The 56682-nt window shown below is 60.9% G+C and carries 56 protein-coding genes (2 of these 56 only partly in view); 35 read left to right on the top strand and 21 right to left on the bottom strand.

Annotation, left to right across the window (positions count from 1 at the left end; genetic code table 11):
• From ACM3N8_RS12310 to hslR, 5 genes are all read right to left on the bottom strand, one after another.
• Positions 1-189, bottom strand: partial view of an aminopeptidase P family protein gene (locus ACM3N8_RS12310; protein WP_290019673.1) — the start only. Its footprint begins 1614 nt before the window's first position; the window shows 189 of its 1803 coding nt (coding positions 1-189); its start codon is at positions 187-189; its stop codon lies off the left edge, out of view.
• Between the two features lie 33 nt (positions 190-222).
• Positions 223-888 carry a GntR family transcriptional regulator gene (locus ACM3N8_RS12305; RefSeq protein WP_290019674.1) on the bottom strand — a complete coding sequence of 222 codons (666 nt, stop codon included), beginning with the start codon at positions 886-888 and terminating at the stop codon, positions 223-225.
• 178 nt (positions 889-1066) lie between these two features.
• Entirely contained in the window at positions 1067-2692 is a 1626-nt protein-coding gene (gene pckA, locus ACM3N8_RS12300) for a phosphoenolpyruvate carboxykinase (ATP) (RefSeq protein WP_043140762.1), read from the bottom strand.
• A 149-nt stretch (positions 2693-2841) separates the two neighbouring features.
• Positions 2842-3726, bottom strand: coding sequence for an Hsp33 family molecular chaperone HslO (gene hslO / locus ACM3N8_RS12295; protein ID WP_043140765.1), 885 nt, complete (start codon positions 3724-3726; stop codon positions 2842-2844).
• Positions 3727-3834: 108 nt separating this feature from the next.
• Positions 3835-4233 (bottom strand): ribosome-associated heat shock protein Hsp15, encoded by a 399-nt coding sequence (hslR, locus tag ACM3N8_RS12290; protein ID WP_043140769.1) that lies wholly within the window; start codon positions 4231-4233, stop codon positions 3835-3837.
• A gap of 214 nt (positions 4234-4447) precedes the next feature.
• Here hslR and exeC point away from each other — a divergent pair, with 214 nt between their 5' ends.
• From exeC to chbG, 19 genes are all read left to right on the top strand, one after another.
• Positions 4448-5296, top strand: a complete 849-nt coding sequence (gene exeC, locus ACM3N8_RS12285; protein WP_274453362.1) for a GspC family type II secretion system variant ExeC — start codon at positions 4448-4450, stop codon at positions 5294-5296.
• Positions 5297-5317: 21 nt separating this feature from the next.
• Positions 5318-7354, top strand: coding sequence for a GspD family T2SS secretin variant ExeD (exeD, locus tag ACM3N8_RS12280; protein WP_290019675.1), 2037 nt, complete (start codon positions 5318-5320; stop codon positions 7352-7354).
• Positions 7354-8859 (top strand): GspE family T2SS ATPase variant ExeE, encoded by a 1506-nt coding sequence (gene exeE, locus ACM3N8_RS12275; protein WP_043557433.1) that lies wholly within the window; start codon positions 7354-7356, stop codon positions 8857-8859. Before exeD ends, exeE begins: the two co-directional genes overlap by 1 nt.
• 71 nt (positions 8860-8930) lie before the next feature.
• Positions 8931-10151 (top strand): GspF family T2SS innner membrane protein variant ExeF, encoded by a 1221-nt coding sequence (gene exeF / locus ACM3N8_RS12270; protein ID WP_043140779.1) that lies wholly within the window; start codon positions 8931-8933, stop codon positions 10149-10151.
• 109 nt (positions 10152-10260) lie between these two features.
• Entirely contained in the window at positions 10261-10692 is a 432-nt protein-coding gene (exeG, locus tag ACM3N8_RS12265) for a GspG family T2SS major pseudopilin variant ExeG (RefSeq protein ID WP_042868940.1), read from the top strand.
• 163 nt (positions 10693-10855) lie between these two features.
• Positions 10856-11407: a GspH family T2SS minor pseudopilin variant ExeH gene (exeH, locus tag ACM3N8_RS12260; protein WP_098980847.1), complete on the top strand. Its 552-nt coding sequence runs from the start codon at positions 10856-10858 to the stop codon at positions 11405-11407.
• Entirely contained in the window at positions 11404-11763 is a 360-nt protein-coding gene (gene exeI / locus ACM3N8_RS12255) for a GspI family T2SS minor pseudopilin variant ExeI (RefSeq protein ID WP_043140785.1), read from the top strand. Before exeH ends, exeI begins: the two co-directional genes overlap by 4 nt.
• 182 nt (positions 11764-11945) lie before the next feature.
• On the top strand, positions 11946-12563 hold the full coding sequence (gene exeJ / locus ACM3N8_RS12250) for a GspJ family T2SS minor pseudopilin variant ExeJ (RefSeq protein ID WP_043557437.1): 618 nt from the start codon (positions 11946-11948) through the stop codon (positions 12561-12563).
• Between the two features lie 13 nt (positions 12564-12576).
• Positions 12577-13572, top strand: a complete 996-nt coding sequence (gene exeK, locus ACM3N8_RS12245; RefSeq protein WP_416016180.1) for a GspK family T2SS minor pseudopilin variant ExeK — start codon at positions 12577-12579, stop codon at positions 13570-13572.
• Positions 13573-13693: 121 nt separating this feature from the next.
• Complete coding sequence (gene exeL, locus ACM3N8_RS12240) at positions 13694-14878, top strand: GspL family type II secretion system protein ExeL (protein WP_290066016.1); 1185 nt, start codon at positions 13694-13696, stop codon at positions 14876-14878.
• Positions 14875-15366 carry a GspM family type II secretion system protein ExeM gene (exeM, locus tag ACM3N8_RS12235; RefSeq protein WP_043557439.1) on the top strand — a complete coding sequence of 164 codons (492 nt, stop codon included), beginning with the start codon at positions 14875-14877 and terminating at the stop codon, positions 15364-15366. The genes exeL and exeM overlap by 4 nt, the downstream gene beginning before the upstream one ends.
• A gap of 97 nt (positions 15367-15463) precedes the next feature.
• Positions 15464-16222: a GspN family type II secretion system protein ExeN gene (gene exeN / locus ACM3N8_RS12230; RefSeq protein ID WP_098980844.1), complete on the top strand. Its 759-nt coding sequence runs from the start codon at positions 15464-15466 to the stop codon at positions 16220-16222.
• A gap of 604 nt (positions 16223-16826) precedes the next feature.
• Positions 16827-17144: a PTS sugar transporter subunit IIB gene (locus ACM3N8_RS12225; RefSeq protein ID WP_033135185.1), complete on the top strand. Its 318-nt coding sequence runs from the start codon at positions 16827-16829 to the stop codon at positions 17142-17144.
• Positions 17145-17159: 15 nt separating this feature from the next.
• Positions 17160-18521, top strand: coding sequence for a PTS N,N'-diacetylchitobiose transporter subunit IIC (gene chbC / locus ACM3N8_RS12220; protein ID WP_416016179.1), 1362 nt, complete (start codon positions 17160-17162; stop codon positions 18519-18521).
• 68 nt (positions 18522-18589) lie between these two features.
• The gene (locus ACM3N8_RS12215) at positions 18590-19972 is read left to right on the top strand and encodes a glycoside hydrolase family 1 protein (protein WP_290019690.1); all 1383 of its coding nucleotides are present in this window, start codon (positions 18590-18592) and stop codon (positions 19970-19972) included.
• Between the two features lie 24 nt (positions 19973-19996).
• Positions 19997-20347, top strand: a complete 351-nt coding sequence (gene chbA, locus ACM3N8_RS12210) for a PTS N,N'-diacetylchitobiose transporter subunit IIA (protein WP_290019678.1) — start codon at positions 19997-19999, stop codon at positions 20345-20347.
• Between the two features lie 54 nt (positions 20348-20401).
• Positions 20402-21229, top strand: a complete 828-nt coding sequence (gene chbR / locus ACM3N8_RS12205) for a transcriptional regulator ChbR (protein WP_290019679.1) — start codon at positions 20402-20404, stop codon at positions 21227-21229.
• A 149-nt stretch (positions 21230-21378) separates the two neighbouring features.
• Complete coding sequence (locus ACM3N8_RS12200; protein ID WP_290019680.1) at positions 21379-22725, top strand: 6-phospho-beta-glucosidase; 1347 nt, start codon at positions 21379-21381, stop codon at positions 22723-22725.
• Between the two features lie 49 nt (positions 22726-22774).
• Positions 22775-23545, top strand: a complete 771-nt coding sequence (chbG, locus tag ACM3N8_RS12195; protein WP_290019681.1) for a chitin disaccharide deacetylase — start codon at positions 22775-22777, stop codon at positions 23543-23545.
• A gap of 39 nt (positions 23546-23584) precedes the next feature.
• Here chbG and ACM3N8_RS12190 read toward each other — a convergent pair whose 3' ends face one another.
• A complete protein-coding gene (locus tag ACM3N8_RS12190; protein ID WP_290019682.1) occupies positions 23585-24391 on the bottom strand; it encodes a helix-turn-helix transcriptional regulator in 807 nt (268 codons plus the stop codon).
• Positions 24392-24550: 159 nt separating this feature from the next.
• Here ACM3N8_RS12190 and tyrS point away from each other — a divergent pair, with 159 nt between their 5' ends.
• Positions 24551-25819, top strand: coding sequence for a tyrosine--tRNA ligase (gene tyrS, locus ACM3N8_RS12185; RefSeq protein WP_290019683.1), 1269 nt, complete (start codon positions 24551-24553; stop codon positions 25817-25819).
• A 134-nt stretch (positions 25820-25953) separates the two neighbouring features.
• On the opposite strand, the gene yrfG is transcribed toward tyrS, so the two are convergent.
• Positions 25954-26622 (bottom strand): GMP/IMP nucleotidase, encoded by a 669-nt coding sequence (gene yrfG, locus ACM3N8_RS12180; protein WP_290019684.1) that lies wholly within the window; start codon positions 26620-26622, stop codon positions 25954-25956.
• Between the two features lie 148 nt (positions 26623-26770).
• On the opposite strand from yrfG, the gene nudE reads away from it, so the two are divergent.
• The 3 genes from nudE to ACM3N8_RS12165 all read left to right on the top strand — a co-directional run bounded on the left by nudE (position 26771) and on the right by ACM3N8_RS12165 (position 29968).
• The gene (gene nudE, locus ACM3N8_RS12175; protein ID WP_241278894.1) at positions 26771-27379 is read left to right on the top strand and encodes an ADP compounds hydrolase NudE; all 609 of its coding nucleotides are present in this window, start codon (positions 26771-26773) and stop codon (positions 27377-27379) included.
• A 45-nt stretch (positions 27380-27424) separates the two neighbouring features.
• Complete coding sequence (gene cysQ, locus ACM3N8_RS12170; protein WP_042868960.1) at positions 27425-28246, top strand: 3'(2'),5'-bisphosphate nucleotidase CysQ; 822 nt, start codon at positions 27425-27427, stop codon at positions 28244-28246.
• Between the two features lie 450 nt (positions 28247-28696).
• Positions 28697-29968, top strand: coding sequence for an aromatic amino acid transport family protein (locus tag ACM3N8_RS12165; RefSeq protein WP_043557446.1), 1272 nt, complete (start codon positions 28697-28699; stop codon positions 29966-29968).
• 72 nt (positions 29969-30040) lie between these two features.
• On the opposite strand, the gene ACM3N8_RS12160 is transcribed toward ACM3N8_RS12165, so the two are convergent.
• From ACM3N8_RS12160 to metJ, 3 genes are all read right to left on the bottom strand, one after another.
• The gene (locus ACM3N8_RS12160; RefSeq protein WP_241325698.1) at positions 30041-30379 is read right to left on the bottom strand and encodes a tRNA-binding protein; all 339 of its coding nucleotides are present in this window, start codon (positions 30377-30379) and stop codon (positions 30041-30043) included.
• A gap of 84 nt (positions 30380-30463) precedes the next feature.
• Positions 30464-31222, bottom strand: a complete 759-nt coding sequence (locus tag ACM3N8_RS12155) for an AraC family transcriptional regulator (protein ID WP_290019691.1) — start codon at positions 31220-31222, stop codon at positions 30464-30466.
• Between the two features lie 39 nt (positions 31223-31261).
• Complete coding sequence (metJ, locus tag ACM3N8_RS12150; protein WP_005315809.1) at positions 31262-31585, bottom strand: met regulon transcriptional regulator MetJ; 324 nt, start codon at positions 31583-31585, stop codon at positions 31262-31264.
• A 210-nt stretch (positions 31586-31795) separates the two neighbouring features.
• Here metJ and metB point away from each other — a divergent pair, with 210 nt between their 5' ends.
• From metB to ACM3N8_RS12135, 3 genes are all read left to right on the top strand, one after another.
• A complete protein-coding gene (gene metB, locus ACM3N8_RS12145; protein WP_290019685.1) occupies positions 31796-32968 on the top strand; it encodes a cystathionine gamma-synthase in 1173 nt (390 codons plus the stop codon).
• Positions 32968-35424 carry a bifunctional aspartate kinase/homoserine dehydrogenase II gene (locus ACM3N8_RS12140; protein ID WP_290019686.1) on the top strand — a complete coding sequence of 819 codons (2457 nt, stop codon included), beginning with the start codon at positions 32968-32970 and terminating at the stop codon, positions 35422-35424. Before metB ends, ACM3N8_RS12140 begins: the two co-directional genes overlap by 1 nt.
• Before the next feature lie 133 nt (positions 35425-35557).
• Positions 35558-36151: a hypothetical protein gene (locus tag ACM3N8_RS12135; protein ID WP_416016178.1), complete on the top strand. Its 594-nt coding sequence runs from the start codon at positions 35558-35560 to the stop codon at positions 36149-36151.
• 152 nt (positions 36152-36303) lie between these two features.
• Here the strand turns inward: ACM3N8_RS12135 and ACM3N8_RS12130 are convergent, their stop codons facing one another.
• The 3 genes from ACM3N8_RS12130 to ACM3N8_RS12120 are packed head-to-tail and all read right to left on the bottom strand — an operon-like array spanning position 36304 to position 37612.
• On the bottom strand, positions 36304-36927 hold the full coding sequence (locus tag ACM3N8_RS12130; RefSeq protein WP_290018976.1) for a LysE family translocator: 624 nt from the start codon (positions 36925-36927) through the stop codon (positions 36304-36306).
• Entirely contained in the window at positions 36924-37277 is a 354-nt protein-coding gene (locus tag ACM3N8_RS12125; protein ID WP_416016177.1) for an antibiotic biosynthesis monooxygenase family protein, read from the bottom strand. The genes ACM3N8_RS12130 and ACM3N8_RS12125 overlap by 4 nt, the downstream gene beginning before the upstream one ends.
• Positions 37277-37612, bottom strand: a complete 336-nt coding sequence (locus tag ACM3N8_RS12120; protein WP_416016176.1) for an NIPSNAP family protein — start codon at positions 37610-37612, stop codon at positions 37277-37279. The genes ACM3N8_RS12125 and ACM3N8_RS12120 overlap by 1 nt, the downstream gene beginning before the upstream one ends.
• Positions 37613-37705: 93 nt before the next feature.
• Here ACM3N8_RS12120 and ACM3N8_RS12115 point away from each other — a divergent pair, with 93 nt between their 5' ends.
• The gene (locus ACM3N8_RS12115; RefSeq protein WP_241278900.1) at positions 37706-38383 is read left to right on the top strand and encodes an ArsR/SmtB family transcription factor; all 678 of its coding nucleotides are present in this window, start codon (positions 37706-37708) and stop codon (positions 38381-38383) included.
• A 119-nt stretch (positions 38384-38502) separates the two neighbouring features.
• Here ACM3N8_RS12115 and ppc read toward each other — a convergent pair whose 3' ends face one another.
• Positions 38503-41136, bottom strand: coding sequence for a phosphoenolpyruvate carboxylase (ppc, locus tag ACM3N8_RS12110; protein WP_043557452.1), 2634 nt, complete (start codon positions 41134-41136; stop codon positions 38503-38505).
• 214 nt (positions 41137-41350) lie between these two features.
• Positions 41351-42496 (bottom strand): acetylornithine deacetylase, encoded by a 1146-nt coding sequence (argE, locus tag ACM3N8_RS12105; RefSeq protein WP_043557453.1) that lies wholly within the window; start codon positions 42494-42496, stop codon positions 41351-41353.
• A 278-nt stretch (positions 42497-42774) separates the two neighbouring features.
• Between argE and argC the strand changes: the two genes are divergently transcribed.
• The 6 genes from argC (at position 42775) to ACM3N8_RS12075 (ending at position 49360) form a co-directional block, all read left to right on the top strand.
• A complete protein-coding gene (gene argC, locus ACM3N8_RS12100; RefSeq protein WP_416016175.1) occupies positions 42775-43782 on the top strand; it encodes an N-acetyl-gamma-glutamyl-phosphate reductase in 1008 nt (335 codons plus the stop codon).
• A gap of 23 nt (positions 43783-43805) precedes the next feature.
• Positions 43806-44585, top strand: a complete 780-nt coding sequence (argB, locus tag ACM3N8_RS12095; RefSeq protein WP_043142293.1) for an acetylglutamate kinase — start codon at positions 43806-43808, stop codon at positions 44583-44585.
• Between the two features lie 24 nt (positions 44586-44609).
• On the top strand, positions 44610-45527 hold the full coding sequence (locus tag ACM3N8_RS12090) for an ornithine carbamoyltransferase (protein WP_241325706.1): 918 nt from the start codon (positions 44610-44612) through the stop codon (positions 45525-45527).
• A gap of 57 nt (positions 45528-45584) precedes the next feature.
• Positions 45585-46820 (top strand): argininosuccinate synthase, encoded by a 1236-nt coding sequence (locus tag ACM3N8_RS12085; RefSeq protein WP_416016174.1) that lies wholly within the window; start codon positions 45585-45587, stop codon positions 46818-46820.
• A 395-nt stretch (positions 46821-47215) separates the two neighbouring features.
• Complete coding sequence (gene argH, locus ACM3N8_RS12080) at positions 47216-48598, top strand: argininosuccinate lyase (RefSeq protein ID WP_274452751.1); 1383 nt, start codon at positions 47216-47218, stop codon at positions 48596-48598.
• Positions 48599-48724: 126 nt separating this feature from the next.
• Positions 48725-49360, top strand: coding sequence for an FMN-binding negative transcriptional regulator (locus ACM3N8_RS12075; protein WP_290018986.1), 636 nt, complete (start codon positions 48725-48727; stop codon positions 49358-49360).
• Positions 49361-49477: 117 nt separating this feature from the next.
• Here ACM3N8_RS12075 and ACM3N8_RS12070 read toward each other — a convergent pair whose 3' ends face one another.
• From ACM3N8_RS12070 to ACM3N8_RS12045, 6 genes are all read right to left on the bottom strand, one after another.
• Entirely contained in the window at positions 49478-51436 is a 1959-nt protein-coding gene (locus ACM3N8_RS12070; protein WP_290018987.1) for an acyltransferase family protein, read from the bottom strand.
• A gap of 137 nt (positions 51437-51573) precedes the next feature.
• A complete protein-coding gene (locus ACM3N8_RS12065; protein WP_098980831.1) occupies positions 51574-52035 on the bottom strand; it encodes a hypothetical protein in 462 nt (153 codons plus the stop codon).
• A 203-nt stretch (positions 52036-52238) separates the two neighbouring features.
• Complete coding sequence (locus ACM3N8_RS12060; protein WP_098980830.1) at positions 52239-52451, bottom strand: hypothetical protein; 213 nt, start codon at positions 52449-52451, stop codon at positions 52239-52241.
• Positions 52452-52635: 184 nt separating this feature from the next.
• On the bottom strand, positions 52636-52977 hold the full coding sequence (locus ACM3N8_RS12055) for a DUF1294 domain-containing protein (RefSeq protein ID WP_098980829.1): 342 nt from the start codon (positions 52975-52977) through the stop codon (positions 52636-52638).
• Positions 52974-53564, bottom strand: coding sequence for a sugar O-acetyltransferase (locus ACM3N8_RS12050; protein ID WP_098980828.1), 591 nt, complete (start codon positions 53562-53564; stop codon positions 52974-52976). Before ACM3N8_RS12050 ends, ACM3N8_RS12055 begins: the two co-directional genes overlap by 4 nt.
• A 79-nt stretch (positions 53565-53643) precedes the next feature.
• Positions 53644-54906 carry an MgtC/SapB family protein gene (locus ACM3N8_RS12045; RefSeq protein ID WP_043557462.1) on the bottom strand — a complete coding sequence of 421 codons (1263 nt, stop codon included), beginning with the start codon at positions 54904-54906 and terminating at the stop codon, positions 53644-53646.
• 210 nt (positions 54907-55116) lie between these two features.
• Between ACM3N8_RS12045 and ACM3N8_RS12040 the strand changes: the two genes are divergently transcribed.
• Together ACM3N8_RS12040 and ACM3N8_RS12035 are read left to right on the top strand one after the other, a co-directional pair.
• Positions 55117-56118 (top strand): sulfate ABC transporter substrate-binding protein, encoded by a 1002-nt coding sequence (locus ACM3N8_RS12040; protein WP_098980827.1) that lies wholly within the window; start codon positions 55117-55119, stop codon positions 56116-56118.
• A 68-nt stretch (positions 56119-56186) separates the two neighbouring features.
• On the top strand, positions 56187-56682 hold the 5' portion of the coding sequence (locus ACM3N8_RS12035; protein WP_416016173.1) for an RBBP9/YdeN family alpha/beta hydrolase. It continues 80 nt past the right edge of the window; the window shows 496 of its 576 coding nt (coding positions 1-496); it begins with the start codon at positions 56187-56189; its stop codon lies off the right edge, out of view.

Here is a 56682-nt window from a genome sequence, read left to right as displayed (position 1 = left end):
CGCCATTATGATGGCGAGCCCGGCGGAGCCGTTGAAACCCGTGATCCAGTCCAGACGCTCGGCGTAGGCGGGAATGTACTCGCCCAGGTGCTCGTCATCGTGGGGGACTATGAAGGCGTCCAGCTCTTGTGTGGCCAGTGTGGCCCTGACCTGGGCGACGCGGGTTTCAATAATCTCGAAATGATTCATGTCGTTAATGCCAGATTGTTGTGATGTGAGTGTTCATTGGTGGTGGCCGCTGTCCAGGATCCGCTTGATCGACTGGCCAGCCGCCTCGATATGTTGCTTGAGCAGCACCACGGCCTCGTGTTTGCGACGGGCTCGGCACAGTTCCAGCAATTGGGCGTGTTCACGCTCGGCCTTGTCCACTCCGTCGCTGGCAAACAGCAGCTCGAAGCGCACATAGCGGTCACAGCTCAGATTGATCTGGGCGATCAGCTCCAGCGCCTGGGGGCGGCCGGCAGCCTGATAGAGGGTGGCGTGAAAACTGTGGTTCAATTCGGCCCAGTGTTCGATCTGGGTGCCAGACTCGAGCGCCTGATCAAACTGGGCGAGGATGGCCTGTGCCTTGACGAAGGTCTCCTCCGTCATCATATCCACGGCGTGAAACAGGGTATCGGCTTCCAGCAGGGCTCGCAAATAAAAGAGCTCCTCGATGGCCGAGGCGTCCAGCATGGTGACCACGGCGCCGCGGTGGGCCTCGAACTTCACCAGCCCCTGGGCCTCCAGCTGCATCAGGGCTTCGCGCACCGGAATGCGGCTCACCGCCAGCTCCTTGGCGATGGCATCCTGACGCAGGGGGGCGCCGGCGGGGAATTCGCCACGCAGGATCCGGCCACGGAGATTTTCCATCACCATCTGGGTTCGGGTCTTGTAGGGTGGGGTCATGGTCGGGTCACAGGGGATTCGTTACAAAATTGTATATTGTATAAAGTTGGGCTGAATCTAACGCGCAACCGCCCACAAGGCAAGGTTTGGCGGGGATCAAACGCCGTCCTCTGGTTAAAAAAATACCGGTCAGCAGGGCTGACCGGTATGGATGTCGGCAAGAGAAGGGAGGCTGGTGTTACAGCTGCGGACCCGCAGCAACCAGGCGCTTGCCCTCTTCGTTGTCGGTGAAGCGCTCGAAGTTCTTGATAAAGCGCTGGGCCAGATCCTGGGCCTTGGCATCCCACTCGGCCTTGTTGGCGTAAGTGTCGCGCGGGTCGAGGATCGCCGGGTTCACGTCGTGCAGCGCGGTCGGCACTTCCAGATTGAAGATCGGCAGCACCTTGGTCTCGGCCTTCTCGATGGAACCGTCCAGGATGGCGTCTATGATGGCGCGGGTATCCTTGATGGAGATGCGCTTGCCGGTGCCGTTCCAGCCGGTGTTGACCAGATAGGCTTCTGCGCCGGCCGCTTCCATCCGTTTCACCAGCTCCTGACCGTACTTGGTCGGGTGCAGGCTGAGGAAGGCCGCACCGAAGCAGGAGGAGAAGGTCGGGGTCGGTTCTGTGATGCCACGCTCGGTACCGGCCAGTTTGGCGGTGAAGCCGGACAGGAAGTGGTACTTGGTCTGCTCCTTGGTCAGCTTGGAGACAGGGGGCAGCACGCCGAAGGCATCGGCGGTCAGGAAGATCACCTTGTTGGCATGACCCGCCTTGGAGACCGGCTTGACGATGTTTTCGATGTGATAGATGGGGTAGGAGACCCGGGTATTCTCGGTCTTGGAGCCATCATCGAAGTCGATGGTGCCATCGGCGGCAACGGTCACGTTCTCCAGCAGCGCATCGCGACGGATGGCGTTGAAGATGTCCGGCTCGGCTTCCTTGGAGAGCTTGATGGTCTTGGCGTAGCAACCCCCTTCGAAGTTGAACACGCCGTCGTCGTCCCAGCCGTGCTCGTCATCGCCGATCAGCTGACGCTTGGGATCGGTGGAGAGAGTGGTCTTGCCGGTGCCGGAGAGGCCGAAGAAGATGGCTACGTCGCCGTCCTGACCCACGTTGGCGGAGCAGTGCATGGAGGCAATGCCGCGCAGGGGCAGGAAGTAGTTCATCATGGAGAACATGCCCTTCTTCATCTCGCCACCGTACCAGGTGCCGCCGATGAGCTGGATCTTCTCGGTCAGGTTGAAGGCGACGAAGTTCTCGGAGTTGAGACCCTGCTCCTTCCAGTTCGGGTTGGTGCACTTGGCACCGTTCATCACCACGAAGTCAGGTTTGAAGGCTTTCAGCTCTTCATCGCTTGGGCGAATGAACATGTTCTTGACGAAGTGAGCCTGCCAGGCCACCTCTGTGATGACGCGCACGGCCAGACGGGTATCCGGGTTGGCACCGCAGAAGCCATCAACCACAAACAGGCGCTTGCCGGAGAGCTGTTTGGTCACCAGGGATTTCAGATGTGACCACACTTCCGGGGTAATAGCTTTGTTATCGTTTTTACCCTGGTCAGACCACCACACAGTATTCTGGGTAGTAGCGTCTTTGACGATATATTTATCTTTCGGGGAGCGGCCGGTGAAGATGCCGGTGTTTACGTTGACGGCGCCCAGCTCGGTCACCACGCCGCGCTCGAACCCTTCCAGGTCAGAACGTGTCTCTTCCGCGAAAAGCTGATCGTAAGAGGGGTTGCGAACGATTTCTTGGCTGTTTTTGATACCGTACTGGTCCAGTCCTAATTGTTGGGCCAGGGTGGGTTCTGCCACGATTGTCATTGTATTCTCCTGGGTTCAGAGGTTTGTAGGGTTCTATCTGGCGTTCATCCTATCACTTAGGTGGTAGAGTTTAGCGATCGCCATCAAACTTTATAAAATAGGGTATTTTTTTGTTATTTAAGTTAAAGGCGGGTTTTGCCCGCCTTCAATTAGTGTAACTTGTTTGCATCATTATCGGGAGCCCTGCTGAACAGGGTTTCGACGTCGATCCCGTCGAATTGGTACTGGGCGCCGCAATAATCACAATGCATGTCGATCTTGCCGAGCTCCTGCACCATCTCCATGACTTCTTCCTTTTCTATCTGCAGCAGGGCCCCTTCGCAGCGTGCGCGGGAGCAGGTGCAGCGGAACTCGACCGCCTGCGGATCGAACACCCGCACCTTGTCCTGGTGGTAGAGGCGGTAGAGGATCTCTTCCGCTTCCAGGCCGAACAGCTCTTCATCCTTGATGGTGGCGGTGAGCTGGGTCAGGTGATCGAAATCTGCGCTGTGATCCTCGCTCTGGGCGGGCAGCGCCTGCAGCAGTATGCCTGCGGCGCGGGGCTCACCCTGGTGGTAGCCGGTACGGATCCACAGCTTGGTGGCCAGCTGTTCTGACTGGGCGAAGTAGTGCTCCAGGCAGCCTGCCAGGGTGTCGGCGTCCAGCGCTATGATGCCCTGGTAGCGCTCGCCCTGCTCCGGGGTGATGGTGATGATCAGCTGACCTTCGCCGATCAGGCTCTGCAGCTTGCCATCGCTCGGCAGCTCGCCCTCAAAACGGGCCACGCCGCGCAGTTGCTGGTTGTTGTCACCGTTGATGACGGCGAGGCGCACCGGGCCATCGCCCTGCAACTGCACTGTGATGGAGCCTTCAAACTTGAGGGTGGCGGTCAGCAGGCTGGTGGCAACCAGCAGCTCACCCAGGAGTTTTTGCACCTGCACCGGATAGTTCTGGGCTTCCACCACGTGGCGGTAGGTATGGTCCAGCTGGACCAGCTCACCCCGGACTTCGTACTCTTCAAACAGATAGCGATACAGGAGATCTTGGTTACTCATCATGCATTCCTGGGTTCTTAGGTGAGGTAAATAGATAAAAACATTATTAAACAGGTGGTTAGGAACTAATCCCGTTTCCTGTCGTCATAAAAGGGCCACGTTGGCGAGTCAGTATTGCTTGACCTTGATCAGCTGGCGCCGCTCCTGCTTGTCGGGACGACGCTCGGGGCTCGGGGCAAACTGGCTGTTGAAGCGGCGCGCCTCGCTGTTCTCGGCCCGTTTTTTCAGGCTGGCTTCCGTCTCTTCATAGAGCAGCTGGGCCAGCGGGGCGGACTTGCGCTGTTCGCTCACTTGCAGCACCCGCACCTCCCGTTCGTCCTGGCCTTGCCAGACACGGATGAGAGCACCGGCTTCGACGGCCTTGCCCGGCTTGCTGCGCTGGCCGTTGTAGTGCACCTTGCCCCCTTCAATCTGCTCGCGGGCCAGGCTGCGGGTCTTGTAAAAACGCGCCGCCCACAACCATTTGTCGAGGCGGACCTGGGTTGTGGTTTCTGCGGGATTCGGCATGAATCGACTCCGGGATGGCTGAAAGGGGAGCCTGATTATACCAGAGGCAGGCCTCGGGATAGAAACGGGGGGGCTTATGGTGTGACGGAATGTCAATTTTCGCAGCTTCATCCCATCCGGTCGGTTGTCTCTGGGTCCATTGCCGTACACAATAGCCAACCGATTTGGATGCCAGAATATATTGATAAACATGACGCTACCGTTCAGGGATGACTTGTTGAGCTCCCTTCTGGCCCGTTGCAAAACCGTGCCGCTCTCCCGTTTCAGCCAGCCCCTGTTCTGGCTTCTGCTGCTGTTGCTGGCCCACCAGTGCGCGGGCCTCACCTGGCGTCTGCTGGATCTCGGCAGCCAGCAGGCCAGCCAACCCTGGCAGCCGGCCATGGTCGCCAGTCAGGGCCAAGGTTCGGCCCGGCTCGATCTCGGCGGCATCAGCCGGCTGTCGCTGTTCGGCAAGGCGAAGCAACAGGCCCAGGCGGCCGATGCTGTCGCAGCCGATGCCCCCAAGACTCAGCTCAACGCCCAGCTCAACGGTGTGCTGGCGAGTTCAGATCCGGCCAAATCCATCGCCATCATCGCCCACAACGGCGTGCAGAACTCCTATGGCATCGGTGATTTCATCGATGGCACCCAGGCCAAAATTCGTCAGGTGTTCGCCGATCGCGTCATCATAGAGCGGGACGGGCGGGACGAGACCCTGATGCTGGACGGGGAAGAGTACGGCAAGCCCCTGCCCAAACCGGGCAATCAGGATGACAAGCTCTCCTCGGTGCGCAGCGAACTGCTGGGCAACCCCGGCAAGATCACCGATTACCTCAATATTTCCCCGGTGCGGGTAGATGGCCGCATGGTCGGCTATCGCCTCAATCCGGGCAGCAATCCAGAGCTGTTCAATCAACTCGGTCTGGTCGCCAACGACATGGCGGTCAGCATCAATGGCCTGGATTTGCGGGATAACGCTCAGGCCATGCAGGCAATGCAGCAGGTGGCTGGCGCCACGGAAATGACCGTCACCGTCGAGCGGCAAGGACAGCTCTACGACGTTTATGTCGGCTTGTCAGAATAATGATTTGGAGTAGCACCAAGAATGATAAATAAAGGGAAGGGCTGGCGTCTGGCCACGGTTGCGGCGGCGCTGATGATGGCGGGCTCCGCCTGGGCCACCGAGTATTCTGCCAGCTTCAAGAATGCCGATATCGAAGAGTTCATCAACACGGTCGGCAAGAACCTGAGCAAGACCATCATCATAGAGCCTTCGGTGCGCGGCAAGATCAACGTCCGCAGTTACGACCTGCTCAACGAGGAGCAGTACTACCAGTTCTTCCTGAGCGTGCTCGACGTCTATGGCTTCGCCGTGGTGCCCATGGATAACGGTGTGCTCAAGGTGGTGCGCTCCAAGGACGCCAAGACCTCGGCCATCCCGGTGGTGGATGAGACCAACCCGGGGATAGGCGACGAGATGGTGACCCGGGTAGTGCCGGTGCGCAACGTCTCGGTGCGCGAACTGGCGCCCCTGCTGCGTCAGCTCAATGACAACGCCGGTGGCGGCAACGTGGTCCATTACGATCCCTCCAACGTGCTGCTCATCACGGGCCGTGCCGCCGTGGTCAACCGTCTGGTGGAAGTGGTTCGCCGGGTCGACAAGGCGGGGGATCAGGAAGTGGACATCATCAAGCTGAAATATGCCTCCGCCGGCGAGATGGTGCGGCTGGTGACCAACCTCAACAAGGATGGCAACAGTCAGGGCGGCAACACCTCCCTGCTGCTGGCCCCCAAGGTGGTGGCCGACGAGCGTACCAACTCTGTGGTGGTCAGTGGCGAACCCAAGGCGCGGGCCCGCATCATACAGATGGTGCGCCAGCTCGACCGGGATCTGCAGAGCCAGGGCAACACCCGGGTCTTCTACCTGAAATATGGCAAGGCCAAGGACATGGTGGAGGTGCTCAAGGGCGTCAGCTCCAGCATAGAAGCGGACAAGAAGGGCGGCGGCACCACCACGACAGCGGGTGGCGGCGCCAGCATTGGGGGTGGCAAGCTGGCCATCTCTGCCGACGAGACCACCAATGCCCTGGTCATCACGGCCCAGCCGGATGTGATGGCCGAGCTGGAGCAGGTGGTCGCCAAGCTGGATATCCGCCGCGCCCAGGTGCTGGTGGAGGCGATCATAGTTGAAATTGCCGACGGCGACGGCCTCAACCTCGGGGTCCAGTGGGCCAATACCAACGGCGGCGGCACCCAGTTTTCCGATACCGGTCTGCCCATCGGCTCGGTGGCCATCGCCGCCAAGGATTACCAGGATAACGGCACTACCACGGGCCTGGCTGCCTTGGCGAAAGACTTCAACGGCATGGCGGCCGGTTTCTACAAGGGCAACTGGGCCGCGCTGGTAACGGCGCTCTCCACTAACACCAAGAGCGATATTCTCTCCACCCCGAGTATCGTCACCATGGACAACAAGGAAGCCTCCTTCAACGTCGGTCAGGAAGTGCCGGTGCAGAGCGGCTCCCAGAGCTCGACCACCAGCGATCAGGTGTTCAACACCATAGAGCGCAAGACGGTGGGCACCAAGCTGGTGGTGACGCCGCAGATCAACGAAGGGGATTCCGTGCTGCTCAATATCGAGCAGGAGGTCTCCAGCGTGGCGCAGAAACAGGCGACCGGTACTGCCGATCTGGGCCCCACCTTCGATACCCGTACCATCAAGAACGCCGTGCTGGTGAAAAGCGGCGAGACAGTGGTGCTGGGTGGCCTGATGGATGAGCAGACTCAGGAGAAGGTTTCCAAGGTACCTTTGCTGGGCGACATACCCGTGCTCGGCTATCTGTTCCGCGCCACCAACAACACCACCTCCAAACGCAACCTGATGGTCTTTATCCGGCCGACCATATTGCGGGATGCCAACGTCTACTCCGGCATTTCCAGCAACAAGTACACCATGTTCCGGGCCGAACAGATCGAGGCTGCGGCTCAGGAGAACTACCTCACCTCGCCCAAACGCCAGGTGCTGCCTGAATATGGCCAGGATGTGACCCAGTCGCCCGAGGTACAGAAGCAGATCGAGCTGATGAAGGCGCGCCAGCAGGCGACGGCCGACGGAGCTCAGCCATTCGTGGGTAACAAGTAATGGCAGCGTACCAGCTCGATGACACGAGTCTGCCTGCGGCCCTGCCCGAGCTGCCGTTCGCCTTTGCCCGCAACTTCGGTGTCGTCCTGACCGAGCGGCAGGGGACCCCCCTGCTGCTGTGCCGTCCTGGGGTGGCGCCGCAAACCCTGCTGGAGGTGCGGCGGGTGGCGGGCTGCGCCTTCGAGGTGGAGCAGCTCGGCAGTGACGAGTTTGAAGAGTTGCTGATGGCGCACTACCAGCGCGACTCTTCCGAGGCGCGCCAGCTGATGGAAGATCTCGGCAACGAGATGGACTTCTTCGCGCTGGCCGAGGAACTGCCTCAGAGCGAGGATCTGCTGGACGCCGATGACGACGCCCCCATCATTCGCCTCATCAACGCCATGTTGAGCGAGGCGATAAAAGAGGAGGCGTCTGACATCCATATCGAGACCTTCGAGCGGGTGCTGGTCATTCGCTTCCGCATCGATGGCGTGCTGCGGGAGATACTGCGCCCTCATCGCAAGCTGGCCTCCCTGCTGGTGTCGCGCATCAAGGTCATGTCGCGGATGGACATAGCCGAGAAGCGGGTGCCCCAGGATGGCCGCATCTCGCTGCGTATCGGTGGCCGGGCGGTGGACGTGCGGGTGTCGACCATGCCGTCCAGCTACGGCGAGCGGGTGGTATTGCGTCTGCTCGACAAGAACAACGTGCGCCTCGAGCTCAAGCAGCTCGGCATGACGCTGGCCAACCGCAACATCATCAGCGAACTCATTCGCAAGCCCCACGGCATCATATTGGTGACGGGCCCGACCGGTTCGGGCAAGTCCACCACCCTGTATGCGGCGCTCTCCGAGATCAACTCGCGGGATCGCAACATTCTCACGGTGGAAGACCCTATCGAATATGACCTGGAGGGTGTGGGTCAGACCCAGGTCAACACCAAGGTGGACATGACCTTCGCCCGCGGCCTGCGCGCCATTCTGCGTCAGGATCCGGACGTGGTAATGGTGGGGGAAATTCGCGACCTCGAGACCGCCCAGATAGCGGTGCAGGCGTCGCTGACCGGTCACCTGGTGATGTCGACCCTGCACACCAACACCGCCATAGGTGCCATCACCCGGATGCGGGACATGGGGATAGAGCCCTTCCTGCTCTCCTCGTCCCTGTTGGCGGTACTGGCCCAGCGGCTGGTGCGCACCCTCTGCCCGGATTGCCGCGCCCCGCGCCCCATCACGGAGCAGGAGCGTCTGGCCATGGGCATGGAACTGGCGCCGGATCAGCAGGTGTGGCGGCCGGTGGGCTGCGAGCAGTGCAACCACACCGGCTATCGCGGCCGGACCGGCATTCACGAACTGGTGGTTATCGACGAGGCGGTGCGCGAGGCGATCCACAGCGCCAGCGGTGAACTGGCCATAGAGCGGCTGATCCGGGACCATACCCCCAGCATACGCCGCGACGGCATCGACAAGGTGCTCAAGGGGCAGACCAGCCTCGAAGAGGTGCTGCGGGTGACCCGGGAAGATTGATGTTTGGTCAGGCAAGCGATTTGAATCGGGATAACGAGACGTCACAGTGCTAGGGCAGAGGAGCAAGAGTATTGTCAGCATTTGAATACAAAGCCCTCGACAGCAAGGGGCGCCAGAAGCAGGGGGTGACCGAGGGTGACTCGGCCCGTCAGGTGCGCCAGCAACTGCGTGAGCAGGGGCTGACCCCGCTCGAGGTGAACGAGACCACAGAGAAGGCAAAGCGGGAAGCGAATCGCTTCGTGCTGTTTCGCCGTGGCGCCTCCACCTCAGAGCTGGCCCTCATCACCCGTCAGCTGGCGACCCTGGTGGGCGCAGGGCTGACCATCGAAGAGGCGCTGCGGGCGGTGGCCGAGCAGTGCGAGAAGGCCCACCTGCGCAGCCTGGTGGCGACGGTACGCAGCAAGGTGGTAGAAGGTTACTCGCTGGCTGATTCGCTGGGGGCCTTCCCTCACGTGTTCGATCAGCTGTTTCGCTCCATGGTGGCGGCCGGTGAAAAATCGGGCCATCTGGAGAAGGTGCTGAACCGGCTCGCCGACTACACGGAGCAGCGCCAGCACATGCGCACCAAGCTGCTGCAGGCGATGATCTACCCCATAGTCCTCACTCTGGTGGCGGTCGGGGTCATCTCGATCCTGCTCACCGCAGTCGTGCCCAAGGTAGTTGCCCAGTTTGAACACATGGGCCAGCAACTGCCTGCGACGACCCGTTTCCTCATCGGCACCAGCGAGCTGATGCAGCATTACGGCCTCTGGTTCCTGCTGCTGCTGTTTATCGGTGGGTTTGTCTGGCGCTGGTGGCTGACCGACGAGAAGCGTCGCCGTCACTGGCATCAGGTGGTGCTGCGCCTGCCGGTCATAGGCCGGGTCAGCCGTGGTCTCAACACCGCCCGTTTCGCCCGCACCCTCAGCATACTCAACGCCAGCGCAGTGCCCCTGCTGGAGGGGATGAAGATCGCCGGCGAGGTGCTCTCCAATGACTTCGCCCGTACTCGCATCGGTGAGGCCACCGAACGGGTGCGGGAGGGGACCAGCCTGCGCAAGGCTCTGGATGAAACCAAGATTTTCCCGCCCATGATGCTGCACATGATCGCCTCCGGCGAGCAGAGCGGCGAGCTCGACAGCATGCTGGAGCGGGCGGCTGACAACCAGGACAGGGAGTTTGAAACCCAGGTGAATATCGCCCTCGGCGTGTTCGAGCCCCTGCTGGTGGTCTCCATGGCCGGGGTCGTGCTGTTTATCGTGATGTCGATCCTGCAGCCGATCCTCGAGCTCAACAACATGGTGAATTTATGATGTTGGCGTGCAGCTGACCCGGGTCGTTTCTGCCGTCAACCCGCTTGAACTCAACAATATGGTCAATCTCTGATGGCCCGCGCCATCTCATTTCGTTAGGGAGTAAGTCATGCAAAAGCGTCGTCAATCCGGTTTTACCCTGCTGGAAGTCATGGTGGTCATAGTGATCCTCGGGATCCTGGCCAGTCTGGTGGTGCCCAACCTGATGGGCAACAAGGAGAAGGCTGACCAGCAGAAAGCCGTCTCCGACATAGTGGCGCTGGAAAATGCCCTCGACATGTACAAGCTGGACAACAACCGTTACCCGACCACCGAGCAGGGCCTGGATGCGCTGGTCAACAAGCCGACCGCCGCCCCCGAGCCGCGCAGCTACCGTGACGGCGGCTACATCAAGCGCCTGCCGCAGGATCCCTGGGGCAACCCGTACCAGATGCTGAGCCCGGGCCAGTTTGGCAAGATCGACATCTTCTCCATGGGGCTGGATGGCGAAGCCGGTACCGATGACGACATCGGCAACTGGAATCTGAAGGATTTCCAATAAGTGATTGATTGCGCTGCCATCAAGCTGCTGTGGATGAGGCTGCCGTGAGGGGCTTGTCGTCCCGTCATCGCCAAGCCGGCTTCACCCTGCGGGAGGTGATGTTGAGTGGCGCCATGCTGATGAGGCTGGAGTCTGCTGTCGTCACCTTGGTGGGGTGGGACCAATGAGGCGTCATCGCCAGTCGGGTTTCACCCTGCTGGAGGTATTGCTGGTCGCCATGCTGATGGGGCTGGTGGCCACCGCCGTCACCCTCAGCATGGGAGGGGCCAGAGGCGATCGCGAGCTCGACAAGCAGGCGCGCCGCTTCATGGCAACCCTGCAACAGGCGCAGGAGTATTCGGTGATGGATGGCCGGCTGGTCGGGCTTCGCATCGAGGATCACGGCTGGCAGTTCATGCAGCGTGCCGCCAAGGATCGCAAGTGGCAGGCGCTGACCGGCGACAAGATCCTGGGACAGGTACAACTGCCCGACACCATGCTGCTGGCCATCGAACTCGAAGGGTTCAGCTGGCGAACCGAGTCCGACGAGAAAACCGAGCGGGGTCGGGACGAGAAGGAGCGCACGCCCCAGGTGCTGATCTTCCCCGGTGGCGAGCTCAGCCCCTTCGTGCTGACGCTGACCCAGCAGGATGAGGATGTGCGCTATCTGCGTACGGTCAAGGCGGATGAATTCGGCCGCTTGCGACTGCTGCAGGACGAGGAGGAAGAGGAATGAACGCCCGTGGCATGACATTGCTGGAAGTCATGGTCGCACTGGCGGTGTTTGCCATCGCGGGTCTCGCCGTGATGAAAACCGCCAGCGAGCACCTCTCTGCGCTCAATTATCTGGAAGAGAAGACGCTGGCGACCTGGGTGGTGGAGAATCAGCTGGTGCAGCAGAAGCTGGAGGCCAAGTGGCCCGGTGACAGCTGGGTGGAGGGGGACGAGCAGATGGCGGGCCAGACCTGGTACTGGCGCTATCGCGGCGTCGCCACCGCCGACAACAACTTCAAGGCGTTGGATATGGAAGTGCGTACCGCGCCCAAGGCCGAGAGCCCAGTGGCCTTCATCCGGACCTATATCAGCCGATGACAACCGCCAACGACACCCAAATGAAGTCCCGTCAGAGCGGCTTCACCCTGCTGGAAGCGTCAATGCGGCCATCGCCAGTACCAAGGCCACGAGTTCGGCATTGTATGCGTCAGAGCGGCTTCACCCTGCTGGAGGCGTCGATGCGGCCATCGCCAGTACCAAGGCCGCGAGTTCGGCATTGCATGCGTCAGGGCGGCTTCACCCTGCTGGAAATGCTGGTGGCCATCGCCATCTTCGCCAGCCTCAGCATGGGCGCCTATCAGGTGCTGCAAGGGGTGCTCACCAGCGACGAGGTGGCCAAGAAGAAGGAGGCCCGCCTCTCCGAGCTGCAGCTGGCCTTCACCCTGATGGAGCGGGACATCACCCAGATGGTGCCCCGCAGCGGCCGTATCGACGGCGAGAACAACAAGGTGCTGCTGGCGGCATCCCGCTTCGGCCAGCAGAGCGATGACTGGGGCATGGCCTTCATTCGCGGTGGCTGGCTCAATCCGGATGGCATGCTGCCACGTTCCGGTTTGCAGCGGGTCGGCTGGCGGCTCAAGGATCACAAGCTGGAGCGGCTGAGCTATCTCTACCCGGATCCCGTGATAGGCACTGAGCCGCGCATCCAGCCCATGCTGGATCGGGTGACGGCGCTGCGGCTCTATTTTTACGACAAGGGGGCCTGGAAGGAGGAGTGGACCCAGCGCAACGTGCTGCCTTACGGCCTGGCGGTGGAGCTGGATCTGGAAGATTACGGCACCCTTCGCCGCCAGTTCCTTATCGGGGCCGGTGGCCAGAGGGCTGAAAATGCGAACTAAGCGGACCGGCAGCATGCCGTCTTGTCGTCGCCAGGGGGGCATGGCCCTGCTGGTGGTGTTGCTCATCTTGTCGGTGATGGTGATCATCGCCAGCAACATGAGTGGCCGCCTGCAGCTGGAGTTGCGCCGTACCGGCAACCTCACCGCCGGCAAGCAGGCCTGGTGGTATGCCATGTCGGCGGAAGCCCTGGTGAGCAAGGTGCTGGTTCAGGATTTCAAGGATGACCCCAATGTGGTGAACCTGGGGCAGAACTGGGCCAGGCAGGATGCTGTCTTCCCGGTGGATGACGGCAAGCTGACCGGCCGGGTGCGGGATCTGCAATCCTGCTTCAACCTCAACAGCCTGAGCGTGCCCCTGAAAGGCGGGATCAGCGGTGACGACCTCGAGAAGCAGCCTTATCCGGTCAAGGCGTTTCGCGCCCTGCTCAAGCAGCTCGAGGTCGAGGATTACGAGGCGGTGCAGCTGACCGATGCCATCCGCGACTGGACCGACAAGGACACGGCACTGGTCTCCAGCTACGGCGCCGAAGATGCCTATTACGAGGGGCTGACGCCCCCTTATCTGACCGCGAACCAGTGGATGCTCAGCACGGACGAGCTGAGGGCGGTGCGCGGTGTGAGCGCCAGGCTGTATGCCCGGCTGGCGCCTTATGTCTGCGCCCTGCCGAGCGACAAGCTGCTGGTGAACATCAACACCATCAAGCCGGAACAGGCGGCGCTGCTGGTGGCCCTCTATCTGGACAAGGTGGGGCTCGATGACGCCAAGCGGGTGCTGACCAGCCGCCCCCAGAAGGGGTGGAAGGAGAAAAAGGCGATGACGGATCAGATGCCGGTACCGCTGAGCACCATCCCCGGGCTGGATGCCGTGCTGGACGTCAAGAGCAGCTACTTCGAGGCCAGGCTGATCGCCGAGGTGGGTGATACCCGGGCCAGGCTGGAGAGCGTCTTCGTGCGTGGCAAGGACAACAAGCTGGTGATGCTGCGTCGCCTCAACGGCGGCGCCGAATGACAGACAGGTGTGGGTGGCGGTCGCTGGCCGTACCCGCCCTGACCCCGTATTGGACAGCAGCCGAGGGCTGCGCTCCCGCCCATCCAGAGGGATGCGGACGGGAATGGCAGGAGAGATATTTGTGAGCGAGAGTCTGGTCATCCGTCTGGGGACCAATGCGCAGCAACCGGTCGAGTGGCTGGTGTGGTCGGCCAAGGAGGAGGAGATTATTGCCTCCGGCACCCTGGCCTCGGCCCATGCCCTCGGCGAGTTGCGGGAGCGTGCCGGTGGCCGCCCCGTGGTGACCCTGGTACCGGGCAGCGATCTTATCTTCCGGCGGGTGAGCCTGCCGGGCAAATACAGTCGTCAGGCCGCGGCCGCCTTGCCCTACCTGCTGGAGGAGCAGATCGCATCCGACGTGGATGAGCTGCATCTGGTGGTGCTGGGCCACGAGGGCCACGAGGTGGACCTGATGGCGGTCGACAAGGAGAAGATGCAGATCTGGCTGGGCTGGCTGCAGCAGGCGGGCCTCAAGAGCCAGCAGCTGTTGCCGGACGTGCTGGCCCTGCCGCCCTCTGCCGACGGCTGGTCTGCCCTGCAACTTGGCAAGGAGTGGTTGCTGCGTCAGGGCCCCTGTCAGGGCATAGTGGCCGACGAGTCGCTGCTGGCCATGTTGCTGGCGGCCGAGGCCGACCCCGTCACCATCCACAGCCATACCCCCTTGCCGGCGATCCCGGCGGCCAACTGGCTGGCGGCGGATCCCGAACTGCCCATGCTGCTGCTGGCCAAAGGGGCGCTGAACTGCCAGGCCAACCTGTTGCAGGGCCCCTACCGGCCGCAGACCGAATACTCCCGCTACTGGCTGCAGTGGCGCAAGGTGGCCGTGGTGGCCGGGCTCTTGCTGCTGGTGGCGCTGACCCAGCGCGGTATGCATCTTTATCAGCTGGCGGAGCAGGACAAGGCCCTCAAGGCCGAGATCCGGCAGGTCTACACCCGCATCTTCCCGGGGGAGAACCGCATCGTCAACGTACGCAGCCAGATGGCACAGCACCTCAAGTTGCTGGGGCAGACCCCGCAGGATGGCGTGCTCTTGCTGCTGACCGAACTGGCCCCCACCTTTGCCGAGGTGCCGGGCCTCAAGCCGCAGGTGTTGCGTTTCGACGCCGCCAGGGGCGAGCTGAGATTGCAGGTGACGGCGCCCGGTTTCGCCGAGATAGAGCGCTTTCGCGAACTGGCGGGCAAGCGCTTCGAGGTGCAGCAGGGCGAGGTGCGCAGCACAGAGGGCAAGGTTGAAGGGGCACTGGTGCTGAAGGGTAAATCATCATGATGGACAAACTACAAGGCTGGTGGCGCAGCATCAGCGCCCGCGAGCAGCGGCTGGTGGCCGTGGGGGGCAGCTGCCTGCTTATCGGGTTCTGCTACTGGATCGTCTGGCAACCCATCGCCAACCGCATCGCCGAGCGCGAGCGGCAGGTGCTGAGCCAGCAACAGACGCTCGCCTGGCTGAAAGAGAAGGGGGAAGAGGTGCTGGCGATGCAGGGCGGTCAGGGCCGCCAGATCGACACCAGCGGTACCCTGGAAGGGGTGGTGAACCGCACCGCCTTCAACCAGAAGATCAAGATTGCCCGTCTGCAACCCCAGGGTCAGGAGCTGCAGGTGTGGATCGATACGGTCCAGTTCGATGATCTGCTGATCTGGCTGGCGAGCCTGGCCGATCAGCACGGTGTACAGGTGCAGGTGATCGAGGTGGCCCGCGAGAATCTGGCGCCGGGTCTGGTCAAGGTCAGACGCCTGCAGTTGAGTCGTCCCCAATGACGCCAGGCGTGCCGGGCGTCGTCCGGTTTCCTGCATCTCGTCCCGGTATGGTGCCGGGCCTGGCCAAGGCCAGATATTTGCAATCGAGTCGTTTTCTATGAAGCAAAAAGTACTGATCGCCGTCCTGTTCCTGGTGGCCTATCTCGGTTTTCTGCTGGTAAAGCTGCCAGCCACCCTGGTGGTGCGCCATCTGCCGTTGCCGCCCAACCTGGTGCAGCTGGAAGGGGTGAGCGGCACCCTCTGGAGCGGCCAGGTCGCCCGGCTGCAATACGCCAGCGAGTCGCTGACCCAGCTGCGCTGGGAGCTCAACGGCTGGTCGCTGCTGCGCTTCGCCCCCGAGGTCTCCCTGCGTTTCGGTGATCGCAGCGGCCTCAACGGCCAGGGCGTGGTCGGCTGGAACGGCGCCGCCTTTGGTCGCGACATCACCCTCAACGTGCCCGCGTCCTGGGTGCTGGATCGGGTGCCCATGCGGCTGCCGTTCCCGCTGACGGTGGCGGGCCAGCTGCAGCTCAAGGTCGATCAGTTTGCCCAGGGCAATCCCTGGTGTGACAACCTCTACGGCAACCTCCATTGGTATGGTGCCGATGCCGATACCCCGGCCGGCAAGCTGCCGCTGGGGGATCCCGAGCTCAAGCTGACCTGCATCGACTCCCGGCTGGTGGCCGAGCTCAAGCAGGGCTCGGAGGCGGTGCAGGTGCTGGGCAAGCTGGAGCTGCAGCCCAATCGCCAGTACCTGTTCCAGGGCACCCTCAAACCGGGCCCGGAACTGCCGGATCAGATGAAGCAGGGGCTGCCCTTCCTCGGTCAGCCCGACGGTCAGGGGCGCTTCCCGCTGCGCTATCAGGGCCGGATTTAAAGCCCTTCCCGCCGACCCCGGAGCCTCTCCGGGGTCGGCTTTTCCCTCTTGGTGCTCTGTCCCCTCATACTCCTCGCTCACTGACTGCCACTTCCCTTGCGAGTGCGCCTGCTTGCCCTCTCTGCCAGCCCGGTCAGCACGGCAACGGCTTGCCTCACTGGTATGTTCATCCGTAGCCAATGGTCAATGAACGCGCACCACTCCACAAAAATGGCAACTCATCTCCCGAAAAGCCGAATATCAATCAGGTTGCATTTTATGTGAAGTGTGAGCTGACACCCGTTATTGTTCTTTTCCATCCTGATTACAGCGTTGCCACAGAAATAAAAAATAACTATATGAAAAATAACGATTAAATATGTGTGGAAATTGTTTTTAAGCCCTTTTTTAGCTCATTGCTCCTGGTCCACCCCATCAAAGATGTGAGCGGCGGCAAAATGCATGGTCAATAAGGGACAATTAGGGTGAGTATCGAAATACCAGATGAAACCTATGGGTAGTTACAATGATGTCAATTGGAGATGATTGATTTGTCTTGGTAGCGCGACAGGTAACCATCTCGACCGGTCTGTTCATTTGGTTTTCAAGCGTTGAGGTAAGGGTTATGGAAAAGAAGCGTATCTACCTGTTTTGCTCTGCTGGTATGTCCACGTCACTGCTGGTCTCGAAGATGAAGGCTCAGGCGGAAAAATATGATGTGCCTGTGTTGATCGATGCCTATCCGGAGACGCTGGCAGGCGAGAAGGGACAGGATGCCGACCTGGTGCTGCTGGGGCCGCAAATCGCCTACATGCTGCCGGAGATCCAGCAGCAGCTGCCGGGCAAGCCGGTCGAAGTGATTGACACCCTGCTCTACGGCAAGGTCGACGGACTGGGCGTGCTGAAGGCGGCCGTCGCCTCCATCAAGAAGAGCCTCGCATAGGTTAAGGAGATCCCTGTGAGCAATATCATCGCATCGTTGGAGAAGGTCATACTGCCCATTGCCGTCAAGCTGGGCAAACAGCCTCATGTCAACGCCATCAAAAACGGCTTTATCAAGCTGATGCCCCTGACGCTGGTCGGGGCCATGTTCGTTCTCATCAACAACGTCTTCCTGAGCTTTGGCGAAGGTTCCTTCTTCTACTCCATCGGCGTGCGGATCGATCCCGCCACCATCGCCACCCTGGACGGGCTCAAGAGCATCGGCGGCAACGTCTATAACGGCACTCTGGGGATCATGTCCCTGATGGCCCCCTTCTTTATCGGTCTGGCGCTGGCAGAAGAGCGCAAGACCGACCCTCTGGCCTCCGGCCTGCTCTCGGTAGCGGCCTTTATGACGGTCACCCCATTCAGCGTGGGCGAAGCCTATGCGGTCGGAGCCAACTGGCTGGGCGGTGCCAACATCATCTCCGGCATGCTGATCGGTATCGCCGTGGCCGAGATGTTCGCCTTTATCGTCCGTCGCAACTGGGTCATCACCCTGCCCGACAGCGTACCTGCCTCGGTCTCCCGCTCCTTCTCTGCGCTGATCCCGGGCTTTATCATCCTCTCCATCATGGGGGTGATCTCCTATCTGCTGAACAACGCCGGTACCAACTTCCACCAGCTGATCATGGACAGCATCTCCACACCGCTGGCCAACATGGGGGGTCTGGTAGGCTGGGTCTATGTGGTCTTCTCCTCCTTCCTCTGGTTCTTTGGCGTGCACGGCATGCTGGCGCTCACAGCGCTGGAGTCAGGTGTGCTGTTCCCCTTCGCCCTTGAGAACGTCGCCCTCTACAACCAGTACGGCTCGGTCGAAGCGGCGATTGCAGCGGGCAAGCAGTTCCACTTCTGGGCCAAGCCGATCACCGACTCCTTCGTCTTCCTCGGCGGTACCGGTGCCACCCTTGGCCTTATCCTGGCCATCTTTATGGTCTCCCGCCGCGATGACTACCGTCAGGTGGCCAAGCTGGGCCTGCCCTCAGGTCTGTTCCAGATCAACGAGCCCATCCTGTTCGGCTTGCCGGTCATCATGAACCCCATCTTGCTGGTGCCCTTCATCCTGGTGCACCCGGTCCTGATGGGGATCACCATGGCGGCCTACTACGCCGGGATCATCCCGCCCATCACCAACATAGCGCCATGGACCATGCCGACCGGCCTGGGGGCCTTCTTCAACACCAACGGCAGCGTGGCCGCCTTCTGTCTGGCGATATTCAACCTGGGGGTTGCAACCATGATGTATATCCCCTTCGTGCTGATTGCCAACAAGGCGCAGAACGTGATCGATGAAGAAGAGGAGAGCGAAGAGGATATCGCTCTGGCCCTGAAGTTCTGATGACCGCCATCCCGACAACAACAGGGGAGGAGCAAGACTCCTCCCTCACCAGCCTGGAGAAGTACCGCATGCAGTATCGCTTTCCGGATAACTTCTGGTGGGGCAGCGCCAGCTCGGCCCCGCAGATGGAAGGGGCCGCCCATCGCGGCGGCAAATCCGCCAACATCTTTGATTACTGGTTTTCCATCGAGCCGCAGCGTTTTCACAACGAGGTCGGCCCGACCGATGCCTCCACCTTCTATGACAACTTCGAGAGCGACATCAAGCTGCTCAAGCAGTTGGGGCACAACAGTTTCCGCACCTCCATCTCCTGGTCACGGTTGATCCCGGACGGGGAGGGAGAGGTCAATCCGGAGGCGGTCAGCTTCTACAACGCCGTGTTTGACCGGCTGCTGGCCGAGGGGATAACCCCGCTCATCAACCTCTACCACTTCGACATGCCCATGTGCATGCAGGAGCGCGGTGGCTGGGAGAGCCGGGAAGTGGTCGCCGCCTACGTGCGCTACGCCACTCGCTGCTTCGATCTCTTTGGCGGTCGCATCAAGCACTGGTTCACCTTCAATGAGCCAATCGTCCCGGTCGAGTGCGGCTACCTTGGCCACTACCACTACCCCAGCGTGGTGGATTTTGGCCGGGCAACCACAGTCGCCTACCACACTGCGCTGGCCCATGCCGGGGCCGTGCAGGCCTACCGTGCGGGCCCGCATGACGGCGAGATCGGCATCATCCTCAACCTGAGCCCGACCTATCCCCGCTCGCAGGATCCGGCAGATATCGCCGCCTCCCGCATCGCGGATCTGCTGCTCAACAAGAGCTTCCTCGATCCGGCCCTGAAGGGGAGCTACGACCCCGAGCTGGTCACCCTGCTGCAACAGTACGACTTGCTGCCGCAGACCGAAGAGGGTGACAAGGCGCTGCTCGCCGCCGGCAAGGTGGACATCCTCGGCATCAACTACTATCAGCCGCGCCGGGTAAAGGCGAAGGATGTGCCGTGGCAGGGGGCGCCCCGCACGCCGGAAGATCTGTTCGACTATTACGAGATGCCGGGCCGCAAGATGAATCCCCACCGCGGCTGGGAGATTTACGAAAAAGGGATCTACGACATCCTCACCGACCTGCGGGTCAACTACGGCAACCTGCCCTGCTACATCTCGGAGAACGGCATGGGGGTCGAGGGGGAAGAGCGCTTCATCGGCCCCGAGGGACGGGTGGAGGATGACTACCGCATCCAGTTCATTCGCGAGCACCTCGAGTGGCTGCATCGCGCCCTGGAAGAGGGCAGCGCCTGCCGCGGCTATCACCTGTGGACCTTTATCGACAACTGGTCCTGGCTCAACGCCTACAAGAACCGTTACGGCTTCGTCCGCCTCGATCTGGAGAGCCAGCAGCGCACCATCAAGAAGAGCGGCTACTGGTTTGCCGAGGTGGCGCGCAACCAGGGTTTCAATTAACACATTCAATGCAAGGAACGACACATGTTCGATCTGGACAACATCACTGAAGCTGCCACCTGCAACGATCTGGAAGAGGTGGTGATGGGGCTCATCATCAACTCCGGGCAGGCCCGCAGTCTCGCCTACACAGCACTGAAAAAAGCCAAGGAGGGAGATCTGGCCGCCGCTCGCCAGCTGATGGCCCAATCCCGCGAGGCGCTCAATGCCGCCCATCGGGTGCAGACCCAACTGATCGAGGACGATCAGGGCGAAGGCAAGATCCCGGTCACTCTGGTGCTGGTCCATGCCCAGGATCACCTGATGACCTCCATGCTGGCCCGTGAGCTGATCGGCGAGCTGATCGAGCTGCACGAGAAGCTGCAGAACAAATGACCTCCGGACGGGGCGCTCGGCCCCGTCATCGGCCCGCAGATCAGGAAGCGACTCATGAGCGTCAAAACAATCCGGGAAAGCGAACTGTTTAACAACAAACCGTTCCACATGTTCATCTACAACAAGCAGGTGAGCGGAACCGGTTTGCACCAGCACGACTATTACGAGTTCACCCTGGTGCTGACCGGTCGCTACTATCAGGAGGTCAACGGCAAGCGGGTGCTGCTGGAGCGGGGAGATGTGGTGTTTATCCCGCTCGGCTCCCGCCACCAGAGCTTCTACGAGTTCGGCACCACCCGCATCTTCAACGTCGGGATCAACCGCGCCTATTTCGACGAGCATTTCAAGTACCTGCTGCCGGAGCACTTCGTCGCCTCACAGGCCTATGCGCTCAAGAGCGAGTTCCTCAGCTACATCGAGTCGGTGCTGGTCTCCCCCGGTTTTCGGGAGGAGGCGCTGACCGAATTTCTCGAGGTGGTGACCTACGCGGTGATGAACCGGCTGCGTCACTACAAGGACACCTCCGCCAGCGAGGATCTCCCGCTCTGGCTCCACGAAACCGTGGAGCGGATGCACGATCGCCCCCTCTTTGCCGAGGATGCGCTGGCCAACATGGTCTCCCTCTGCGGCAAGAGCCAGGAGTATCTGACCCGGGCCACCCGGCGTTACTACAACAAGACGCCGATGCAGATCATCAACGAGATCCGGATCAACTACGCCAAGATGCAGCTGGAGGTGACCAACAACCCTGTGGCCGATATCGCCTTCGAGACCGGCTACAACGACGTCAGCCTCTTCATCAAAAACTTCAAGAAGCTGACCTCGTTTACCCCCGGCAGTTACCGTAAATATCTCTACCCGAAATTTGAAAGCCCGGCCTGATGCCGGCAGTGAATTCCATGTAAATACAACAGATTGCAATAGAGAGTACAAAACCTGACCAGCCCCTGCCACAGGGGGCTGCGGCCCCTCTCATCCTGACGACAGAGCGGCCACCATCAAACCGATAAAGATCGATGAAAGAGGGATTTATGAGCGAGAAGATCAAGGTAGTCACCATAGGCGGCGGCAGCAGCTATACCCCCGAGCTGGTCGATGGTTTCATCAAGCGTTATGCCGAGCTGCCCATCAGCGAGCTGTGGCTGGTGGATATTCCCGCTGGCGAAGAGAAACTGAACATCATCTTTGACCTCTGCCAACGGATGATCCGCCAGGCGGGCATCCCCATGACGCTGCACAAGACGCTGGATCGCCGCGAGGCTCTGCCCGGCGCCCACTTCGTCACCACCCAGCTACGGGTCGGCCAGCTGCAGGCGCGGGAGAAGGACGAGCGCATCCCCTTGAGCCACGGCATGCTGGGGCAGGAGACCAACGGCGCTGGCGGCCTGTTCAAGGGGCTGCGTACCATTCCGGTCATCTTCGACATCATCCGCGATGTGGAAGAGCTCTGCCCGGATGCCTGGCTGATTAACTTTACCAATCCGGCCGGCATGGTGACCGAAGCGGTGCGCCGTCATACCAACTTCCGCCGCTTTATCGGGGTGTGCAACATTCCGGTCGGCATGCAGATGTTTGTGCGCGATGCCCTCCAGCTCACCGAGCGGGATCACCTCTCCATGGACTTGTTCGGCCTCAACCATCTGGTCTTTATCGGCGATGTGCTGGTCAACGGCGAATCCCGCTTTGACGAGCTGCTGGAAGGGGTCGCCGATGGCAGTCTCACCCGCGCCAGCTCGGTCAAAAACATCTTCGATCTGCCGTTCGATCCCGGTTTTATCCGCGGCCTACGCCTGCTCCCCTGCTCCTACCTGCGTTACTACTTCAAGGAGAAAGAGATGCTGGGGATCGAGATGGGCGAGTTCTACAAGGGCGGCGCCCGGGCCCAGGTGGTGCAGCAGGTCGAGAAGACGCTGTTCGAGCTCTACCAGAACCCCGAGCTGTGCGAAAAACCCAAGGAGCTGGAGCTGCGTGGCGGCGCTTACTACTCGGATGCGGCCTGCGAGGTGATCAGCGCCATCCATAACGACAAGCAGAGCGAGCAATATGTGATAGTCCCCCACCATGGTCATGTCACCAATATCCCGGCCGACTGGACCGTCGAGATGACCTGCCTGGTGGGCAGGGATGGCGCCATTCCCCACCCGCGCCTCACCCGCTTCGATGACAAGGTGAACGGGCTCATCCACCTCATCAAGAGCTTCGAAATTGCCGCCTCTCAGGCCGCGATCAGCGGCTCTTTCGATGATTTGCTGCTGGCCATGAACCTCAATCCGCTGATCCATTCAGACAATGAGGCGAACACCGTTGCCCAGGAGCTGCTGCTGGCACACCGTGAGCATCTGCCCAAATTTGCTGCCGCCATAGCGGCGCTGGCTTGACACCACAGAGGCCCCGCAACCGGGTTTCGGGGCCATACCGGAGAGAGCTATGCATAAAAGATTGATTATCAACGCCGACGACTTTGGTCTCTGCCGCGCCCAGAACTACGGCATTGTGGAGGCCTTCGAGCATGGGGTCGTCAGCTCGACCACCGCCATGGTCACTTCTCCGGCCATAGAACACGCGGTCTGGTTGTCCAAGCGTTTCCCGGACTTGCCAATTGGATTGCACTTTGTGCTCAGCTGGGGACGGCCGCTCACCCCGTTGAGCTGTCTGGTCAATGAGTCGGGGGAGCTGAACAAGGGGATCTGGCACAAGAGTGAGGCGGGGGAGCTCGATCTAACGGAAATCGCCTGCGAGCTGGCAAGCCAGTACCAGCGCTTTATCGCGCTGTTTGGCAAGGCGCCGACTCATATCGACAGCCACCATCATGTGCATATGCTGCCGAGTCTCTATCCGCTGGTGGAAGCCTTCGCCCGTCAGCAGGGCATTGCTCTGCGCATCGACAGAGAGGCGCTGCATCACCAGGGGCTGACTGCCGATCATGCGCTTAGCTGCGCGCGCTTTGACAGCCGCTTCTATGGCGAGCAGCTGACCCGGGCGCTGCTGTTGCAACTGCTGGACGACGCCGATGCGCAAGGGGCCTCATCCCTTGAGATCATGTGTCACCCCGCCTTTATTGATCTCGAGGTGCAGCGCAGCGCTTATAACCAGTCCCGGCTTACCGAGCTCGCTATCCTCACAGATCCGGCCTTGCCTGAATTGATTGCAGCGAGAGGTTATTGCCTCACCAGTTACCTGGGGTGGCGGCCATCTTGAATCACGCAGGTGGCGGGGTTTCAGGCTGAGGGTGTCGCGCTAACTCGTTGGCGCCGTGATGAGATGGTTCAGAAAGAAGCTGAACAGCTCGGCGCGTGAGCCGAGCCGCAGCTTGCCGTAGAGGTGCTTGCGGTGATTCTTCACAGTGCCGCTGCCAATCCCGAGCGCAGCGGCAATGGCCTCGGTATCCAGCCCCTGCAACAGCAAACTGGCTACCTGCCGCTCCCGGCGGGTGAGTCTATCCCCGCCCACGCTGGCAATGGCCTGCGCCACCGCGGCCTTCAGGCTGGCACTGTCAGGCAGCGCCGGGCTCTCCGCCAGCAGCGGCTGGCTCTGCTGCCACTGCTGGCGACAGAGGGAGTGCACCAGCGGAAAGATCGCCTCCAGTCGGGTCAGCTCACTGCGGCTCAAGACGCTGCGCTTGTCGAGGCGGCCGAGAAACAGCATGAGCGTCAGTCCGTCCCGCACCGGCAGAATAAGCCCTACCTCCTCCTGCCAGCCGGTGGCCTGATAGAAGTGGTGGCGATACTCGGGATCCAGCCGTCCCCGCGACACCTGCGCCAGGGTCCAGACCCCGGCCTCCAGACCCTGTTCCAGCGCCAGCATGAAGGGGTCCTGACTGAAGTGGCTGGTGAGGTAGCGGTCAAACAGCAGGGCCCGCTGGTGGCTCAGGTTGTCGTAGAGGTAGACGGGGCGCTGCCCGACCCCGAGCAGCAGGGCGCAGTCGAACGCCACCTGCTGCTGGATGAGACGCACCAGGGCCGCCGGAAAGGCGCTGCCGTGCAGGGCATCGACCACCTCGGTCATGCTGCGGGTCAGGGCATCTGTGGCGAATGGCTGGGTCATGGTCGTTGAATCATGGTGGTGGGCTCCCGGGGGTGGGGAGCAGCTCCCCACTATGACAGGATGCTAGCACGAGAGTGGCAAAACTGTCCCCCAGGGGACATATCCGCAGCGCGCCAGAGCGGCGAGTATGGCCACTTTTCCCCTGCTGCTGGAGCACCCATGATCAACCCCCACCTGCTCGATGAGCTGACCGAGCGCGGCCTTGTGGCCCAGAATTCCGACCCGGCGGCACTGGCCGATCATCTCGCCACGCCGCGTACCCTCTACTGCGGATTCGATCCCACCGCCGGCAGCCTGCACATAGGTCATCTGGTGCCGCTCCTGATGCTGCGCCGCTTCCAGTTGGCGGGCCACGCCCCGGTGGCCCTGGTGGGCGGGGCCACAGGTCTTATCGGCGATCCCAGCTTCAAGGCGACCGAGCGCAGCCTCAACAGCAGCGAAACCGTGCAGGGCTGGGTCGCCAGTCTGTCAGCCCAGATCAGGGCGCTGCTGCCCGTCGATGACGGCCTGTCGGCCCCTGTGCTGGTCAACAACGGCGACTGGATGGGGCAGATGTCGGCCCTCGATTTTCTGCGCGACATCGGCAAGCACTTCTCGGTCAACGCCATGCTGGCGCGGGAATCGGTACGCCATCGGCTGGCCCGTCCGGATCAGGGCATCTCCTTTACCGAGTTCTCCTACACCCTGCTGCAATCCCAGGATTTTGCGGTGCTCAACCAGCGGCTCGGCTGCACCCTGCAGATCGGTGGCAACGATCAGTGGGGCAATATCACCAGCGGCATGGATCTCACCCGCCGTCTGCATCAGGCTCAGGTGTATGGCATGACGTTGCCGCTCATCACCAAGGCGGACGGTACCAAGTTCGGCAAGACAGAAGGGGGCGCGGTCTGGCTGGATCCTGCGCTCACCTCGCCCTACGCCTTCTACCAGTTCTGGCTCGGCACCGCGGATGAGGATGTCTACCGCTTTCTGCGCTACTACAGCTTTATGTCGCTGGCCGAGATTGCCGAGCTGGAAGCGGAAGATGCCCAGCGGCAGGGGCGCAAGCAGGCCCAGCAGGTGCTGGCGGACGAGCTGACCGAACTGGTGCACGGCAAGGCGGCGTTGGCGGCGGTACGGCGCATCAGCGAGCTGCTGTTCAGCGGCGAGGTGGCGCGCCTTGGCGAGAGCGATCTTGCCCAGCTGGCGCAAGACGGCATGCCGAGCTGCACCGTCGGTGGCGAGACGGATCTGGTCAGCCTGCTGGTCGAGAGCGGTCTGGCGAACTCGAAGCGCATCGCCCGCGAACTGCTGGCGGCGGGGGCCATCAGTCTCAATGGCGCCATCAAGCAGGATGAGCAGCTGAGTGCAGAGGATCGGCTGTTTGAGCGCTACCTGCTGCTGCGCCGGGGCAAGAAGCAGTACCAGCTGGTGGCGTGGGCAGAGTAGCCTGCCGCGCCATAGCAACGAGAAAGGGCTGCCCGGGCAGCCCTTTCCATTGTGCGGCAGTCAGCAGGTTAGCTCTGTCAGCAGCAGTTGCCCGGCATCACGGAGAAGACGATTAGCGGCTTATTTTTTGATGTTCAGAGGACTAGCGGCAGCAGTTCGGCATAGTCACGGATCGCCGGGAAGGCGGTGATGTGCTGCTCGGGCTGACGGCTGTCAGGGTTCTGGATGGCGAGCTGATAGCCGATGCCGTAGTCGGCGGCGGCGCGCAGGATCCGCTCGCTGTCATCCACAAACAGGGTGCGGGCCGGCTCGAACGCCAGCCGTTCCGCCAGCGCCTGCCAGCAGTGCTGACTCTCCTTGGACCAGCCCAGCTCGTGAGTGCTCACCATCAGATCCAGATGATCAGACAGCCCCAGCTGCGCATCCTTCACCGACAGGCTGGCGGGGTGGGCGTTGGTGAAGAGCACCAGCCGCTTGCCTGCCGCCCGCAGCTCGGCCAGAAAGGGGATGGCGTTGGGCCGCCACCGGATCTTCTCCAGCAGCTCCTGCTTGAGGGCGCGTATGTCCAGCCCCAGGGTCTGGCTCCAGTAATCCACGCAGTACCAGTCGAGGGTGCCGCTGACGGCGTGATAGTGCACCTCGATCTGCGCCTTGGCCTCATCCAGCGGCAGACCGAGCCGCTCGGCGTAACGCGCCGGCACCAGCTGCTGCCAGAGGTGGTTGTCAAAATGGAGATCGATCAGGGTGCCATCCATATCGAGCAAAACTGTGTCTATCTGGTGCCAGGGCAAGGGGGTCGGCATGGGGCTTCTCGCGGTCAATGAGGGGGAGGAAAACGGGGCGGCATTATAACGGATTTTTCCATCCGCTTTCGCCGCTTTGCCCCGTGGTGTTCGCTCGGGGAGTCGTTTACTCTTGAAGCACGATTTTTTAACGAGCAGCCAGCGCCAGATGAGTGACCACCACAAGAGCAAGCCCGAATACCTCAGTGTCGAGAAGATGGCGCATGACAAGAGCAAGCCGGAGATCCTCAAGGCCGAGATAGTGGCCGAGAGCCGGCTGTTCAAGGTGGAATCCCTGCATCTGAAATTCAGCAATGGGGAGGAGCGGGTCTACGAGCGGATGCGCGGTGGCAACCGGGGCGCCGTCATGGTGGTGCCCCTGTTCGATGCCCACACCCTGCTGCTGGTGCGCGAGTACGCGGCGGGCACCCACTCTTACGAGCTGGGCTTCCCCAAAGGGCTGATCGACCCGGGCGAGAATGCCTTCGAGGCGGGCAACCGGGAACTGATGGAGGAGGCGGGCTTCGGCGCCAACAGCCTGATCCCCCTCAAGCAGGTATCGCTGGCGCCCGGTTACTTCTCCAGCCGGATGGACATACTGCTGGCGCGGGATCTCTTCCCGGAGCAACGGATCGGCGATGAGCCCGAGCCCCTCGAGGTGATCCCCTGGCCCCTCAACCGTATCGATGAATTGCTGGCACGACCCGACTTCAGCGAGTCGCGCAGCATCAGTGCCCTGCTGCTGGCCCAGAAGTGGCTGGCGGAGCAGGAAAACTAGCCCAAGCGTGGGCAAAGGCAATAAATAAAAACAGAGGATAACAAGATGCAGGAGTTGTTGGCCTGGGTTCCTGGGGTCAAGGAGATCGCCCGCGAAGCGGGGCGTATCCTTCACGAAATCTATCACGGCGGTCAGTTCGAGCGTCAGCTGAAGGAGGATGCGACCCCGGTCACCAGTGCCGATCTTGCTGCCGATGCCTACCTCAAACAGGCGCTGTCGGCGCTCACCCCCCATGTGCCCGTGCTGACCGAAGAGGCGGCCGATGTGCCCTTCAGTCTGCGAGCCAACTGGCGGCAGTACTGGCTGGTGGATCCCCTCGACGGCACAGGTGAGTTCATCGCCGGCAGCGGCGACTTCGCCACCCTGATCGCCCTGGTGCGGGACAATGTGCCCGTGCTCGGCGTCATCTATGCCCCCGAGTCCGACGTGCTCTACTGGGCGGTGCGCGGCCACGGTGCCTTCAAGGAGGTGAACGGCGAGACCTTGCCCATCAGCGCCATGCACCACGAACACGATCAGCCCGATTCGCTGGTGGTGGCCATCAGCCGTCGCCAGAAGCTGGAGAACCTGACCCGTCGTCTCAATCCGGCCATCAACTACGAGCTGATCCCGCTCGGCTCCAGCTCCCTCAAGTCCTGTCTGGTGGCGGAAGGGGCGGCGGACTGCTACGTGCGGCTCGGCCCCACCGGCGAGTGGGATACCGCCGCTGCCCAGTGCATCGTCGAGGCGGCGGGTGGCCGCATCCTCAGCCTGGCGCTGCAGCCGCTCAGTTACAACGAAACCGAGTCGCTGGAAAACCCGGACTTCATCGTCATGGGGGATCCGGATCTCGCCTGGGGCAAGATCCTGGCCCATCAGGCAGGTTGATCCTCTGTCGCCGACACACGCTCCTGGTCTACCTGGCGGGCTGATGCTCTGTCGCCAGACGACATAAACAGGCGGCCTCATGGCCGCCTGTTTGCTTGGTGTGATCCGCTGGTTTTATCGCAGATGAGCAGGGATATCCGCTGGCAAAGCACGAGAATGACAGTGGATGATCACAATCCTTCTTGGGTAATTGGCATGATTTTTCAGGTAATTCTGCAAACGATCCATTGGGCAAAATAAAAAAGTGAGTATTAATAGAAATTTGGTTTTATATTTCATTGAAATTGAGTTTTGTAGTTTTACTTGATTATGTGATCCCGATTGGATTCCCAATCTCACTGGCTGAAGCCCGTTATGGTAGTGATATGTTTCAGTCCCGCTTTTTGAGAATTAAATCCTGATAAACCACAATAAGCTCAGATTAAAATACTGACAAAATGTGGATTAGTAATGAGTTTATCTGTAGACGTCGTAAAGGATTTGTCCGGTTCCCAGCCCGCCGTTGCCAGCACCAGCCGCTGGCGTCGTCATGACACCCACTGGGCGATCAGCCTGTTTGGTACCGCCGTCGGCGCCGGCATACTGTTTTTGCCCATCAACCTGGGTCTGGGCGGGATCTGGCCCCTGGTCATAGTGGCCGTGCTGGCCGGCCCCATGACCTTTCTGGCTCACCGCGGGCTGGCGCGCTTCGTGCTTTCCTCCTCCCGCCCTCACGCCGATTTCACCGAGGTAGCCGAGGAGCACTTCGGCAAGATGGCCGGTCGCCTCATCTCGGCGCTCTACTTCCTCTCCATCTTCCCGATCCTGCTGATCTACGGGGTGGGGCTGACCAACACGGTGGAGAGCTTCATGGTCAACCAGCTCGGCATGGCCACCCCGAACCGGGTGATGCTCTCCGGCCTGCTGGTGTTCGCCATGATCGCCGTGATGATGGCGGGGGAGAAGGCGATGTTGCGGGCGTTTGCCTTCATGGTCTATCCGCTGGCGGCCATTCTGGCGGCGCTTTCCTGCTATCTCATTCCCCAGTGGCAGTGGCCACAAATGACTGCCTTTGAGGGCGGCAGCTTCCTCAACACCGTCTGGCTGGCGCTGCCGGTCACTGTGTTCGCCTTCAGCCATGCCGCCGCCATCTCGGGCTTTGCCAACGTGCAGCGGCGGGAATATGGCGAGCAGGCCGAGGCCAAGAGCGGCCTGATCCTGCGCAATACCACCATCATGCTGGTGGGTTTCGTGCTCTTCTTCGTCTTCTCCTGCGTGCTGAGCCTCTCCCCGGCCCAGCTGGCCGAGGCCAAGGCGCAGAACGTCTCCGTGCTCTCCTATCTCGCCAACATCACGGACAACCCCGTGATAGTGACGCTGGGGCCGCTCATCGCCTTCATCGCCATCAGCACCTCCTTCCTCGGTCACTTCCTCGGTGCCCGCGAGAGCCTGAAAAGCCTGATCGCCAAGCCCACCGGCCTGCCGCTGGCGAAGGCGGACCGGCTCGGCATAGTCCTGATGTTCTTTGCCATCTGGGGCGCCGCCGTCATCAACCCGGGGATCCTGGGTCTGATGGAGACCCTCTCCGGCCCCGTCATCGCCATGATCCTGTTCATCATGCCGGTGGTGGCCATCTACAAGGTGGAGGCGCTAGCTCGCTTCCGCCAGGGCTGGACCAACGGCTTCATCCTGCTGACCGGGTCGCTCGCGGTATCGGCGCTGATCTTCAGCCTGTTGAAGTAACCGCACGCTGCAGCAAAAAAATGAGAGAGGCGACCCCGGGGTCGCCTCTCTTTTTTCATGGGGCCTACGGCATCAGCCCAGCTTGGCGCCGTTCTCCACCACTTGTTCCGGAATGGCCATCACAACCGCGCCGTCGGCCCGGTAGAAACCGGTCAGCAGAAACTCCGACTGGATGGGGCCTATCTGTTTGGGGGGAAAGTTCACCACGGCGACGATTTGGCGTCCCACCAGATCCTCCGGGCGATAGAGATCCGTTATCTGGGCGCTGCTCTTGCGTACCCCGAGCTCGGGGCCGAAATCCGCCCACACCTTGTAGGCGGGCCGGCGCGCCTCTGGGAAGGGCTCGACCCGCACCAGGGTGCCCACTCTCAGCTCTACCATCTCGAAATCCTGCCAGCTAATGGTCTGCATCTTGGCTCCTCGTTTCACACACCTTGCATTGGCCTCAGCATGCCTCGAAACGGCGCTGGTTGTCTTCGGTGACTGGCCGCCCTGTTACGGCAGAAGGCCGTTTTGCTGGCGCCAGAGGGAAGGGGAAAGCCCGCTCTCGGTCAGGAAGCGCTCGGCGAAGGCCCCCTGATTCTGGTAGCCGCAGCGACTGGCGATCTCGCCTATGGGCAGTTGGGTGTGGGCAAGCAGGGTGCGTGCCAGCGTCATGCGCTGCCCCCGTATGTAGTGGGAGACGCTCATCCCCAGCTGCTGGCGAAAGGCATGCTTGAACTGGCTCTGACCGAGGCAGGCGATGGCGGCGAGCCGCTCATTGCCGAGGGGCTCGGCGAGGTGGGTCTCGATATGGCGCTGCACCTTGAGAATACGGGCGGCAAGACGAGGGGGAGCAGAGGAGTGCACTCCTTGCCCTTGTGCCAGCAGGGAGAGCCACACCTGCTCCATGCCCGCCACCTGGCGACCCGCTGCCACCATGCGGTGCAGGAAGGCGAGGTAGTGGCGCTGGGGCTCGTCCAGCTCGATGAAGGGGCGGGCCGCCAGATCGCCGGGCAGCCAGTCGCTCTCCTGCACCAGAAAGGAGAGGGCCGGATCGGCGGCGTAGTCGTGCCGCTCGCCCGGGGCTATCACGCAGACAAAACCGGGGGCGAGGCGACGCCCCTGGCCCTGCACCTCGATCTCTATGGGACCGCCGAGAGGGATCACCAGCTGGGCGAAGTCGTGGCTGTGGCTGCAGATGTCGTTCTGGTAGCGGCGCAGGCTGAAGGGGGAGGTTGCGGATAGCAATGACGCGGCACTGGGCCGCGTCATCTTCAAAGAGGGATTGCTGTTTGGCATAGGTCGCAGGTATTACTCTGCGTCGAAATCTTCGATCTCTTTGCCCAGCGCTTCCATGATGGCGCGCACCTCGGCGGGGACGCTGTCCGGATGATCCTTGCGCAGATCGTCGTCGCAGGGCAGCGGCTGGCCGGTGAACGCGTGCAGGAAGGCTTCACAGAGCAGCTCACTGTTGGTCGCATGACGCAGGTTGTTCACCTGGCGACGGGTGCGCTCGTCGGTCAACACCTTCAACACCTTGAGCGGGATCGAGACGGTAATCTTCTTGACCTGTTCGCTCTTCTTACCGTGTTCCGCGTAGGGGCTGACGTAGTCGCCGTTCCACTCTGTACCCATGATCCACCTGTTCTCGTTTGGCCGTGAGCGCGGATTTTAACCCTTGTGGAAATTAATGGCAATCCAACAGCAAAGCCATTTAGACGTCTGGAAGTGTTGACGGCTTTTTTATGCTGGCGTAAGGTGGTTCACCATAGGCCAGCAATGGCAGGATAGCCGTGGCAGAGGCAGAGCGGCCATCGCCCAGCGACAGTTCAAGGAGAGAGTGACATGACCCACAAGGCCACCCAGGCGGTACGCACCGGGATTGAGACAGACACACAGCACGGTGCCGTGGTGCCGCCCATCTACCTCTCCAGCAACTACACCTTTGCCGACTTTGGCGAGCCCCGTCAATACGATTATGCCCGATCCGGCAACCCGACCCGCACCAATCTGGCGGATGCGCTGGCGGCGCTGGAAGGGGGGGCCGGTGCCGTGGTGACCGGCACCGGCATGGGCGCCATCCATCTGGTGACGACGGCCCTGCTCAAGGCGGGGGATCTGCTGATCGCCCCCCACGACTGTTACGGCGGCACCTGGCGCCTGTTCGAGTATCTGGCGGCCAAGGGCCACTACCGGGTGCAGTTCGTCGATCAGGGGGATGAAGCCGCGCTGGCCGAGGCCCTGGCGCAGAAGCCGGTGCTGGTGTGGGTAGAGACCCCTTCCAACCCCCTGCTGCGGGTGGTGGACATAGCCGCCATCGCCGCCGCCTCCCATGAAGTGGGGGCCCAGGTGGTGGTGGACAACACCTTCCTCTCGCCGCTGCTGCAACAGCCGCTGGCGCTGGGTGCCGACCTGGTGGTGCACTCCACCACCAAGTACATCAACGGCCACTCAGACGTGGTGGGCGGGGTAGCGATAGCCAAGGAGCAGCCACTGGCCGAGTCGCTGGTGTGGTGGGCCAACTGTCTGGGACTCACCTCCGGGGCGTTCGACTCCTACCTCACCCTGCGCGGCCTGCGCACCCTGGCTCCCAGATTGCGCGCCCATCAGGAGAACACGGATCGCATTCTCGCCTTCCTGCAGCAACAGCCGCTGGTCAAAAAAATCTATCATCCCAGCCTGCAGAGCCATCCAGGCCATGATATTGCGCGCCGTCAACAGTCCGGCTTCGGCGCCATGCTAAGTTTTGAACTCGATTGCAGCGAGGCGGGATTGCGCACCTTCCTCGCGGCCCTCACCCTCTTCTCGGTAGCCGAGTCTCTCGGCGGGGTGGAGAGTCTGGTGGCCCATCCGGCCAGCATGACCCACAGGGCCATGACACCGGCGGCGCAGCAGGCGGCGGGCATCAGCGCCCAGCTGCTGCGTCTGTCGGTGGGTATTGAACACGGTGAAGATCTGGTGGCCGATCTGGCTCAGGCTTTTGAACAGGCGCAGCAGGCAGAGCAGGTAGCGAAGTAATGGAACAGCAGCAGCAAGGAGAGATCGCGGTGGCAACAGAAGCAGGATTGAAGCGGCGCCATGTGCACAAGTTTGGTGGCAGCAGTCTGGCGGATCCGGTCTGCTATCGCCGGGTCGCGGCTATCGTCGAGCAGCAGGTTGGCGGAGATGAACTGATCGTGGTTTCTGCCGCCGGCAAGACCACCAACCGGTTGATCCAGCTGGTGGAGCTGGCCGAGGCGGGGGACGAGGCCGCTGGTGAAGCCATCACGGCCCTGCACGCCTATCAGCAGAGCCTGATCGACGGCCTGCTGGAGGGGGAGTTGCAGCTCGACTTGAGCCAGCAACTGGCCGACGACATGCAGCTGATCGCCAAGACCCTGGAGGGGCAGTTTGACCGCTTCGCCCGCAACGGCCTGCTCGCCTTCGGCGAGGTGTGGTCGGCGCGCCTGTTGGCGGCCCTGCTCACCAGCCGCGGCGACAAGGCCATCTGGCTCGATGCCCGCAGCTTCCTGCGCGCCGAGGACGGTGCCCTGGTCAAGGTGGATACTGCGCTTTCCAGCGAACTGCTCAAGGCGCGGCTGGCCGAACATGCTGGCCGTATCGTGGTGACAGGTTTCATCGCCGCCGACATGGAAGGGCGCTCCCTGCTGCTCGGTCGCAACGGCTCCGACTACAGCGCCAGCCTGCTGGCCCTGCTGGCGGATGGCGAATCCACCACCATCTGGAGCGACGTGGCCGGGGTCTACAGCGCCGACCCGCGTCGGGTCAAGGAAGCTCGCCTGCTGGAGCGCCTCAGCCTGGCCGAAGCGAACGAGCTGGCCCGCCTCGGCTCCTCGGTGCTGCATTCGCGCACCCTGCAACCCGTGGCCGACAGCCGCCAGCGGTTGACCCTGCGCTGCAGCTACAACCCGGATGAGGGCTGCACCCACATACTGCGCCGAGCGCCGCGCTCCGGTGGCGCTCGCATCGTCTCCTCGGTGGACCAGATCGCCCTCATAGAGTTGAAGGTGCTGCCGCAGACCCATTATGAGCAGACGGTGGCGGCCATCGAAGCCCATCTGGCCCGCCACCGCCTCCACCCGCTCACCCTGCAGCGCCAGCCGGATCGGCGGGTGCTGCGTCTGGCCTACACCCTGGAGGTGGCGGAAGGGGCGTTCGAGCTGCTGCGCGACTTCCAGCTGCAGGGCAGCTTCACCGGCCTGATCCAGAAAGAGGGGTTCAGTCTGGTGGCTTTGGTGGGTGCCGGGGTGACCGACAACGCCGAGCAGTGTCACCGTTTCTATCAGTTGTTGGCGGATCAGCCGCTGGAGTTCGTGCAGGTGGCCAGAGATGGCCTGAGTCTGGTGGCCGTCGTGCGCCAGGTGGTGCTGGAGCCCCTGCTTATCGCCCTGCACAGCGCCCTGTTCAGCCGCCCGATCCGGGTCGGCCTGGTGGTGTTCGGCAAGGGCAACATAGGCGGCCACTGGCTCACCCTCTATGCCCGCGAGAAGGCGCGCCTCGAACATGAACTCAATCTGGCGCTGACTCTCTACGGGGTGTTCAGCTCGGAAGGGGGCCTGCTGGACGAAGAGGGGCTGGATCCCCTCAAGGTGCAGGACAAGTTCAACCCCAAACCGTTGATCTGGCCCGAGCTGCTGGCCCAGCTTGAGCAGCACAGTTTCGATACCCTGATTGCGCTGGACATGACCGCCAGCGAGACGGTGAGCCGCTACTACCCGGACTTCGCCCAGCTCGGTATCCACATCATAGCGGCCAACAAGTTTGCCGGTGCTGCCGACAGCGAGTTCTACCAGCGCATCAAGCAGACCTGCCGCGACCATCAGGTGCAGTGGCGCTACAACGCCACCGTGGGCGCCGGGCTACCGATCCAGTCCAGCATTCAGATGCTGCGCCAGAGCGGCGACCGCATTCAGGGGGTTTCCGGCATCTTCTCCGGCACCCTCTCCTGGCTGTTCCAGCAGTATGACGGCAGCCGCCCCTTCTCCGAGCTGGTGGACGAGGCGTGGCAGCACGGCCTGACCGAGCCGGATCCTCGCGAGGATCTCTCCGGTCAGGATGTGCGCCGCAAGCTGCTGATCCTGGCGCGGGAGGCGGGCTTCGAGCTCGACTCTGCCGACATCGAGCTGGAGAACCTGGTACCCGTGCCCCTGCGCAAGGTGAGTACGGATCAGTTCATGGACAGACTGAAAGAGTTGGACGGCCCGATCCAGAGCGCCTTCGAGGGAGCCAGGCGCCTCGGCAAGGTGCTGCGTTACGTCGCCCGCTTCGAGCACGATGGCAAGGCGCGGGTCGGGCTGGAGGCGCTGGAGCCCCACCACCCGTTCGCCAACCTGCTGCCGTGCGACAATATCTTCGCCATCGAAAGCGACAGCTACCGCACCAACCCGCTGGTCATTCAGGGACCGGGCGCAGGCCGGGAAGTGACGGCCGCCGCCATCCAGTACGATCTGTGGCAGATCTGTGCCTCTCTCTAAGACACATGTGGGGAGTGTGATCCACCTATCTAACCGAATAAAAAGGCACCATAGTGGCGCCTTTTTTCTTATATATACCGTAATAATGCGTTATCCATATCTTAATCTGCTGACATAAGGACGGATCTTTTCCATGGACGGTAATGCAAATACAGATGTAAATAAGGAGAAGAAAGAGCAAGTGATATTGCTCTATGGGAGATGTCTGCTCAATCTTCAGCAGTTTGAGCTTTTGCTTAAGCGGGTGCTTCCGTCGCTGAAGATGGAAGGCAATATAGATACGCTGGAAGATAATCGAAAGGTGGATGCACAGGCGCTTAGCCGAAAAATGCTGGGGCAGCTGATTGGCGAATTTGTAAGTCGTATGGGTGAAAGCAAAAATGAACCTGAGCTGGATGCTAAAATTGATAAGCCTTATATCCACTTTAAGTTTGAATTAGGTAATATTGAAGAGCATTGTTTACGTTTACAGAATCTGCTTGAGATGCGTAATGAATTGGTGCACCATTTTCTTGAAACGTTTCCGCTTAATTCAGACGAGAATTGTGAGAGTGCATTAATTCACTTGGCTCATATATCCATGAAGATTGAAGAAAACCGCCTAGCGTTTAGAGCTATGTTGAAAGCATTTGAGGAGTGGCGTAATTATCTATATCAGCTTTTGAGCTCCGATGCTGACATGTCCCTATTGTTTGGTGAAGAGCTATCGGATTCATCTGATAGGTAGTCGAAGATAATATTGAAGGAATGTGCACACGCGCTGTTATCTCAATCTTCTCGTCATTGACGGCTCTTTTCCATCCGTTCCAAAAAAAGGGCGCCAATCTGGCGCCCTTTTTCTATGTGTGTTGCAGTCTGTCAGACATTCTCCCTTCGCTATCAGGAACTCAACATCCAGCCTGCTGCAAACCCCAGAAACAGGACACCGCTGGCACCGTTGTAAAAACGGCGAATACGCGTGTCCAGCAAGTAACGGCTCGCCTTGTGCCCCACTACTGCATATCCCCAGTAAACGCAGAGGTGGATGAGGGTGGTGGTCAGTGCCATCAGACCCCACTGAGGCATGAGCACACGTTCAGCGTCGACAAACTGGGGTAATAGCGCTACCACAAACATCAGGGCCTTGGGGTTAGAAAGCGTGACCAGAAATGCTTGGCGAAACAGTTTCCAAACCTGCGTTGGCCCGGCGTGCTCTGCTGGTCCCTTGGTGACCGTGTCGACAGGAGTGATCAGTAACCGTATGCCGAGATAGCCCAAGTAGGCACCTCCCGCATATTTCATTACCAACACAATGGGCGTCGCAGTTTGCATGGCAGCGGACAAACTCACTGCACTGAAAGCCATCAATCCCTGAAAAGCCACTACATTGCCCAAGACACCGATAACGGCAGCGCGAACGCCATGGGTCAGGCCATTGTGGATCGCCAGCCAGACGGATGGTCCAGGTGACAGCAGCAGGGTGGTGATAACAGCCAGGAAGGCCAGAAAGCTCGTTAGCGTCATGACCTATGCCTCCATATCGTTGGGCCTGACAGCGGATCGCTGCAGCTTGCAGCAAGACCATATTCTCGTATCACGTGACAGACTCGAATGCGGTAATCATGAAATAGCTCATTTTTCCCCCGGGCCTGGGCCACCTGATGGTCATGGTGCGTACGCCATGCTTGAATTGCTGCTTCACTCTCCCAGTACGACAAGGAGAGATAGGTTTGCGGGGCATTCAAATTCTGGAAGCGCTCGACGCTGATAAAGCCCTCGACCTTTTCCAGCTCTTCTTTCAAGACGGCAGCGGCATCAAGATAAGCCTCAACCCCTTGCGGAAAGGGGGTGACCTCGAAGATAACGGCATACATCAGAAGGACCTCCCATGGTGGCGATCTGTTGCAGGGATCAGGTGCAAAAAGGAGCGGGACTCTTGCAGAATAAAGCGCCCCTCTTGGGCAAACGCAAAGTTGGCTCTCCCGAGCTCGGATTCCCGCAGCCGTTGGCGATAGTGCTCGTAGTCAGTCAAGGATTCGAAGGCGATCAAGCCAAATGCCCGATAGTTGGTGCCTTCGTGAGGAGCAAAATAGCCGATGAGGTCCCCACCACATACGGGGATAATGTTTGCCCACTGGTTGGCGTATTGCTCAAAGAGATCTGCTTTGAGGGGGTCGATCTGGTACTCAATAAAACAGGTAATTGTCATCCTGGCGTCTCAACAGAGGTGAACAGGTTGCCAACTTAGCCTGGTCATCAGGGTCATGCTTCGAGGGTGGCCGAACTATCAAAGGAATATGGTATGGAACCCGATATTGCCTATGTGGCGAGCCTGATAGGTGACAAAGCCCGTTCGCGCATGCTGACGGCACTCATGGGTGGCAAGGCGCTGACAGCCACTGAACTGGCGCTGGAAGGGGAGATCACGGCCCAGACTGCCAGCAGTCACCTCGGCAAGCTGGTAGAGGGAGGCTTGCTGAGCATGCGCAAGCAGGGCCGTCACAGGTACTTTCAACTGAGCGACCCTGCGGTGGCTGAAGTTATCGAGCGAATGCTGACGCTGTCCGTGACCAGCTCCCCCGCCAAGGTCAGGACGGGTCCCAGGGATCCCCACCTGCGTCAAGCCCGGATCTGCTATGACCATCTTGCTGGCGAGCTGGGGGTTCGGTTGTTTGATGCGTTGCAGCAACAGGGGCTGCTGGAGATACATGGGGATGACGCCAGACTGAGCCAGTCCGGCGAAATATTCTTTACAGGCCTGGGGGTCAACCTCAGCCTGCTGCGTCAGCGCAAACGACCAATGTGCAAGGCTTGTCTGGACTGGAGCGAGCGCCGCAGCCATCTTGCCGGTACCCTGGGGCAGTGGATTCTGGACGATGCCCTGGCCCAGCGCTGGTTTGTGCGCCGCCCGGATTCGCGTGTGATAGACGTGAGCGACATCGGGGCCAAGCAGTTTGCCAAGCGCTATGGCGCAAGCTGAGGCCGGTGTGGGTGTCCGGTTCGAGATGAAACAGGATCCCTGAACCTTGGCGCTCAGAAGAAACCAAAGGGCGCCTTATGGACGCCCTTTGTTCTATGTGCGTTGCGACCTGTCAGCCATCAACCCGTGTTGCGCATGCCTGCAGCAATACCGGCGATGGTGACCATCAGCGCCTGATCCAGCTCGGGGTGCAGGATCTCGGCATGGTTGCGCGAGCGGCCCAGCAGCTCGACCTGCAGCACGTTGAGGGGATCCGTGTAGGGGTTGCGCAGCTTGATGGACTCCTTGATCCAGGGCTGGTCATCGAGCAGATCGCCCTGCGGGCGCAGCTCCAGCACCACCTGAATGGAGTCGGCAAGCTCCTGGCGCAGCTGTTTGCCCAGGCCCCACAGCTCCTTGGGTACCAGCCGGGTGTCATAGTACTCGGCGAGCCAGACGTCGGCCTTGAGGAACACCATCTCCAGCATCTCGAGGCGGGTGCGGAAGAAGGGCCACTGGCGGCTCATCTCTTCCAGCACGCTCTTCTGACCGTCTGTGATGGCCTGCTGCAGTCCCTTGTGGGCACCGAGCCAGGCCGGCAGCATCAGCCGGTTCTGGGTCCAGGCGAAGATCCAGGGGATGGCGCGCAGGCTCTCGACGCCGCCGTTGGGCTTGCGCTTGGAGGGGCGCGAACCGAGCGGCAGCTTGCCGAGTTCCATCTCGGGGGTGGCGGCACGGAAGTAGGGCACGAAGTCCGGATGGCCGCGCACGATACTGCGGTAGTGATCGCAGGAGACGGTGGCCAGCTGCTCCATCACGGCGCGCCAGCACTCCTTCGGCTTGGGCGGTGGCAGCAGGTTCCCTTCCAGCACGGCGCTGGTGTAGAGGTTCAGGCTGTGGATGGCCACTTTCGGCAGGCCGAACTTGAAGCGGATCATCTCGCCCTGTTCGGTCACCCGCAGGCCGCCGCGCAAGGATCCCGGCGGTTGTGACAGGATCGCCTGATGGGCGGGGGCGCCGCCACGGCCGACGGTGCCGCCACGGCCATGGAACAGGGTGAGGCGCAGCTTGTTGGCCTCGGCCAGTGCCACCAGGGATTCCATGGCGGCGTACTGGGCCCAGCCGGCGGCCATCATGCCCGCGTCCTTGGCGGAATCCGAGTAGCCGATCATCACGTACTGACGACCCTGGATGTAGCCGCGATACCAGTCCACAGACAGCAGGCGCTCCATCACGGCGGTGCCTGCCATCAGGTCTTCCTGGGTTTCGAACAGCGGGGCGACCGGCATGCGGAACTTGCAGCCGGCCTCTTTCAGCAACAGCTGCACCGCCAGTACGTCGGACGGTGCGCCGGCCATGGAGATGATGTAGATGCCGAAGGCATCGGGATCGTGACCGGCGATCACCCGGCAGGTGTCTATGGTCTCGCGGGTCTCGTCGCTTGGTTCCCAGTCGGTCGGGATCAGCGGACGGCGGGAGTTCAGCTCGTTGAGCAGGAAGGCCTGCTTGTCGTCCTCGCTCCACTCGGCGTAGTCGCCCATGCCGAGGTAACGGGTCAGCTCGGAGAAGACCTGACCGTGGCGCTCGCCATCCTGACGTATGTCCAGCTTGACCAGGTGGATGCCGAAACAGGCCAGCTTGCGCAGCACGTCCAGCAGCATGCCGTCGGCTATGTTGCCCATGCCGCAGGCGTGCAGCGAGTGGTAGCAGAGCTCCAGCGGCTCGCGCAGCTGGGCCGTGGTCTTGACCAGATCCCGGCTCTCGCTCGCCTGACCCTGCACCTTGGCGGTGAGAAACTCCTGGGTCTCGCGCAGCTGTTCACGCAGCTCGCGTACCAGGGCGCGGTAGGGTTCGGGGTGATCGCCCACCCGCTCGCGCACTGCGTCTGTGCAGTCGGACATGGAGAGCTCGGAGGTGAGCTCCTTGATGTCCTTGTAGAACAGGTTGACCGCCATCCAGCGGCCCAGCTCCAGCACTTCTGCGGTCACCTTGGCGGTGACGAAGGGGTTGCCGTCACGGTCACCGCCCATCCAGGAGGTGAACTTGACCGGCGCGGCATCCAGCGGCAGCCGCACACCCAGGTGCTGTTGCAGCCGCTCGTCCAGGTTGCGCATGAATTCGGGAATGGCCGGCCACAGGCTGTTTTCCACCACGGCGAAGCCCCACTTGGCTTCGTCCACCGGGGTCGGACGTTGCTCGCGGATCTCGTTGGTGTGCCAGGCCTGATTGACCAGCTGCTCGATGCGATTGAGGATCTTGTCCCGCTCGCGGGGCAGCAGATCGGAGAGTTCCAGCGCTTCCAGGCAGTCGTTGAGCTGCACGTGCTTGTGGATCAGGGTGCGACGGGTCACCTCGGTCGGGTGAGCGGTCAGCACCAGGTCGATATCCAGCTCGCGCACGGCCTGAATGATGGCTTCCTGTGACAGGTTGGAGGCCTTGAGCTTGGCGAACATCTGCTCCAGCGGATCCGGGGTGCAGACCTGCTCTTCGCAGCGGCGGGAGATGGTGTGGAACTGTTCGGCCACGTTGGCCAGGTTGAGGAACTGGCTGAAGGCGCGGGCCACTGGCAGTAGCTCGTCATCGCTCAGGGTGCGCAGGGTATCGAGCAGACGTTCCCGGTCTGCCTCATTGCCTTTGCGGGAGGATTTGGCCAACTGGCGAATGGTTTCGATCTTGTCGAGGAAGGCCTGTCCCTGATGATCCTTGATGGACTTGCCCAGCAGTTGACCCAGCATGCCTACGTTGGCGCGTAGCGCGGCGTACTTTTCGTTCATTCCACATCCTTATCTGGTTGGTGTCTCTCTCCATCCGAGGTGAGAGACAGCCTCACTTATTGTTGTGTGATTACAACATATGCTCCGTCATCTTAGGGTGACAATCTACCCAGATTGTCTGCGCAAGGTCAAATAACAGGCCGATTCAGAACATGTATTTCCCTCACCTGTCCCGAGGCGGCATGTTATGTAACTTACTTACATTCCCGTCAAGTCAGAGGCAAAACCGGCGGATCAGGTGTTGCAGCACAGCCGTGGTCGGCTTGACGAAGGAGAGATCCAGGTATTCGTCCGGCTGATGGGCCTGGGTGATATGGCCCGGGCCCAGCACGATTGTCTGGCATCCAAGCTGCTGGATAAAGGGCGCCTCGGTGCAATAGTTCACCGACTCGGCCTTGTGCCCGCTCGCCTTCTCGGCCTCGCGCACCAGCACTGAGTCGTCCGCGCAGGCATAGGCGGGGATGGGTTCGTGCAGGTGTTGCAGGTGCAGGCAGCCCGGCTGGTGGATTTCGATGGGGGCGAGTGCCTCCTTCAGCATGCCCATCAGCTCGTCCGGCCCCACCTGCGGGGTGGGGCGCATGTCTATGTGCAGCTCGCAGCAACCGCAGATGCGGTTCGGACTGTCGCCGCCCTGGATGTATCCCAGATTCAGCGTGGGTTGCGGCACCGCGAACCGGTAGTCGGCATAGGTTTCTTCCAGGCGCAGCTGCAGGCGCAGCACCCGCCCCATGGCCTGGTGCATTATCTCCAGCGCATTGACGCCGTTGGCGGGGTCCGAGCTGTGACCGCTCTTGCCCGTGATGCGGATAGCCTCCGACATGTGCCCCTTGTGGGCCACCACGGGCACCAGTCCGGTGGGCTCGCCGATCACCGCGTAGTCGGGTTTCAGCTCGGCCGCCGCTGCGATGGCGCGGGCGCCCGCCATTGTGGTCTCTTCATCGGCGGTGGCCAGGATGCGCAGGGGCTTGCTGAGGGTGGTGAGATCTATCTCTTTGAGCGCCTCCACGATAAAAGCGAAGAAACCCTTCATGTCTATGGTGCCGAGGCCATAGAGGCGGTTGCCCTCCTCGGTCACCTTGAAGGGATCCTTGCTCCAGGCGCCTTCGTCGAACGGGACTGTATCTGTATGGCCCGCCAGCAGCAGGCCGCCCTCGCCCTGACCGATCGTCGCCACCAGATTGAACTTGCCCGGCAGATCCGGCAGGGCGGTCACCTCGCACTGAAAGCCGAGCTGGCCGAACCAGTCGGCCAGCAGCCGGATCACCGCCTCGTTGCTCTGATCCCAGCGGGGATCCGTGCTGCTGATGGAGGGAATCGCAATAATATTCTTATAAAGTGCAAAAAAATCCAGATTGGCCATCAGCTCCTCCTTGCGTCCCCGGAATGTTTCTGTTAGAAAATACAAATGCAAAGTGAGTGCATGAATATTCTGTAAGTTTGCCTGAATATCTGGCTCATCGACAAGGCTTCTAGTTGTAAGGGAAAGTTAATGTTCTGTCACCTGATCTATAACCGACGACACACACCCGCCTGAATTGCCCCTCCGCACGCGTTGCGTCAAAGGGGCGGTTCCTCACCCCTTGCTCCATCTGCAGCACCATGCTGTGAATTTCGAACCCTGACTTGGAATACTCAATAATGCTTAACACCGTTATCGTCGGTGCCAGTGGCTACGCGGGAGCCGAACTGGCCGCACTGGTCCAGAACCACCCTCAACTCAAGCTGTTCGGCCTCTATGTGTCGGCCGGCAGCCAGGATGCCCACAAGCGTTTCTCTTCTCTGCATCCCCAGTGGGTCGGCGCGCTGGATCAGCCGCTGCTGCCGCTGGACGAGGATGGCATGACCCGGATCCTGACTCAGGCCGATCTGGTGCTGCTGGCCACCGCCCACGAGGTGAGTGCCGAGCTGGCACCCAAGTTCCTGGCCAAGGGTCTGCCGGTGTTCGATCTCTCCGGTGCCTTCAGGGTCAAGGATCAAGGCTTCTACCACAACTTCTACGGCTTCACCCACGAGAGCGAGCAGTGGCTGGATCAGGCCGTCTACGGCCTGGCGGAATGGAACAGCGATGCCATTGCCGCCGCCCAGCTGATTGCGGTGCCGGGTTGTTACCCGACCGCTTCCCTGTGTGCCCTCAAGCCGCTGCAGCAGGCCGGCCTGATCGCCAAGGGGTGGCAGCCTATCATCAACGCCGTGTCCGGTGTTTCTGGCGCAGGTCGCAAGGCAGCCATCAACACCAGCTTCTGCGAAGTGAGCCTGAATCCCTACGGCACCTTCAACCACAGACACCAGCCTGAGATCAGCCACCACCTGGGCTGCGAGGTGCTCTTCCAGCCCCACCTCGGCAACTATGTGCGCGGCATCCTGGCCACCATCTATGTGCAGCTGGCGGACGGCGTGACGCCGACCCAGGTGGATCAGGCCTTCCTCAAGGCTTACGAAGGCAAGCCGCTGGTGCGCCTCACCGGCCAGATGCCCTCCATCCGTGGCGTGGCAAGCACCCCTTACTGCGATATCGCCTGGCAACAGCAGGGCAACATGCTGGTGGTGGTTTCCGCCATCGACAATCTGCTCAAGGGCGCCGCCTCCCAGGCTGTGCAATGCATAAATATCAAATTCGGATTTGAACCGGCCACCGGCCTGATTTAAGGACTTAAGGAAGGATTGCAACGATGGACAAACAGACGCTGGTAATCAAGTTGGGTGGTGCCCTGATCGAGAACGACGAGGCGCTGACCGCCCTGTTCGCCACCCTCAAAACCTTTCTGGATGAGCAACACAGACCCCTGGTGCTGGTGCACGGTGGCGGCTGCCTGGTGGATGACCTGCTCAAGGGGCTGGGTCTGACTTCCACCAAGAAGAACGGCCTGCGGGTGACCCCGTTCGAACAGATCCCCTTTATCGCCGGTGCCCTGGCGGGGACCGCCAACAAGCAGATGATGGCCAAGGCCATCGCCACCGGCATTCCGGCCGTGGGGCTCTGCCTCGCCGATGGCGGCCTCTGTCAGGTAACCCAGCTCGACCCGGATCTCGGCGCGGTCGGCGACTGCAAACCGGGCAACCCGGCGCTGGTGACCGGCATACTGGGGCAGGGCTTCCTGCCGGTGGTGAGCTCCATCGGCATCACGGCCGATGGCCAGCTGATGAACGTCAACGCGGATCAGGCGGCCACCGCCATTGCCGAGGCGCTCGGCGCCGATCTGGTGATGCTGTCGGACGTGAGCGGCATCCTGGATGGCAAGGGCAAGCTGGTGCCGCAGCTGAACAAGGCGACCGCGCTGGATCTGATGGAGAAGGGCGTGATCAGCGATGGCATGGCGGTCAAGGTGAAAGCCGCGCTGCATGCTGCCGAGACCCTCGGCAAACCGGTCTGTGTGGCCAGCTGGCGTTACCCGGATCAACTGCTCAAGCTGCTGGCCGGTGGTGCCGTCGGCACCCAGGTCACCCTCTAACCCGGCCGGAAAAAGGAACATCCGATGCAACATCTTCTGAAAGACAGCGACTTGAACAAATCCCAGATCCTGGCGCTGATCGCCCTGGGCAAAGCGGTCAAGGCCGACCCTAAAAAGTACAGCCAGGCGCTGGCGGGCAAGAGCGTGGTCACCCTGTTCGAGAAGCCCTCCCTGCGCACCCGGGTCACCTTCGACATCGGCATCGCCAGACTCGGTGGCCACAGCGTCTATCTGGATCAACAGAACGGCGCGCTGGGCAAGCGCGAATCGGTGCAGGACTTTGCCGCCAACCTGTCGCGCTGGTGTGACGCCATAGTCGCCCGGGTATTCGACCACCAGACGCTTGTTGGATTAGCAGAGCACGGCACAGTGCCCGTGGTGAACAGCCTGTGCAACCTCTACCACCCCTGCCAGGGGCTGGCCGACTTTATGACCATTGCCGAGCACTACGCCGATCTGTCCAAGGTGAAGCTGGCATATCTGGGCGATGGCAACAACGTCAGCCACTCTCTGCTGCTGCTGGGGGCGACGCTCGGCACAGACGTGACCCTGATCTGCCCCAAGGGCCATGGCCCGGATACCCAGATCTTCCTGCAGGCCCAGGCGCTGGCGGCCGATTCCGGCGCCACCATTCACATCAGCGATGATGTGGGGGATATCGAAGGGTTTGACGTGGTTTACACCGATACCTGGGTCTCCATGGGTGACAACACACCAATGGAGCAGGTAAAAGATATCTTTATGCCTTATCAGATCAACCAGGCCCTGCTCGACCGCACCGGCATCCAGCATGTGCTGCACTGCCAGCCGGCGCACCGGGAGCTGGAGATCACCTCCCAGGTCATGGATGGCCCAGCCTCCCTCATCATGGACGAGGCCGAGAACCGTATGCATATCCAGAACGCCGTGTTGCTGACTTTGTTTGGACAGGGTCACAAGTAACGCGGCAACCGAACCTGAAGCACAACCTTTTATCGAATCATCATGGAGAGAAGTAAAATGAGCGGAATCAACAAGATAGTACTGGCTTACTCGGGCGGACTGGATACCTCGGCCATCATTCCCTGGCTGAAAGAGAACTATGACGCGGAAATCATCGCCTTCGTCGCCGATGTCGGCCAGGAGCGCGACGATCTGGACGGGATAGAGCAAAAAGCCATCGCCTCCGGCGCCACCAAGTGCATCGTCAAGGATCTGCGCGAAGAGTTCGTCAAAGAGTACGTCTACCCGACCCTGAAGACAGGGGCCGTCTACGAAGGCACTTATCTGCTGGGCACCTCAATGGCCCGTCCCATCATCGCCAAGGCTATGGTGGAAGCTGCGCTGGCGGAAGGCGCCGATGCCATCTCCCACGGCTGCACCGGCAAGGGCAACGATCAGGTGCGTTTCGAAGGCGCCGTGGCTGCTCTGGCCCCGCAACTGAAGGTGATCGCCCCCTGGCGTCTGTGGGACATGCGCTCCCGTGAAGATCTGCTGGCCTATCTGGAAGCCCGCGACATCCCCTGCAAGGCGACCCTGAAGAAGATCTACAGCCGCGATGCCAACGCCTGGCACATCTCCACCGAGGGTGGCGAGCTGGAGAGCACCTGGAACGAGCCGTCCGAAGCTGTCTGGCAGTGGACCGTCTCCGCCGAGCAGGCACCGAACGAGCCGGAATACGTCAAGCTGACCGTGGCTCAGGGTGAAGTGGTCGCCGTTGACGACCAGCCGCTGACCCCGCACCAGATCCTGATGACCCTGAACGAGCGTGCCGGCAAGCACGGCGTCGGTCGCATCGACATCACCGAAAACCGCATGGTGGGCATGAAGTCCCGTGGCTGCTACGAGACTCCGGGTGGTACCGTCATGGTGGCTGCACTGCGCGCCGTGGAAGAGCTGGTACTGGACAGACCGACCCGCGCCTGGCGCGAGAAGCTGGGTGCCGAGTTCTCCCACCTGGTCTATGACGGTCGCTGGTTCACCCCGCTGTGCAAGGCCATTGTCGCCTCCGCCAACGCCATCGCCGAGGATCTCGACGGCGAGGTGATCCTGAAGATGTACAAGGGTCAGGTCACAGCGGTGCAGAAGAAGTCGCCGAACAGCCTCTACTCCGAAGACTTCGCCACCTTCGGCGCCGATGAAGTGTACGACCAGAGCCATGCCGAAGGCTTTATCCGTCTCTACACCCTGGCCAGCCGGATCCGCGCCATGAAGGAGCAGCATCAGGCCATCGGCGGTGATCATACCCACGGCTAAGCCTTGAGGTTTCAAGCCGCAGAAAATCGGTGAGGGGGCTTGGCCCCCTCACTTATAAGCGGCTAAGCGGCGACCTGGTTCTCACAGGGATAACCAGTGAGCTGTGACAAGAGCGGCAGCACCTCGGCTGCTTCTGTGAGATAACAGGGCCAGTTTCCGAATGATGTTGGTGTGTTTTGCTCCCTTCTCCCCTTGTGGGAGAAGGGTTGGGGATGAGGGGTTGGTAGCCAACCATACCCTCACCCTGGCCCTCTCCCAGAGGGAGAGGGAACAGAGCCATGGCCGCGTGGATTCCAACATAGAACGTTAAGACCTCATGTGCAGGAAAGCACAGGGCAAGGTTTCAATTACGGCAGGCGCAGGCGCCTACCGACAACGTATTCAAGGAGAGCAGTATGGCACTTTGGGGTGGACGCTTCAGTCAGGGAGCAGACAGCAGGTTCAAGCAGTTCAACGATTCGCTGCGCTTCGATTACCGCTTGGCGGAGCAGGACATTCAGGGCTCCATGGCCTGGGCCAAGGCGCTGGTCAAGGTGGGTGTATTGACCGCCGATGAGCAGGGCAAACTGCAACAGGCGATGGAGGTGCTGCTTGCCTCGGTGCAGCAGGATCCCCAGCAGATCCTCAGCTCGGATGCCGAAGACATCCACTCCTGGGTCGAGAGCGCGCTTATCGCCGCCGTCGGCGATCTCGGCAAGAAGCTGCACACCGGTCGTTCGCGCAACGATCAGGTCGCCACCGATCTGAAACTCTGGTGCAAGGCGCAGGGTGAGCTGCTGCTTGCCTCCATCACCGCCCTGCAAGCCGGACTGGTCGCCTCCGCCCGTGCCAATCAGGCCGCCGTGCTGCCGGGTTACACCCACCTGCAGCGCGCCCAGCCGGTCACCTTCGCCCACTGGGCGCTGGCCTATGTGGAGATGCTGGAGCGGGATTATTCCCGCCTGCAGGATGCGCTCAAGCGCCTCGACACCAGCCCGCTCGGCTGCGGCGCCCTGGCGGGCACCGCCTATGCCATCGACCGCGAAGCCTTGGCGCTCGACATGGGCTTTGGCGGCGCCACCCGCAACAGCCTGGATTCGGTCTCGGATCGGGATCACGTGGTGGAGCTGATGCACGTGGCGTCGCTCTCCATGACCCACCTGTCGCGCTTTGCCGAAGACCTGATCTTCTACAACACTGGCGAGGCTGGGTTTGTCGAGCTCTCAGATGCGGTCACTTCCGGCTCGTCGCTGATGCCGCAGAAGAAGAACCCGGATGCGCTGGAGCTGATCCGTGGCAAGACCGGCCGGGTGGTCGGCGCCCAGATGGGCATGCTGATGAGCCTCAAGGCGCTGCCGCTGGCCTACAACAAGGACATGCAGGAAGACAAGGAAGGGCTGTTCGATGCCCTCGACACCTGGCACGACTGCCTCGATATGGCGGCGCTGGTGCTGATCGATCTGAAAGTGAACGTCGAACGCACCAAGGCGGCGGCCCAGGGCGGCTACGCCAACGCCACCGAGCTGGCAGACTATCTGGTGGCCAAGGGGATTCCTTTCCGTGAGGCGCACCATATCGTCGGCGAGACAGTGGTCTATGCGATCGGCGTGAAGAAGCCGCTGGAAGATCTCTCTTTGCCTGAGTTCCAGCGCTTCAGCCCCGTCATCGGCGAGGATGTCTATCCCAATCTGGAGCTGGAAGCGACCCTGGCCAAGCGGGTCGCCAAAGGCGGCGTCGCCCGGGAGCTGGTGGATGCGGCCCTCACCACCGCCGAACAGTGGCTGGCCAAGCGCGGCTAGTCGCCGAGCTGGATGAACCGAAGAGGGCTTAGGCCCTCTTTTTATATCTGCGCCATCGCCTGCCGACCTCGATTGCGCAAGAATGGGCCTCTGCATGGAAGCCAATGCCTCGCTCAAGGAGCCCTTATGTATCAACCACCCCATTTCGCCGTTACCGATCCCGAGACGCTGTACCAGTTGATCCTGGCCCACCCGCTGGGGGCTCTGATCACCCACGGTGAGCGGGGGCTGGATGCGAACCATTTGCCGTTTGAGCTGGACGCCGGTAGTGGCGAGCAGGGCGTCCTGCGCGCTCATGTTGCCCGCAACAACCCGCTCTGGCAGGAGGTCAGGGATGGCGACGAGGTGCTGGTGATCTTCAAGGCTGCCGACGGCTACGTCTCCCCCAACTGGTATCCGAGCAAGCAGGAGCATCACCAGCAGGTGCCGACCTGGAACTACGCCGTGGTCCATGCCCATGGTCGCATCCGGGTGCGCGACGATGCCCGCTTCGTGCGCCGCCTGCTGGCAAGTCTGACGAGGGTTCATGAGGCGGCGGAGCCCAAACCCTGGAAGATGGCGGACGCGCCGCGAGACTATCTCGAGGCCATGGTACAGGCCGTGGTTGGCATCGAAGTCGAGATAACCGGGCTGGTGGGCAAGTTCAAGCTGAGCCAGAACAAGGAAGAGGCGGACCGACAGGGGGCGGCCAACACCTTGCAGGCTCGCGGGCAGACCGCGCTGGCAGAGGCGATGCTGAGTCCACCACCTTCACTACCCTAGCGTTGCATCCTGCGATCCGGCCCGAAAAAAATGGCAACCCCGAGGTTGCCGTTTTTGGAGCACGTATTGTGGTTATTCTTGTTTTGGGCGTCTTAATATCATTTAGCCAGATTACCCTTACTGAAGATATTTGCTCAGTACGGGATCTTTTAGCAGTATTTCTTTAACTACGAAGTCTGAACCTGATAATGATAGATGGCCATAGTCCCATACTAAAGGCATATTGTCGTCATCTACTTTGGCAAGGCATTCACTGTTATTACAGAGATGATCCAGCAATGAAATATAATGTGATTTTGGGTGGTCTCCAAACGTGGCTTTCATTTTCCCGTCACTATTAAATAATGAACTGTCAAACGAATTGTCATTAAACATTTTTTCATGTGTGGAGAAATGTCTCAGTGCAATGGTCCTGGGTAAGGATGGTTGCCATTGTGGGACTGGTCCTAGCAGGACAACATTCTTGATACCCAGATTGTACAGGTGATCGACAATTTCGCTGTAATTGTTTTTTTCATGTTCACTCTTCTGTACCATTATGACTACATCAGGTTGCAAGCGAGCAATTTCATGTAAGGCAAACTCATTTGAGCGATCACATGCGATCTTGAATTCGCCTTTGGTTGCCGTATCACTGCCAAGATGTGGCTGGCATGCAGATGTTGCAACTTGATATAATGAAGTATTGCTCTGCAAATGCTGTCTCAACCCATAGGACAAAGCTTGCGCATGTGAGTCACCCCAGAGGAACACCCCTCTTTTATTGCCTTGCAGTTGAGTACATGAGGCTGCAATGTCTCCATTTTTAGCGATATACTTTTCATCATCAAAGAAATCACATTCCAATCTGTATTCTGCTCTTACAGAGGATGATAAGTAATTTTCACGAGAATATTTGTCAATATATGATGACGATGCTGAAGAGGCCCCATGACGCCATGGGTAATTAGCACCTTGAGATAAATATATTCCGCATGAGCTCATGATGATCAATGTTGCAGGGATGCATATGAACAGGGGCTCTTTATACTGGCCAAGCTTACTAAGCGCTATTCTGGTAGGATTTTCAACGAAACGATAGGAGCATTCCCCAATGATGATTGACAGTATGATACCTGCAATTATTAATGTTGCACTGTTTGAGGCGCCAAGGTAATTCAGTATTACGACCAGTGGCCAATGCCATAAATAAATTGAATATGAACTGGCACCCAGATGTCTGGCAATGAAGTTGTCGGTAAACCATGAATTTTGTCTACCCGCGGCCAATACCAGTATGGCGCCTGCTGTGGGCAGTAGTGCATAAACACCAGGCCAGCCCATGGCAGCATCAAACGATATGATGGCGATCACAATCATGATCAAGCCGACTGCTTCCATTATTCTGGCTTGTTGTGAAGGAATCGCTCTTGATCTGATCACCCACCACACCAGTCCTCCGGCCAGCATTTCCCAGGCCCTGGTTGGTAGAAGATAAAATGCCGCACTAGGCCAACGCTGTGTAGCGTAAATTGATAGAACAAAAGAAAGCAGGCCAATAACTCCTAATGCGACCTGAGTTACTCGCTTACCCAGCATGCGCCATATCAACATTACACCTAGTGGCAGAATAATATAAAATTGCCACTCTACGGATAATGACCATGTATGCAGCAGCCATTTCTCATGAGACGCTGCATCAAAATAACCAGCCTCGCGCCAGAACTGTAAATTTGATACAAAAGTGGTTGCTGCTGCAGCGTGGGTTGCCAGCATATGATAATCCGCGCTAGGCAACCAGAACCAGCCGAGTATGAGCAAGGCTGAGCATAGCACCAGTAATGCCGGGATTATTCGCCGGGCACGAGCGAGATAAAATCCCCACAGTGAAAACTGGCCACGCTCCATTCCTGAAATGATAATGCGGGTCATCAGAAAACCGGAAATGACGAAAAATACATCAACACCAATAAATCCACCGGCAAAGCCAGGTACGCCAAAATGGTACAGCACAACAGCTATTACAGCCCATGCTCTTAAGCCATTAATATCCTGCCGAAACGACTTTGGCTGGACAGGAATAGAAGGTGTTAGCATCGTTCAAGACTCGAATTAATGCGGAATACCGCAGGCATGAAAAGTCAGCATCATACCACAGACCTTTCTACCATCTTCAGGTGCCTGGACGAAAAATAGTCATCTTGTTAAACAAAATTGTTTTTGCCATATCCATTTCAGACACTGGCATTGAGCAGTTTGCCAACCCCTTCCCCCTTGCCATTGGGCAGGGTCTGCTTGAAGGCGCCGAGCAGCTGATCCAGGTTCAGATCGCTGTTGCCCAGTGTGCCCTTGAGGGTATCGAGTTCACTCTGCAGGGCGTCGAGACGGGTGCTCTGGGTGCCGTTGGCCAGCTGGCTGCGGGCCGTGTCTATGGCCTCGGGCAGCGACTGGCCATTGTTCTCCTGACCCAGGGTCTGCAGCAACTCGCTCATGAAGTGGTTGATGGCGGGGCGGTTCGGCTCGCTGTTGGCGTCCTTAACTCCCAGCCGCTGGAACAGGCTCTGCACCGTGGGTGCCAGGCGATCTTCCTGCACGGGGGACTCGGCCTTGGCCTGTGGCGTGCCGTCGCCGAGCAGCTTGCTGCCGAGCTTGAGGGCAAGGGAGGCGAGGGGAAGCAGGGTGCTGATGGCGATCATGATGTCACTCTCCGGTACGGCTGATGACAGTGACAGAGCAGGGATTGGGCCAGTTTGGTGAAAAATGCAGCAGTCGTGGGCAGGCCGCTGATCCTGTTGTGAATTTAGTTTTGCAGGCCGTAGGGGGGGAGGGGCAAGTGTGGGGGAAAGCGGCAACCCCTTGCAGCCCGGAAGCTGGCCGGTTTGCCGCCATCGCTGCCGGTTCACAGATTCTTGAACGGGCGGCGCTTCTCCTCTTCGATGACGATGGCTTCCAGAGTGGCGATCCGCTCCCGCAGTTCCTGGATAAGCACATCCTGTTTGCCGAGGCGATCCGTGATGCGGATATCCCCCAGCTGGTAGCGGGCGCGTTTGCTGAGATAGCCGAACAGCATGCTGATAAAGACGATCAGGACTATGCCTGTCCACATTGTCATGGGTGACTCCTTGTCGATAAATACGCGAGAAAACCGCCTTGCAGGCCCTCTGTTGTCTCATACCCAGAAAGGGGTCGCAATGCCCGCGCTGGTGAGGAGTATGAGCCCTCGGCTCAGGCCAGTGCCTATGTGCAAGCCGCGTCACTCCGTTGATCGGTGCGTCGTGCTGGCGCCTTGGCGATCCTCAGACCCCTTGCCAGAGGGGCCGGCCGAGCCAGAGTCCCCACAGGGTGAGGTGCAGCAGCACGATAAACCAGAACACCAGCCGGTAGCTGCCCTTCTGGGTCTTGTGGCGCAGCCAGTGACGGGCCACCAGGGCCCCGGGCCAGCCGCCGCACAGCTCCAGCAGATGGAGGCGGGATTCGGGGATGCGCCAGCCACCGCGAATGGCCTGCCGTTTGTCGTGGGCATAGGCCAGCGCCGTCAGCAGGCTCATTGTGGTGACTATGGCCAGCGGCCACCAGTTGGCGTCAACCAGGCCAAGCCAGGCGGTCCAGAGCAGGGGAAACAGGGCCAGCCAGATCACAGTGCCAGCTCCCAGCCGCGGGGGGCATCCGGCGTCAGGGTGCGGATCACGCGAGCGGGGTTGCCCACCGCCACCGAGTCCGCCGGTATGTCGCGGGTGACCACGGCACCGGCGCCTATGATGGATCGCGCCCCGATCGTGACGCCGGGGCAGATGATGGCGCCGCCGCCGATCCAGCAGTCATCGCCTATGTGAACCGGCTTGTTGTAGGCGGTCCAGTTGCGCCGCTCCAGATAATCCGTGCTGTGGGTGGCGGTGTAGATCTGCACGTTGGGGGCCAGCAGCACATGGTTGCCGATGTGTACCTCGCCCACGTCGAGTATGGTGATGTTGAAGTTGAAGAAGGTCTTCTCGCCGATGTGGATATTGCGGCCGAATTCGCAGGTGAAGGGGGTGCTTATCCAGCAGGAGTCGGGGCAGTGGCCGAACAGCTCGCCGCACAGGCGCTGGCGCAGTGGCTGATCTCCGGCCGGGGAGGCGTTGAGTTGTGCCAGCAGCGCCTGGCCGCGGATCCGGTCGTTCGCTATCTCCTCGCTCTGGCTGTCCAGGGCGCCGCCCGCCAGTACCTTGTCCCAATCGCTTGCCATGCTCACCTCTCCTCATGTGCCAAGAGGGGCCAGTATACGCCAGCGACCCGGCGGCGTCAGGCTGTCACTTGCTGCAACCTCAGGCGCCCGGCCAGATGAGCGGCAGGATCAGCAGGGCAGAAACGAAGTAGGGCAGCAGCACCCTCAGCCCCAGCCTGCGGCCGCCTATCCCCAAGGCCAGCAGCCCCTTCACCAGCGAGTTGACCAGCCCGGCGAGCAGGATGCCGCGGGCTGCCACCTCCAGCGCCAGCTCCTTGTGGGAGAGTTGGGAGAGCGACAGGGTAATGGCGTCCACGTCCGTGATCCCCGAGACCAGCGACAGCAGATAGACACCTGAGTTGCCCACCTTGCTCTGCAGCAGGGTGGCCATGAAGCCGATCAGTGCCAGCAGCAGGCCGAACTTGATGGCGGTGGCGAGATCGAGCGGGTTGCTGGTCTGGGGCTGCACAGGACCATCGGTCAGCTCCTCGCGCTGGCGCCAGAACCAGAAGGCGAAGCCGTAGACGGTGGCCGCCAGCAGCAGCAGGGGCGCCGCCAGGCGCATCGCCAGCTCGCTGTGAATGAGCAGCACCAGCACCAGCAGCCGCAGCCACATGGTGGCTCCCGCCATCAGTATGCCGGTGGCCAGCAGCCGCTCCAGCCCGCCCTGTTCCCTGTTGAGGCGGGCAAACTGCAAGGTGAGGGCGGTGGAGGAGGCGAGCCCCGCCAGTATGCTGGTGAGCACCAGTCCCGAGCGGGTGCCGAGCAGGCGTACCGCGAAGTGGCCCGAGAACGAGATGCCGGCGATCACCACCACCATCAGCCAGATCTTGAAGGGGTTGAAGGCATCGAGGGGTCCCATCTCCTCGTTGGGCAGCACCGGCAGCAGCACCAGGGAGATGAGCAGGAAGCGCAGAGTGGCGTGGAATTCTGTCTCGCTCAGAAACAGCATCCCCTGCTGGATCTTGCCCTTGAGCCCCATCAAGAGGGCCGCCAGCACGGCGCAGGCTACCGCCTCGCTCGGGCTCAGCAGCACGGACATCAGCCCCAGCAGGTAGGTGAGCAGCATGGCCACCGAGCTGGTGAGGCCGAACTCCCCCTGCCAGCGTTGGGCCAGCCAGACCGAGAGACCGCAGCCCGTCACCACCGCCAGCAGGCCGAGCAGCGGCAGCCAGGGCCCCAGGGTCGGCAGCAGCAGGGCGCAGACACCGCCGAGCAGGCCGATGAGGCCATAGGTCCGCATTCCGGCGATGCGCTGGTTGTCCCCCAGCTGGCGCACCTGCCAGCCGCGCTCCAGTCCTATGATGAGGCCGATGGCCAGTGACACCAGGGCACCATTGACGGGGTCTGCATTGATCCACATAACGACTTCCTTTTCGTTGTGCCATGGCCTTGATCCCATGATGGCACAGCCAACAGGGGGGCAGGGAGGCATGGCTCACAGAGTGTGCGAGTGGCGCCGGTCGGCGGGTTGATATGAGCAAAAGAGATAAGCAAAGCGTTATTTCTTGGTTCTCGGCATAACAAGCCCACGGCATGCTGCATTCAACCCAACGAGATATGGAGTATCACCATGAAACTGCGAACGACCGCCCTCACCCTGCTCTCTCTGCTGGCCCTCGGCCAGGCCAACGCCGCCGAGATCCGCCTGCTCAACGTCTCCTACGATCCGACTCGCGAGCTGTTCCAGGAGTACAACGGCGCCTTCGCCAAGGAGTGGAAAGCCAAGACGGGTGACGATGTGGTGGTGAGCCAGTCTCACGGTGGCTCCGGCAAGCAGGCTCGTGCCGTGGTGGACGGGCTGGAAGCGGACCTGGTGTCGCTGGCGCTGGCCTATGATGTCGACGCCGTCGCCAAGCAGGGCTTGATCGCCGCCGACTGGCAGAGCCGGCTGGCCAACAACGCCTCTCCCTATACCTCCACCATCGTCTTCCTGGTGCGCAAGGACAATCCCAAGCAGATCAAGGATTGGGGCGATCTGGTGCGCAAGGACATCGCGATAGTGACGCCGAACCCCAAGACCTCCGGCGGGGCGCGCTGGAACTACCTGGCGGCCTGGGGCTACGCCCTGAAGAAGAGCGGCAGTGAGGAGGGCGCCAAACAGTTCGTCGGCGATCTCTACAAGAACGTGAAGGTGCTGGACTCCGGCGCCCGTGGTGCCACCACCAGCTTCATCGAGCGCGGCCTCGGCGACGTGCTGCTGGCGTGGGAAAACGAAGCCCTGCTGGTGCTCAATCAGCCCGGCAACCGCGACAAGTTCGAGCTGGTGGTGCCGTCGGTCTCCATCCTGGCGGAGCCGCCGGTGGCCGTAGTGGACAAGGTGGCCAAGAAGCACGGCACGGAAGCGGTCGCCAAGGCCTACCTCGAGTACCTCTACTCCGACGAGGGACAGCGCATCATCGCCAAATACCATTATCGCCCCAGCAATCCGGCGATCCTGAAGGAGACGGCGGCCCAGTTCCCGCAACTGACCCTGTTTACCGTCAAGGATCTGGAAGGGGATTGGGACAAGGCCCAGAAGAAACACTTCGCCCAGGGTGGCCTGTTTGACCAGATTTACCAGCCGGGCGGCTAAGGCGCCCCGCTTCCTTGTGGCATGTTCACCCCGTACTGGCCCCTGTGCCAGCTGATAGGAGCACCAAGATGAACAAGATCCTCCTGGTTCCCGGTCTGCACAACAGTGGGCCGGATCATTGGCAGAGTCGCTGGCATCAATATTTCCCTCACTGGCAGCGCATGGTTGGCCTGCCGTGGGACAAGCCGGACCTGACGGTCTGGAGCGCCAAGCTGGCGAGCAAGCTGCGCAGCCGGCGCGGCCGGGCCCATCTGGTGGCTCACTCCTTCGGTGCCCTGGCGGCCATCATGGCGGCGCGCCAGCAGCCTGACAAGGTGGCCTCGCTGTTTATCGTGGCGCCGGCCGATCCGGCCCGTTTCGGTTTGCCTGACGAGCTGCTGGCGGGCTCGCTCAAGGTCTCGGCCCAGCTGATCGCCAGTCGCAATGATCCCTGGATGAGCTTCGAGCGGGCCGAATACTGGAGTCGCCAGTGGCAGGTGCCGCTGTTCGATGCCGGCGAGGTGGGCCATATCAATGCCCAGTCCGGCCATGGGGAGTGGAGCCAGGGGCTCAACCTGCTCGGCA

The sequence above is a fragment of the Aeromonas sp. A04 genome, assembly GCF_047780465.1.
Taxonomy (GTDB): Bacteria; Pseudomonadota; Gammaproteobacteria; order Enterobacterales; family Aeromonadaceae; genus Aeromonas; species Aeromonas bestiarum.
The sequence above is the reverse complement of the archived record's forward strand: the minus strand, read 5'-3'. Positions and strand labels throughout refer to the sequence as shown.

Coding starts and splice junctions, on each gene's coding strand:
- ACM3N8_RS12305 (WP_290019674.1), bottom strand. CDS start 888: ATGACCCCACCCTACAAGACCCGAACCCAGATGGTGATGGAAAATCTC.
- pckA (WP_043140762.1), bottom strand. CDS start 2,692: ATGACAATCGTGGCAGAACCCACCCTGGCCCAACAATTAGGACTGGAC.
- hslO (WP_043140765.1), bottom strand. CDS start 3,726: ATGAGTAACCAAGATCTCCTGTATCGCTATCTGTTTGAAGAGTACGAA.
- hslR (WP_043140769.1), bottom strand. CDS start 4,233: ATGCCGAATCCCGCAGAAACCACAACCCAGGTCCGCCTCGACAAATGG.
- exeD (WP_290019675.1), top strand. CDS start 5,318: ATGATAAATAAAGGGAAGGGCTGGCGTCTGGCCACGGTTGCGGCGGCG.
- exeE (WP_043557433.1), top strand. CDS start 7,354: ATGGCAGCGTACCAGCTCGATGACACGAGTCTGCCTGCGGCCCTGCCC.
- exeG (WP_042868940.1), top strand. CDS start 10,261: ATGCAAAAGCGTCGTCAATCCGGTTTTACCCTGCTGGAAGTCATGGTG.
- exeH (WP_098980847.1), top strand. CDS start 10,856: ATGAGGCGTCATCGCCAGTCGGGTTTCACCCTGCTGGAGGTATTGCTG.
- exeI (WP_043140785.1), top strand. CDS start 11,404: ATGAACGCCCGTGGCATGACATTGCTGGAAGTCATGGTCGCACTGGCG.
- exeJ (WP_043557437.1), top strand. CDS start 11,946: ATGCGTCAGGGCGGCTTCACCCTGCTGGAAATGCTGGTGGCCATCGCC.
- exeK (WP_416016180.1), top strand. CDS start 12,577: ATGCCGTCTTGTCGTCGCCAGGGGGGCATGGCCCTGCTGGTGGTGTTG.
- exeM (WP_043557439.1), top strand. CDS start 14,875: ATGATGGACAAACTACAAGGCTGGTGGCGCAGCATCAGCGCCCGCGAG.
- exeN (WP_098980844.1), top strand. CDS start 15,464: ATGAAGCAAAAAGTACTGATCGCCGTCCTGTTCCTGGTGGCCTATCTC.
- ACM3N8_RS12225 (WP_033135185.1), top strand. CDS start 16,827: ATGGAAAAGAAGCGTATCTACCTGTTTTGCTCTGCTGGTATGTCCACG.
- ACM3N8_RS12215 (WP_290019690.1), top strand. CDS start 18,590: ATGCAGTATCGCTTTCCGGATAACTTCTGGTGGGGCAGCGCCAGCTCG.
- chbA (WP_290019678.1), top strand. CDS start 19,997: ATGTTCGATCTGGACAACATCACTGAAGCTGCCACCTGCAACGATCTG.
- chbR (WP_290019679.1), top strand. CDS start 20,402: ATGAGCGTCAAAACAATCCGGGAAAGCGAACTGTTTAACAACAAACCG.
- ACM3N8_RS12200 (WP_290019680.1), top strand. CDS start 21,379: ATGAGCGAGAAGATCAAGGTAGTCACCATAGGCGGCGGCAGCAGCTAT.
- chbG (WP_290019681.1), top strand. CDS start 22,775: ATGCATAAAAGATTGATTATCAACGCCGACGACTTTGGTCTCTGCCGC.
- ACM3N8_RS12190 (WP_290019682.1), bottom strand. CDS start 24,391: ATGACCCAGCCATTCGCCACAGATGCCCTGACCCGCAGCATGACCGAG.
- tyrS (WP_290019683.1), top strand. CDS start 24,551: ATGATCAACCCCCACCTGCTCGATGAGCTGACCGAGCGCGGCCTTGTG.
- yrfG (WP_290019684.1), bottom strand. CDS start 26,622: ATGCCGACCCCCTTGCCCTGGCACCAGATAGACACAGTTTTGCTCGAT.
- nudE (WP_241278894.1), top strand. CDS start 26,771: ATGAGTGACCACCACAAGAGCAAGCCCGAATACCTCAGTGTCGAGAAG.
- cysQ (WP_042868960.1), top strand. CDS start 27,425: ATGCAGGAGTTGTTGGCCTGGGTTCCTGGGGTCAAGGAGATCGCCCGC.
- ACM3N8_RS12165 (WP_043557446.1), top strand. CDS start 28,697: ATGAGTTTATCTGTAGACGTCGTAAAGGATTTGTCCGGTTCCCAGCCC.
- ACM3N8_RS12160 (WP_241325698.1), bottom strand. CDS start 30,379: ATGCAGACCATTAGCTGGCAGGATTTCGAGATGGTAGAGCTGAGAGTG.
- ACM3N8_RS12155 (WP_290019691.1), bottom strand. CDS start 31,222: ATGACGCGGCCCAGTGCCGCGTCATTGCTATCCGCAACCTCCCCCTTC.
- metJ (WP_005315809.1), bottom strand. CDS start 31,585: ATGGGTACAGAGTGGAACGGCGACTACGTCAGCCCCTACGCGGAACAC.
- metB (WP_290019685.1), top strand. CDS start 31,796: ATGACCCACAAGGCCACCCAGGCGGTACGCACCGGGATTGAGACAGAC.
- ACM3N8_RS12140 (WP_290019686.1), top strand. CDS start 32,968: ATGGAACAGCAGCAGCAAGGAGAGATCGCGGTGGCAACAGAAGCAGGA.
- ACM3N8_RS12135 (WP_416016178.1), top strand. CDS start 35,558: ATGGACGGTAATGCAAATACAGATGTAAATAAGGAGAAGAAAGAGCAA.
- ACM3N8_RS12130 (WP_290018976.1), bottom strand. CDS start 36,927: ATGACGCTAACGAGCTTTCTGGCCTTCCTGGCTGTTATCACCACCCTG.
- ACM3N8_RS12125 (WP_416016177.1), bottom strand. CDS start 37,277: ATGTATGCCGTTATCTTCGAGGTCACCCCCTTTCCGCAAGGGGTTGAG.
- ACM3N8_RS12120 (WP_416016176.1), bottom strand. CDS start 37,612: ATGACAATTACCTGTTTTATTGAGTACCAGATCGACCCCCTCAAAGCA.
- ACM3N8_RS12115 (WP_241278900.1), top strand. CDS start 37,706: ATGGAACCCGATATTGCCTATGTGGCGAGCCTGATAGGTGACAAAGCC.
- ppc (WP_043557452.1), bottom strand. CDS start 41,136: ATGAACGAAAAGTACGCCGCGCTACGCGCCAACGTAGGCATGCTGGGT.
- argE (WP_043557453.1), bottom strand. CDS start 42,496: ATGGCCAATCTGGATTTTTTTGCACTTTATAAGAATATTATTGCGATT.
- argC (WP_416016175.1), top strand. CDS start 42,775: ATGCTTAACACCGTTATCGTCGGTGCCAGTGGCTACGCGGGAGCCGAA.
- argB (WP_043142293.1), top strand. CDS start 43,806: ATGGACAAACAGACGCTGGTAATCAAGTTGGGTGGTGCCCTGATCGAG.
- ACM3N8_RS12090 (WP_241325706.1), top strand. CDS start 44,610: ATGCAACATCTTCTGAAAGACAGCGACTTGAACAAATCCCAGATCCTG.
- ACM3N8_RS12085 (WP_416016174.1), top strand. CDS start 45,585: ATGAGCGGAATCAACAAGATAGTACTGGCTTACTCGGGCGGACTGGAT.
- argH (WP_274452751.1), top strand. CDS start 47,216: ATGGCACTTTGGGGTGGACGCTTCAGTCAGGGAGCAGACAGCAGGTTC.
- ACM3N8_RS12075 (WP_290018986.1), top strand. CDS start 48,725: ATGTATCAACCACCCCATTTCGCCGTTACCGATCCCGAGACGCTGTAC.
- ACM3N8_RS12070 (WP_290018987.1), bottom strand. CDS start 51,436: ATGCTAACACCTTCTATTCCTGTCCAGCCAAAGTCGTTTCGGCAGGAT.
- ACM3N8_RS12065 (WP_098980831.1), bottom strand. CDS start 52,035: ATGATCGCCATCAGCACCCTGCTTCCCCTCGCCTCCCTTGCCCTCAAG.
- ACM3N8_RS12060 (WP_098980830.1), bottom strand. CDS start 52,451: ATGACAATGTGGACAGGCATAGTCCTGATCGTCTTTATCAGCATGCTG.
- ACM3N8_RS12050 (WP_098980828.1), bottom strand. CDS start 53,564: ATGGCAAGCGATTGGGACAAGGTACTGGCGGGCGGCGCCCTGGACAGC.
- ACM3N8_RS12045 (WP_043557462.1), bottom strand. CDS start 54,906: ATGTGGATCAATGCAGACCCCGTCAATGGTGCCCTGGTGTCACTGGCC.
- ACM3N8_RS12040 (WP_098980827.1), top strand. CDS start 55,117: ATGAAACTGCGAACGACCGCCCTCACCCTGCTCTCTCTGCTGGCCCTC.